The sequence below is a fragment of the Ferrovibrio sp. genome, assembly GCF_046297595.1.
Lineage (GTDB): Bacteria > Pseudomonadota > Alphaproteobacteria > Ferrovibrionales > Ferrovibrionaceae > Ferrovibrio.
Window position 1 is genome coordinate 163,434 of the sequence record NZ_JBKBHT010000001.1, and the last position, 53,814, is coordinate 217,247.

Annotated in this window: 55 protein-coding genes and 1 tRNA gene (2 of these 56 running past the window's edge); 21 read left to right on the top strand and 35 right to left on the bottom strand. The window is 63.0% G+C overall.

Features of this window, described 5'->3' with window-relative positions:
• Positions 1 to 559: the 3' portion of a phosphoribosylglycinamide formyltransferase gene (purN, locus tag ACK4FJ_RS00860; RefSeq protein ID WP_409762585.1), read on the top strand. It extends 53 nt beyond the left edge of the window; only the last 559 of its 612 coding nucleotides appear in the window; its start codon lies off the left edge, out of view; its stop codon occupies positions 557 to 559.
• A gap of 55 nt (positions 560 to 614) precedes the next feature.
• Positions 615 to 1,874: a hypothetical protein gene (locus ACK4FJ_RS00865; RefSeq protein WP_409762588.1), complete on the top strand. Its 1,260-nt coding sequence runs from the start codon at positions 615 to 617 to the stop codon at positions 1,872 to 1,874.
• A gap of 76 nt (positions 1,875 to 1,950) precedes the next feature.
• Here the strand turns inward: ACK4FJ_RS00865 and ACK4FJ_RS00870 are convergent, their stop codons facing one another.
• The 3 genes from ACK4FJ_RS00870 to ndk form a co-directional block, all read right to left on the bottom strand.
• Complete coding sequence (locus tag ACK4FJ_RS00870) at positions 1,951 to 2,289, bottom strand: transcriptional regulator (protein WP_409762591.1); 339 nt, start codon at positions 2,287 to 2,289, stop codon at positions 1,951 to 1,953.
• Positions 2,286 to 2,579 carry a DUF6516 family protein gene (locus ACK4FJ_RS00875; protein WP_409762594.1) on the bottom strand — a complete coding sequence of 98 codons (294 nt, stop codon included), beginning with the start codon at positions 2,577 to 2,579 and terminating at the stop codon, positions 2,286 to 2,288. The genes ACK4FJ_RS00870 and ACK4FJ_RS00875 overlap by 4 nt, the downstream gene beginning before the upstream one ends.
• Positions 2,580 to 3,133: 554 nt before the next feature.
• A complete protein-coding gene (gene ndk / locus ACK4FJ_RS00880; RefSeq protein ID WP_374304464.1) occupies positions 3,134 to 3,556 on the bottom strand; it encodes a nucleoside-diphosphate kinase in 423 nt (140 codons plus the stop codon).
• A 154-nt stretch (positions 3,557 to 3,710) separates the two neighbouring features.
• Between ndk and ACK4FJ_RS00885 the strand changes: the two genes are divergently transcribed.
• On the top strand, positions 3,711 to 5,633 hold the full coding sequence (locus ACK4FJ_RS00885; protein ID WP_409762597.1) for an ABC-F family ATP-binding cassette domain-containing protein: 1,923 nt from the start codon (positions 3,711 to 3,713) through the stop codon (positions 5,631 to 5,633).
• Positions 5,634 to 5,636: 3 nt separating this feature from the next.
• On the top strand, positions 5,637 to 6,089 hold the full coding sequence (locus tag ACK4FJ_RS00890) for a hypothetical protein (protein ID WP_409762600.1): 453 nt from the start codon (positions 5,637 to 5,639) through the stop codon (positions 6,087 to 6,089).
• On the opposite strand, the gene ACK4FJ_RS00895 is transcribed toward ACK4FJ_RS00890, so the two are convergent.
• Both ACK4FJ_RS00895 and ACK4FJ_RS00900 read right to left on the bottom strand, forming a co-directional pair.
• Entirely contained in the window at positions 6,086 to 6,541 is a 456-nt protein-coding gene (locus ACK4FJ_RS00895; RefSeq protein WP_409762603.1) for a DNA polymerase III subunit chi, read from the bottom strand. The two genes, ACK4FJ_RS00890 and ACK4FJ_RS00895, sit on opposite strands and share 4 nt — an antisense overlap.
• 16 nt (positions 6,542 to 6,557) lie before the next feature.
• Positions 6,558 to 8,060 carry a leucyl aminopeptidase gene (locus ACK4FJ_RS00900; RefSeq protein WP_409762606.1) on the bottom strand — a complete coding sequence of 501 codons (1,503 nt, stop codon included), beginning with the start codon at positions 8,058 to 8,060 and terminating at the stop codon, positions 6,558 to 6,560.
• Between the two features lie 175 nt (positions 8,061 to 8,235).
• Here ACK4FJ_RS00900 and lptF point away from each other — a divergent pair, with 175 nt between their 5' ends.
• Genes lptF through rsmA form a run of 6 tightly spaced genes read left to right on the top strand, consistent with a single transcriptional unit; the run spans position 8,236 to position 15,652 of the window.
• Entirely contained in the window at positions 8,236 to 9,342 is a 1,107-nt protein-coding gene (gene lptF, locus ACK4FJ_RS00905; protein ID WP_409762609.1) for an LPS export ABC transporter permease LptF, read from the top strand.
• The gene (lptG, locus tag ACK4FJ_RS00910; RefSeq protein WP_409762612.1) at positions 9,342 to 10,436 is read left to right on the top strand and encodes an LPS export ABC transporter permease LptG; all 1,095 of its coding nucleotides are present in this window, start codon (positions 9,342 to 9,344) and stop codon (positions 10,434 to 10,436) included. Before lptF ends, lptG begins: the two co-directional genes overlap by 1 nt.
• Positions 10,433 to 12,568: an LPS-assembly protein LptD gene (locus ACK4FJ_RS00915; RefSeq protein WP_409762615.1), complete on the top strand. Its 2,136-nt coding sequence runs from the start codon at positions 10,433 to 10,435 to the stop codon at positions 12,566 to 12,568. The genes lptG and ACK4FJ_RS00915 overlap by 4 nt, the downstream gene beginning before the upstream one ends.
• A gap of 7 nt (positions 12,569 to 12,575) precedes the next feature.
• Positions 12,576 to 13,823, top strand: a complete 1,248-nt coding sequence (locus ACK4FJ_RS00920) for a peptidylprolyl isomerase (RefSeq protein ID WP_409762618.1) — start codon at positions 12,576 to 12,578, stop codon at positions 13,821 to 13,823.
• On the top strand, positions 13,801 to 14,832 hold the full coding sequence (gene pdxA / locus ACK4FJ_RS00925; protein WP_409762621.1) for a 4-hydroxythreonine-4-phosphate dehydrogenase PdxA: 1,032 nt from the start codon (positions 13,801 to 13,803) through the stop codon (positions 14,830 to 14,832). The genes ACK4FJ_RS00920 and pdxA overlap by 23 nt, the downstream gene beginning before the upstream one ends.
• The gene (gene rsmA / locus ACK4FJ_RS00930) at positions 14,825 to 15,652 is read left to right on the top strand and encodes a 16S rRNA (adenine(1518)-N(6)/adenine(1519)-N(6))-dimethyltransferase RsmA (protein ID WP_409762624.1); all 828 of its coding nucleotides are present in this window, start codon (positions 14,825 to 14,827) and stop codon (positions 15,650 to 15,652) included. The genes pdxA and rsmA overlap by 8 nt, the downstream gene beginning before the upstream one ends.
• Before the next feature lie 8 nt (positions 15,653 to 15,660).
• Here the strand turns inward: rsmA and gmk are convergent, their stop codons facing one another.
• Positions 15,661 to 16,311 carry a guanylate kinase gene (gene gmk / locus ACK4FJ_RS00935; RefSeq protein ID WP_409762627.1) on the bottom strand — a complete coding sequence of 217 codons (651 nt, stop codon included), beginning with the start codon at positions 16,309 to 16,311 and terminating at the stop codon, positions 15,661 to 15,663.
• Between the two features lie 6 nt (positions 16,312 to 16,317).
• Positions 16,318 to 17,214: a YicC/YloC family endoribonuclease gene (locus ACK4FJ_RS00940; RefSeq protein ID WP_409762630.1), complete on the bottom strand. Its 897-nt coding sequence runs from the start codon at positions 17,212 to 17,214 to the stop codon at positions 16,318 to 16,320.
• Positions 17,215 to 17,282: 68 nt separating this feature from the next.
• On the opposite strand from ACK4FJ_RS00940, the gene ACK4FJ_RS00945 reads away from it, so the two are divergent.
• Entirely contained in the window at positions 17,283 to 18,050 is a 768-nt protein-coding gene (locus tag ACK4FJ_RS00945) for an SDR family NAD(P)-dependent oxidoreductase (protein WP_409762633.1), read from the top strand.
• On the opposite strand, the gene arsB is transcribed toward ACK4FJ_RS00945, so the two are convergent.
• The 10 genes from arsB to ACK4FJ_RS00995 form a co-directional block, all read right to left on the bottom strand.
• Complete coding sequence (arsB, locus tag ACK4FJ_RS00950; RefSeq protein WP_409762636.1) at positions 18,047 to 19,072, bottom strand: ACR3 family arsenite efflux transporter; 1,026 nt, start codon at positions 19,070 to 19,072, stop codon at positions 18,047 to 18,049. The genes ACK4FJ_RS00945 and arsB overlap by 4 nt on opposite strands.
• A gap of 51 nt (positions 19,073 to 19,123) precedes the next feature.
• A complete protein-coding gene (locus tag ACK4FJ_RS00955; RefSeq protein ID WP_409762639.1) occupies positions 19,124 to 19,633 on the bottom strand; it encodes an arsenate reductase ArsC in 510 nt (169 codons plus the stop codon).
• A gap of 11 nt (positions 19,634 to 19,644) precedes the next feature.
• Entirely contained in the window at positions 19,645 to 20,109 is a 465-nt protein-coding gene (locus ACK4FJ_RS00960) for an ArsI/CadI family heavy metal resistance metalloenzyme (protein WP_409762642.1), read from the bottom strand.
• Positions 20,078 to 20,449 (bottom strand): ArsR/SmtB family transcription factor, encoded by a 372-nt coding sequence (locus ACK4FJ_RS00965; protein WP_409762645.1) that lies wholly within the window; start codon positions 20,447 to 20,449, stop codon positions 20,078 to 20,080. Before ACK4FJ_RS00965 ends, ACK4FJ_RS00960 begins: the two co-directional genes overlap by 32 nt.
• A 96-nt stretch (positions 20,450 to 20,545) precedes the next feature.
• On the bottom strand, positions 20,546 to 21,523 hold the full coding sequence (mltG, locus tag ACK4FJ_RS00970; protein ID WP_409762648.1) for an endolytic transglycosylase MltG: 978 nt from the start codon (positions 21,521 to 21,523) through the stop codon (positions 20,546 to 20,548).
• A gap of 9 nt (positions 21,524 to 21,532) precedes the next feature.
• On the bottom strand, positions 21,533 to 22,810 hold the full coding sequence (fabF, locus tag ACK4FJ_RS00975; RefSeq protein ID WP_409762651.1) for a beta-ketoacyl-ACP synthase II: 1,278 nt from the start codon (positions 22,808 to 22,810) through the stop codon (positions 21,533 to 21,535).
• A 61-nt stretch (positions 22,811 to 22,871) separates the two neighbouring features.
• Positions 22,872 to 23,111 (bottom strand): acyl carrier protein, encoded by a 240-nt coding sequence (locus ACK4FJ_RS00980; RefSeq protein ID WP_374304445.1) that lies wholly within the window; start codon positions 23,109 to 23,111, stop codon positions 22,872 to 22,874.
• Between the two features lie 144 nt (positions 23,112 to 23,255).
• On the bottom strand, positions 23,256 to 23,996 hold the full coding sequence (fabG, locus tag ACK4FJ_RS00985) for a 3-oxoacyl-[acyl-carrier-protein] reductase (RefSeq protein ID WP_409762654.1): 741 nt from the start codon (positions 23,994 to 23,996) through the stop codon (positions 23,256 to 23,258).
• Between the two features lie 31 nt (positions 23,997 to 24,027).
• Positions 24,028 to 24,969, bottom strand: coding sequence for an ACP S-malonyltransferase (gene fabD, locus ACK4FJ_RS00990; RefSeq protein WP_409762658.1), 942 nt, complete (start codon positions 24,967 to 24,969; stop codon positions 24,028 to 24,030).
• An 88-nt stretch (positions 24,970 to 25,057) separates the two neighbouring features.
• Entirely contained in the window at positions 25,058 to 26,650 is a 1,593-nt protein-coding gene (locus ACK4FJ_RS00995) for an FAD-dependent oxidoreductase (RefSeq protein ID WP_409762661.1), read from the bottom strand.
• A 155-nt stretch (positions 26,651 to 26,805) separates the two neighbouring features.
• Here ACK4FJ_RS00995 and ACK4FJ_RS01000 point away from each other — a divergent pair, with 155 nt between their 5' ends.
• Positions 26,806 to 26,988, top strand: a complete 183-nt coding sequence (locus ACK4FJ_RS01000) for a hypothetical protein (protein WP_409762663.1) — start codon at positions 26,806 to 26,808, stop codon at positions 26,986 to 26,988.
• Positions 26,989 to 27,069: 81 nt separating this feature from the next.
• Here ACK4FJ_RS01000 and ACK4FJ_RS01005 read toward each other — a convergent pair whose 3' ends face one another.
• The 7 genes from ACK4FJ_RS01005 to ACK4FJ_RS01035 all read right to left on the bottom strand — a co-directional run bounded on the left by ACK4FJ_RS01005 (position 27,070) and on the right by ACK4FJ_RS01035 (position 34,775).
• On the bottom strand, positions 27,070 to 27,288 hold the full coding sequence (locus ACK4FJ_RS01005) for a hypothetical protein (RefSeq protein WP_409762666.1): 219 nt from the start codon (positions 27,286 to 27,288) through the stop codon (positions 27,070 to 27,072).
• A 142-nt stretch (positions 27,289 to 27,430) separates the two neighbouring features.
• Entirely contained in the window at positions 27,431 to 29,656 is a 2,226-nt protein-coding gene (locus tag ACK4FJ_RS01010) for a tetratricopeptide repeat protein (RefSeq protein WP_409762669.1), read from the bottom strand.
• 38 nt (positions 29,657 to 29,694) lie between these two features.
• Positions 29,695 to 30,057 (bottom strand): flagellar biosynthesis regulator FlaF, encoded by a 363-nt coding sequence (gene flaF, locus ACK4FJ_RS01015; protein ID WP_409762672.1) that lies wholly within the window; start codon positions 30,055 to 30,057, stop codon positions 29,695 to 29,697.
• Positions 30,014 to 30,478, bottom strand: coding sequence for a flagellar biosynthesis repressor FlbT (locus ACK4FJ_RS01020; protein ID WP_409762675.1), 465 nt, complete (start codon positions 30,476 to 30,478; stop codon positions 30,014 to 30,016). The genes flaF and ACK4FJ_RS01020 overlap by 44 nt, the downstream gene beginning before the upstream one ends.
• 114 nt (positions 30,479 to 30,592) lie before the next feature.
• Positions 30,593 to 31,426: a flagellin gene (locus ACK4FJ_RS01025; protein ID WP_409762678.1), complete on the bottom strand. Its 834-nt coding sequence runs from the start codon at positions 31,424 to 31,426 to the stop codon at positions 30,593 to 30,595.
• Between the two features lie 171 nt (positions 31,427 to 31,597).
• Positions 31,598 to 33,088 (bottom strand): tetratricopeptide repeat protein, encoded by a 1,491-nt coding sequence (locus ACK4FJ_RS01030; protein ID WP_409762681.1) that lies wholly within the window; start codon positions 33,086 to 33,088, stop codon positions 31,598 to 31,600.
• Positions 33,075 to 34,775, bottom strand: coding sequence for a tetratricopeptide repeat protein (locus ACK4FJ_RS01035; protein WP_409762684.1), 1,701 nt, complete (start codon positions 34,773 to 34,775; stop codon positions 33,075 to 33,077). The genes ACK4FJ_RS01030 and ACK4FJ_RS01035 overlap by 14 nt, the downstream gene beginning before the upstream one ends.
• A gap of 99 nt (positions 34,776 to 34,874) precedes the next feature.
• Here ACK4FJ_RS01035 and ACK4FJ_RS01040 point away from each other — a divergent pair, with 99 nt between their 5' ends.
• The 3 genes from ACK4FJ_RS01040 to moaA all read left to right on the top strand — a co-directional run bounded on the left by ACK4FJ_RS01040 (position 34,875) and on the right by moaA (position 40,186).
• Complete coding sequence (locus ACK4FJ_RS01040) at positions 34,875 to 36,371, top strand: lipopolysaccharide biosynthesis protein (protein ID WP_409762687.1); 1,497 nt, start codon at positions 34,875 to 34,877, stop codon at positions 36,369 to 36,371.
• A 9-nt stretch (positions 36,372 to 36,380) separates the two neighbouring features.
• The gene (locus ACK4FJ_RS01045; protein ID WP_409762690.1) at positions 36,381 to 39,056 is read left to right on the top strand and encodes a GNAT family N-acetyltransferase; all 2,676 of its coding nucleotides are present in this window, start codon (positions 36,381 to 36,383) and stop codon (positions 39,054 to 39,056) included.
• Positions 39,057 to 39,193: 137 nt separating this feature from the next.
• Positions 39,194 to 40,186: a GTP 3',8-cyclase MoaA gene (moaA, locus tag ACK4FJ_RS01050; RefSeq protein ID WP_409762693.1), complete on the top strand. Its 993-nt coding sequence runs from the start codon at positions 39,194 to 39,196 to the stop codon at positions 40,184 to 40,186.
• Positions 40,187 to 40,201: 15 nt separating this feature from the next.
• Here moaA and ACK4FJ_RS01055 read toward each other — a convergent pair whose 3' ends face one another.
• Positions 40,202 to 41,770 carry an ABC transporter substrate-binding protein gene (locus tag ACK4FJ_RS01055; RefSeq protein ID WP_409762696.1) on the bottom strand — a complete coding sequence of 523 codons (1,569 nt, stop codon included), beginning with the start codon at positions 41,768 to 41,770 and terminating at the stop codon, positions 40,202 to 40,204.
• A 122-nt stretch (positions 41,771 to 41,892) separates the two neighbouring features.
• On the opposite strand from ACK4FJ_RS01055, the gene ACK4FJ_RS01060 reads away from it, so the two are divergent.
• Entirely contained in the window at positions 41,893 to 42,663 is a 771-nt protein-coding gene (locus tag ACK4FJ_RS01060; protein ID WP_409762699.1) for an NAD kinase, read from the top strand.
• Positions 42,664 to 42,721: 58 nt separating this feature from the next.
• Here the strand turns inward: ACK4FJ_RS01060 and ACK4FJ_RS01065 are convergent, their stop codons facing one another.
• The 4 genes from ACK4FJ_RS01065 to msrA all read right to left on the bottom strand — a co-directional run bounded on the left by ACK4FJ_RS01065 (position 42,722) and on the right by msrA (position 46,167).
• Complete coding sequence (locus ACK4FJ_RS01065; protein ID WP_409762702.1) at positions 42,722 to 44,311, bottom strand: ABC transporter substrate-binding protein; 1,590 nt, start codon at positions 44,309 to 44,311, stop codon at positions 42,722 to 42,724.
• 83 nt (positions 44,312 to 44,394) lie between these two features.
• A complete protein-coding gene (locus ACK4FJ_RS01070; protein ID WP_409762705.1) occupies positions 44,395 to 45,006 on the bottom strand; it encodes a LysE family translocator in 612 nt (203 codons plus the stop codon).
• Complete coding sequence (locus tag ACK4FJ_RS01075) at positions 45,003 to 45,464, bottom strand: Lrp/AsnC family transcriptional regulator (protein ID WP_409762708.1); 462 nt, start codon at positions 45,462 to 45,464, stop codon at positions 45,003 to 45,005. Before ACK4FJ_RS01075 ends, ACK4FJ_RS01070 begins: the two co-directional genes overlap by 4 nt.
• Positions 45,465 to 45,504: 40 nt before the next feature.
• Positions 45,505 to 46,167 carry a peptide-methionine (S)-S-oxide reductase MsrA gene (gene msrA, locus ACK4FJ_RS01080; protein ID WP_409762711.1) on the bottom strand — a complete coding sequence of 221 codons (663 nt, stop codon included), beginning with the start codon at positions 46,165 to 46,167 and terminating at the stop codon, positions 45,505 to 45,507.
• A 139-nt stretch (positions 46,168 to 46,306) separates the two neighbouring features.
• On the opposite strand from msrA, the gene ACK4FJ_RS01085 reads away from it, so the two are divergent.
• Entirely contained in the window at positions 46,307 to 47,251 is a 945-nt protein-coding gene (locus tag ACK4FJ_RS01085) for a DMT family transporter (RefSeq protein ID WP_409762714.1), read from the top strand.
• Here the strand turns inward: ACK4FJ_RS01085 and ACK4FJ_RS01090 are convergent.
• Positions 47,248 to 47,928 (bottom strand): GntR family transcriptional regulator, encoded by a 681-nt coding sequence (locus ACK4FJ_RS01090; RefSeq protein WP_409762717.1) that lies wholly within the window; start codon positions 47,926 to 47,928, stop codon positions 47,248 to 47,250. The genes ACK4FJ_RS01085 and ACK4FJ_RS01090 overlap by 4 nt on opposite strands.
• Before the next feature lie 81 nt (positions 47,929 to 48,009).
• Here ACK4FJ_RS01090 and ACK4FJ_RS01095 point away from each other — a divergent pair, with 81 nt between their 5' ends.
• Entirely contained in the window at positions 48,010 to 48,348 is a 339-nt protein-coding gene (locus ACK4FJ_RS01095; protein ID WP_409762720.1) for a DUF1491 family protein, read from the top strand.
• Positions 48,349 to 48,373: 25 nt separating this feature from the next.
• Here ACK4FJ_RS01095 and ACK4FJ_RS01100 read toward each other — a convergent pair.
• Together ACK4FJ_RS01100 and mnmA are read right to left on the bottom strand one after the other, a co-directional pair.
• Positions 48,374 to 48,449: transfer RNA gene (locus tag ACK4FJ_RS01100), tRNA-Met, on the bottom strand.
• Between the two features lie 71 nt (positions 48,450 to 48,520).
• A complete protein-coding gene (mnmA, locus tag ACK4FJ_RS01105; RefSeq protein WP_409764859.1) occupies positions 48,521 to 49,663 on the bottom strand; it encodes a tRNA 2-thiouridine(34) synthase MnmA in 1,143 nt (380 codons plus the stop codon).
• 280 nt (positions 49,664 to 49,943) lie between these two features.
• Here mnmA and ACK4FJ_RS01110 point away from each other — a divergent pair, with 280 nt between their 5' ends.
• Complete coding sequence (locus ACK4FJ_RS01110) at positions 49,944 to 50,375, top strand: SRPBCC family protein (protein ID WP_409762723.1); 432 nt, start codon at positions 49,944 to 49,946, stop codon at positions 50,373 to 50,375.
• Positions 50,376 to 50,411: 36 nt separating this feature from the next.
• Here ACK4FJ_RS01110 and ACK4FJ_RS01115 read toward each other — a convergent pair whose 3' ends face one another.
• Entirely contained in the window at positions 50,412 to 50,825 is a 414-nt protein-coding gene (locus ACK4FJ_RS01115; RefSeq protein ID WP_409762726.1) for a DUF6941 family protein, read from the bottom strand.
• Positions 50,822 to 51,241 carry a hypothetical protein gene (locus ACK4FJ_RS01120; protein WP_409762729.1) on the bottom strand — a complete coding sequence of 140 codons (420 nt, stop codon included), beginning with the start codon at positions 51,239 to 51,241 and terminating at the stop codon, positions 50,822 to 50,824. The genes ACK4FJ_RS01115 and ACK4FJ_RS01120 overlap by 4 nt, the downstream gene beginning before the upstream one ends.
• 761 nt (positions 51,242 to 52,002) lie before the next feature.
• Between ACK4FJ_RS01120 and ACK4FJ_RS01125 the strand changes: the two genes are divergently transcribed.
• Positions 52,003 to 52,452, top strand: coding sequence for a MarR family winged helix-turn-helix transcriptional regulator (locus ACK4FJ_RS01125; protein ID WP_409762732.1), 450 nt, complete (start codon positions 52,003 to 52,005; stop codon positions 52,450 to 52,452).
• A gap of 41 nt (positions 52,453 to 52,493) precedes the next feature.
• Positions 52,494 to 53,366 (top strand): SDR family NAD(P)-dependent oxidoreductase, encoded by an 873-nt coding sequence (locus ACK4FJ_RS01130; RefSeq protein WP_409762735.1) that lies wholly within the window; start codon positions 52,494 to 52,496, stop codon positions 53,364 to 53,366.
• Positions 53,367 to 53,373: 7 nt separating this feature from the next.
• Here the strand turns inward: ACK4FJ_RS01130 and ACK4FJ_RS01135 are convergent, their stop codons facing one another.
• Positions 53,374 to 53,814, bottom strand: partial view of a DUF421 domain-containing protein gene (locus ACK4FJ_RS01135; RefSeq protein ID WP_409762738.1) — the 3' portion only. It continues 48 nt past the right edge of the window; 441 of the gene's 489 nt are visible here — the last part of the coding sequence; its start codon lies beyond the right edge, outside the window; its stop codon occupies positions 53,374 to 53,376.

Consider the following 53,814-nt stretch of genomic DNA (forward strand, 5'->3'; position numbering starts at 1 on the left):
GCGCGCCCTGATCGAGGCCAGCGAAACCGGCGCCGACTACCCCGCCCGCATCGCCCTGGTGCTTTCGAATAAAGCCGATGCCGAAGGCCTGCGGATCGCGCGCGAACACGGCATCGAAACGGCGGTGATCGAAAGCAGGGGCAAGGAGCGCGCGGCGTTTGACGCCGAGATGCATGCCCTGCTGCAATCCAAAGGCATCGAGCTGATCTGCCTGGCCGGCTTCATGCGGCTGCTGACGCCTGAATTCGTGCAGGCCTGGTATGGCCGCATGATCAACATCCATCCCTCCCTCTTGCCGGCCTTCAAGGGCACGCAGGTGCATGAACGCGTGGTGGCCAGCGGCGTGCGCGTCACCGGCTGCACCGTGCATTTCGTCAGCCCGGAAATGGACGAAGGCCCGATCATTTTACAGGCCACCGTGCCCGTGCCGCCGGATGCCACGCCGCAGAGCGTGGCGGCTGCCGTGCTGGAACAGGAACACGCGCTTTATCCGCAGGCGCTTAGGCTGCTGGCGGAGGGAAAGCTGACGATTGAGGGGCAAAGGGTGCGGGTTCTATAGAGCGAAAGGGCAAAAACCATCGCTTGGGCGATCAAAATTTTAGTATTATGTCCCTATGGGACCGATAACTCTTATTGATAAATCATTTCTTCAATCATTGAGCTTCGATGAAGCCGCAATATTCGATTGCCTCTACGCAACGAACATTTGCCCCATTTTCTTCGTCGAGACTTTGGCCGACCTAAAGAAGAATTTCCCCAATTCTAAACCTGAAGATGAGGTTGGCCGCATTGCAGGACGAACCCCCGCGATGCATTCGTATCCCAACGTCCACCATCGTGAATTATGTCTCGGCAATTTGCTGGGGCAGCCTATCGAAATGAGCCGAGTCCCCACAGTCGGGGGTGGCGTTCCCGTACGAAGTAAAGATGGAAAGGTCGGGATATACTTCGAGAGTCCGCCAGAGCAAAAAGCTATGTCTCGATGGCATCAGGGGAGGTTCCACGAAATTGAGCAAGACTTTGCAGCAACGTGGCGCAAGCAACTCCAACTCAGCGATCTCAAATCGGAAACTGATAAGTTTCTGTCGCGCCTTGGGTATTCAGGAAATCCTAAAAACTTAGTTGAAGCCAAGAATTTGGCCGAAGAGTTAGTACGTGGCAACGGAAGGCGCTTTGCAACTTTGAAGGCCATTTGGAGCAGCCTGGGACTTCGCCCGCAATACTGGCCTCAAGTTTTGAGAAAATGGAAAGATGCCGGCGGCCCGTCACTCAATATTTTCGCCCCCTATGCGGCATTTTGTTTGACGATAGATGTGTTCTTTTACATCTGCATCAAAAAAGGACTCATTTCAGCCGAGCGGGCCAGCAACAAAGTCGATGTTGGTTATCTTTATTATCTACCTTTTTGCATGCTTTTTGTTTCCAATGATCGATTACATGCCCAGATCGCACCACTATTCTTGACTGACGCTCAAATCTTCGTGCCCGGCGCCGAGCTGAAAGCGGAACTGAACAAGCTAAATTTGTATTATAGCGCAATGGAAGAGGTCATCGCTAAAGAAGGGCTCATTCGCGTCGCCAGCAGACCGCCACCAGGTGATTTTTTAACGCGTAGACTTTGGGAGTCCGCATTTCAAACTAAAGTTCCGGACAGCCTGCCGCTTCCAATGAAAGCTGCAAAAGCGCCACAGACACTTCTCGATGAAGTAAAGGAAATGCAGAATGTTGCGAAGAAATCTGCTGGCACCAGTTTCTCCAGACAGCAACTCGCAGACCCAGATCGTGTTACATTGGAACGCCATGTCCGAATAAATATGGGCAAATGGAGGCTGTTCCCGGAGGGGATAAACCCAATGAGCGACGTCGACGAATAAAACCTCGCCGGTTCAATCGTCTCAAACAGATTGGGGATTACACGCTCTCCCAAAACCCACGTAGACCATCGTCCATTCACGCCGCCTTCAGCGTGAAATCGACGTGGATCGCGTCATAGGGAAACACGTATTTCGTCTCGTCGCGGTCGATGACGCCGGCTTTGGCCAGAGCCTGCAGGTCGGTATGCACGCCCTTAACATCCCGCTCGACCAGACGGGCGATTTCCCGCACGCCCAGAGCACCCGCGCCGGTCATGGCCTTCAGGATGGCCCAGCGTTTCGGCGTCAGAATTTTCCACATCAGTTCGTGGCTGGGGAAAGTGATGCGCGCGCCCTGCTTCCTGCCCGTGAAGGCCGCGGCAACGCGCTGCTTTACTGCATCGAGAGATTCGACGGCGATTGTCACGGTACTCATCGGCGCCTCCAGAGATCCACATCGGTCCAGAAATCGACCTGCAACTGACCAGGGTCGGTAAAGGCATAGGCGGTTTCCCTGCCGCGGATATGCCGGTGATCGCCCTTGCCGGCCTCGTTGTCGTACCGGATGACACAGACGTCATTCTCGATATAGGCGAGGCGGTATTTGTAGCGGTGCCCGGAGCCCGGCAACGCCCGCGGCAGATGCCAGACGACCAGATCGGCAAAACTGGCCTCGTCGAGCGGGACATGCTCGCGGAGCAGCAGATCTGCTTTGTTGGAATTCATTCCAACATAACCGCAGAGGTGTTGTCAACGATTACAACAACCGGCTGGCTGTTCTGCATTCCCCTCCTCCACGGCCCAAACTTGACTTTGCGGCTTTGATTATGTACACTGTTTGTTCTCTATACTCAAGCCGCATCCCGAGATGCGGCGCGACGGACATCGTGAATACTGAGATATGCACCCGGCTTCCGGCCGGCGATAGCGTGCGATAGGCGATTTTAAGCGGCGATGGATGCCGATAGGCCGCTATATGCAGGGATAAGCGCCGATATGCGCCGATGGCCCAAACGAACACGAACGAACCGGAATGAACCAAAACGGACCTGAATGGACCCGCATGGATCAAAATGGACCTGAATGGACCGGAATGAACCCGGATGGACCTGAATGGGACTTTTAAGACGTGGATCCTCGGGTCAAGCCCGAGGATGACGATTATGGGGGTAATTAATAATGAGACGTGATGCGCGAAGGCCGGCGTGAAACCCGCGCAAAACAAAAGGCCCGGCATTGCTGCCGGGCCCTGGTCTAGTCCGGAGACTGAGGTGTTTATGTCAGCCGACGATTTCGGTGCCCGAGAAGAAATAGGCGATTTCCACGGCGGCCGTTTCCGGCGCGTCCGAGCCGTGCACCGAGTTGGCTTCGATGCTCTCGGCGAATTCCTTGCGGATGGTGCCCGGGGCGGCATTGGCCGGGTTGGTGGCGCCCATCACGTCGCGGTACTTGGCGATGGCGTTCTCGCCTTCCAGCACCTGCACGACAACGGGGCCCGAGATCATGAAGCTGACCAGGTCCTTGAAGAACGGGCGCGCGGCATGCACGCCGTAGAAGGTCTCGGCCTGCTTCTGGCTCATCCAGATGCGCTTCTGCGCCACGATGCGCAGGCCGGCGGCCTCGATCTTGGCATTGATCGCGCCGGTCAGGTTGCGGCGGGTCGCGTCCGGCTTGATGATCGAAAAGGTGCGTTCGAGCGCCATGGAGGTCCGTCCTTTGGGTCTTGTGGGTCTTGGCTAAAATTCGGTGGCGGGTATATAGAGGCTCCGCCCAAAAGTCGCAACCCGGGGCCGCAACCGTCGCGGCCCGTGCAAAACCCGGCCGCCCCTCCCCGGCCCCTTATTTAAGTCCTTAAAAATGCTCTCTTTTCGCGACCTGACCTACCGGATTGCCGGCCGTGTGCTGCTCGACCATGTGTCGGCCACCATCCCGGCCGGGCACAAGGTGGGTCTGGTCGGCCGCAACGGCACCGGCAAATCGACGCTGTTCAAGATCATCTGCGGCGAGCTGCAGACCGAAACCGGCGGCGTCGAACTGCCCAACGACTGCAAGATCGCCAAGCTGCCGCAGGAACCGCCCGACGGCGAGCAGACGCCGATCCAGTATGTGCTGGCCGCCGACACCGAGCGCGAGGCCCTGCTGATCGAGGCCGAGGCGCTGGAAGACTCCTCCAGCATGGAGGATGCCGAGCGCATCGCCGCCGTGCACATGCGCCTGGCCGAGATCGACGCCCATAGCGCGCCGGCCCGCGCCGCCGTGATCCTGGCGGGCTTAGGATTTGACGAGGCGATGCAGAACCGGCCGCTGAGTTCCTTCTCGGGCGGCTGGCGCATGCGCGTGGCCCTGGCCGGCTGCCTGTTCGCCGAGCCCGATCTGCTGCTGCTCGACGAGCCGACCAACCATCTCGACCTCGAAGCCTCGCTGTGGCTGGAAGGGTATTTGAAGACCTATCCGCGCACGTTCCTGCTGATCAGCCACGACCGGCATTTCCTGAATTCCGCCATCGAGCACATCCTTCATATCGACAATATGAAACTTGTGCTCTATCGCGGCAATTACGACACCTTCGAGACCGAACGCCGCCTGCGCATGGAACAGCAGACGGCCTTCGCCCAGCGCCAGGCCGAGCAGCGCAAGCATATGGAGGAATTCGTCGCGCGTTTCCGCGCCTCGGCCTCCAAGGCGCGCCAGGCCCAGAGCCGGCTCAAGATGCTGGCCAAGATGCAGCCCATCGCGGCCGCCGTGGAAGATCCCAGCGTGATCTTCCGCCTGCCCGACCCGGAAGAACTGCCGCCGCCGCTGATCGTGCTCGATCACCTCTCGGCCGGCTACACGCCCGACAAACCGGTTTTGCGCAACATCGACCTGCGCATCGACATGGAAGACCGCATCGCCATGCTGGGCGCCAACGGCAACGGCAAGTCCACGCTGGCGAAAATCCTGGCTGGCACGCTCAAGCCCCAGGGCGGCAAGCTGCAGCGCTCGGGCAAGCTGCGCATCGGCTATTTCGCCCAGGACCAGGACGACGTGCTGGACGAAAACCGCACGCCGGTCGAGCATCTGCAGGATCTGATGAAGACCGCCACGGTGGAACAGCTGCGCACCCGGCTCGGCAGCTTCGGCCTGACGCGCGAAAAGGCGCAGACGGTGGCGGGCAAACTGTCGGGCGGCGAACGCGCGCGCCTGCTGTTTGCCATGGTGACGCATCACGCGCCGCACCTGCTCATCCTCGACGAGCCGACCAACCATCTCGACATGGATACGCGCGACGCGCTCGTGCAGGCGGTGAACGAATACAAGGGTGCGGTCATTCTCGTCAGCCATGATCGCCACATGGCCGAGGCCTGCGCCGACCGCTTCTGGCTGGTGGCCGATGGCGGCGTGAAGGATTTCGACGGCGATCTCGACGATTACGCCAAATACCTGGCCGACAAGCGCCGCGCGGCCGCCACGGTGAAGCTGAAGGGCGGCGGCAAAGCTGAAGACAGCGCAAGTGATCGCAAGGCCGACCGCAAGGCCGCGGCGGCCGCGCGCCAGGCGCTCGCACCGCTACGCATCGCCGTGCAGACCGCGGAAAAGGCGATGGCCAGGCTCAATGCCGAAAAGATGCGGCTGGATGCCACGCTGGCCGACCCGGACACCTATACAAAGATGAGTGCCACCAAGCAGGCCGAGCTGCAGAAGCAGCATGGCGAGGTGGTGAAGAAACTCGAAGCGGCGGAGGAAGCCTGGCTCGACGCCCAGTCAAAGCTCGAAGAAGCGCAGGGCGAAGCAGCGTAACCTATGACGACGCGGCACTTCATCCTTCTCCTCGCCATGATAGCTGCCGCCTGCGGGCCAGCAGAGAACCCGGATTCCGTGATCCTGCCGCCATCAATGGCCACTGAATTGCTCGCGCAATGTTCACGCGAGGCACCATCGGCAAGCGAAGGGACCTGGTTGCCAAGCAGAGCTGATATCGAAGCCCTGGAGGCCGCGCTCTCCGTCACCCTGACTTCAATTCAATATGAGGATTCTTCTCGGTTCCCGACCGGCTGGAGACGTCAGTATGTCGGGATACTGGAGGACGGCGAGCGTGTCATCTATGGAAACTTCTTCCCGATCAGCACGCCAGTACCATCGCAGGATCTTAGCAAACCAGTGGTGGTTTGCGATGGGGGAACCAAATATTTCGGCGTTGAGTATGACGTGAAGGCCAGACACATCATGCATATAGCATTCAACGGTTCGGCTTAGCTCTCGGCCTTCTTGACCCAGCCGCCGGTCTCGCTCTGCTGCCAGTAGGTCAGGGTGTGCCCGGCATCCTTGGCGCGTTTCCATCTTGCGCGCGCGGCCTGTACGGCATCCTCGTCGTTGCCGTCGAACAGGTCGCAGACGCGGGCATAGGCCGAAACGTTTTCGGCATCGGCGCCGTCGACCAGGAACAGCACGTCGGCGTTGTTGGGGCGCTCGTCCTCGGTGGTCAGATACACCGGCTGTCTGTCGGCAAAGCCGTCGGCCTTCACGCCATGGGGCAGGAAGCTGGCCCGGCCATAAGTCCACAGATCGCCGTTGAGCTGCTGGATGCGCTCCTCCGAGCCGCCCTTCACGACAGCCTTCCAGCCGCGCTGCAGCGTTTTTTCCAGCAGCTCCGGCAGCACCTGTTCCAGGCGCCGCCGGGTCAGATGGTAGAACAACAGCTCGGCCATGGGCGGCGGGCCTGGATTACTTGTCTTCGTAATAATCCGCCACCAGGCGGTTCAGCACGCGCACGCCAAAGCCGGTCGCGCCCTTGGGCACGGTCGGCTTGTCCTTCTTGCTCCAGGCGGTGCCAGCGATGTCGAGATGCGCCCAGGGGGTCTTGTCGACCACGAAGCGCTGCAGGAACTGCGCCGCGGTGATCGAACCGGCGCCAAAGCCGGGGCCGGCGATGTTCTGCATGTCGGCGATCGGCGAGTTCAGCCCGGAATCATAGGCCTCCGACAGCGGCATGCGCCACAGCAGCTCGTCCTCGGCCTTGCCGGCATTGGTCAGCTGCTCGGAAAGTTTGTCGTTGTTGGAGAACAGGCCAGCATGCTCATGGCCCAGCGAGATGATGATCGCGCCGGTCAGCGTGGCGAGATCGACCATCAGCTGCGGCTTGAAGCGCTGCTGGGTATACCACATGGCGTCGCACAGGATCAGGCGGCCCTCGGCGTCGGTGTTCAGCACCTCGATGGTCTGTCCCGACATGGAGGTGACGATATCGCCCGGCCGCTGCGCCGTGCCGGAGGGCATGTTCTCCACCAGCGCGACAACACCCACCACATTGGCTTTCGCCTTGCGGCCGGCGATGGCAGCCATGGCGCCGATCACCGCGCCGGCGCCGCCCATGTCCCACTTCATCTCTTCCATGCCCAAGGCAGGCTTGATCGAGATGCCGCCGGTGTCGAAGCACACGCCCTTGCCCACGAAGGAAACCGGCTTGGCGCCCTTCTTGCCGCCATTCCACTGCATCACGACCAGCTGCGATTCGCGATCCGAGCCCTGGCCCACGCCCAGCAGCGCGCCCATGCCCAGCTTCTTCATCTCGCGCTCGCCCAGCACCTCGACCTTGACGCCCAGGCGGGCCAGCTTGCGGCATTCGGCGGCCAGGCTGGCCGGATAGATCACGTTGGCCGGCTCGGTGACCAGATTGCGGGTCAGCGTCACGCCGTCGGCCAGCTTGTCGAGCGGCTGGTAAAGCTTCCTGGCGGCCGGAACGGCGCTGCTCAGCACCGATACAACCTTGAGGGAGGGCTTCTCCCGGTCCTTCATCTTGGTGCGGTATTTGTCGAAGCGGTAGCCGCCCAGCCGGGCGCCCAGGGCGGCCCGCGCGGCGGCCTCGGCGGCCGGCAGCACGGTGGCTTTCAGGACTTCGGCCGCAATGGCCAGCTCGGCCTCGCCCGTGGTGGCCAGCCGGCGCACGGCCTCGCCGCCGATGGCCTCGTAGGCGGCGGCCTTCACGTCCGGGGCCTTGCCCAGGCCGGCCAGCAGCACCCGCGACAATCCGGCGCCGGGACTCACGACCTCCAGCCACTGGCCCTTGCCGCCGGTAAACCGCGGCGCCGCCTTCATCGCCCGGGTCAGGGCACCGCCGAGCTGCTTGTCGAGGCCCAGGCCGAAGGTGCCCAGATGCCCGCCCTCGCCCACCACGATGACCAGGCTGCCGCGCTTGGGGGATTTGGCTTCGACAATCTCGATTTTCATGATGCTCCGATCCGGCTGAAAGACTGAGAATTCCGACCCGGCACTATAGCGGCCGGGCTGCCGGCCGATCAATCGGCACTAGCCTGACGAATCGCCGATTCTTCGTTATGGACCAAGTCCTTCTTTTCGTTTTGCGGTGGTGGCGATGGGGGGCGGAATGGGTATACTGCCCGCCATGCGCGGGGTTACCCTTTACATCATGCGCCAGATCGCCTGGCCGCTGGTTTTCGCCACCCTCACCCTGACTGGGGTGATCTGGCTGACCCAGGCCCTGCGCTTCATCGACCGGATCGTCAACAACAACCTAGCTTTCCTCGATTTCCTTTATCTGACTATGCTGGTGCTGCCCAGCATCACGGCCATCATCCTGCCCATCGCCGCCTTCTGCGCCACCCTCTATGCCTTCCATCGTATGGCTGGCGATTCCGAGGTGGTGGTGCTGTCATCCACCGGTTTCAGCCGACTCGCCCTGGCCCGACCGGCGCTCTACATCTCGATCGCGATTATCGCGATCATGTACGCCATCACGCTTTACCTGATGCCGCTGGGATCGCGCACCCTGCGCGCCACGCAGTATGAATTCCGCAACGATCTGGCCGGCATGGCCCTGCTGGAAGGCGTTTTCAACACGCCGACCGACAAGTTGACCGTCTACATCCGCGAACGCGACGTCAACGGCGACATGCTGGGTGTTCTAGTGCACGATGTCCGCGACGGCACACAGCCGATCACCATGATGGCCGAGAAAGCCACCCTGCTCCGCACCCCGCAGGGGCCGCGCCTCTATATGGTGAACGGCAACCGCCAGCAGATCGACCCGGAGCGGAAGTCGCTGTCACTGCTGTATTTCGACAATTACAGCCTGGACCTGAATTCCTATTCTAAACAAGAGGGACAGGGCTGGCGCGAACCATCGGAGCGTTATCTGCACGAATTGTTCCGGCCGAACATGCAGGATGCCGATGACGTCAACAACTACAACAAGCTGATCGTAGAGGGGCATCGCCGTCTGGTATCCCCGCTCTATGCCCCGGCGCTGATCCTGATCGCCATCGCCGGCGTGATCGGCGGAGAGTTCAACCGTCGGGGTCAGGGGCAGCGGTTGATCGCCGCTGGCGCGGTGGCCATCGCGCTGCAGATCCTCAGTCTTGGCGTTTCCCATCTGGCGACCAAGTCCATCATTCTGATTCCTCTGCTGTACATAACGCCGGTCGCCTTCATGGCTGCGGCTGTATTCATGCTGCGGGAACCGGGCATGCGCCCCAGGCTGCGTGAGGCCTGATGCGATCATCCTTCACGCTATCGCTTTATTTCGGCCGTCAGTTCCTGTTTGGAATATTGACTGTGCTGATCGTGCTTGCAGTGCTGGCCTACAGCTTCGACACCGTCGAACTGCTGCGCCGCGCCAGCGGCAGGGCCGATGCCTCCTTCGATCTGGTGCTGCAGCTCTCGCTGCTCAAGCTTCCGACCCTGATGACCAAGCTGTTCCCCTTCGCGGTCCTGTTCGGAAGCATGCTGGCGCTCAGCCGCCTGACCCGCTCTCAGGAACTCACTGTCAGCCGCGCGGCTGGCGTATCTGTCTGGCAGTTCCTGTTCCCCGGCATTGCCCTCGCGTTGCTGCTCGGCGTCTTCCTTGTCACGGTTTACAACCCGCTGAGCGCCGCGATGCTCGCGCGTTATGAATCGATCGAAGCCAAGGTGTTGCGCGGCCGGAGCAGTATGCTGGCCGTATCGTCCGGCGGACTTTGGCTCCGCGAGGCTGACGCAACGGGACAGATTGTCGTGCATGCCCTGCGCGTCGCGCAGCAAGGCATCGAACTGCGCGATGCGATCCTGTTTTATTATGAAGGCAAGGATGTCTTCGTGAAGCGGATCGACGCATCCTCGGCATTGCTTCAGGACGGCAACTGGCTGCTTGAAAACGCCATCATCAGTTATCCGGACAAGCCGGCAGACCGTCATGCGCAACTCCGCGTCCCAACCACCCTGACTTTCGACCGGATCCAGGAGAGCTTCGCCTCTCCCAACACGGTTTCATTCTGGGAATTGCCCAGCTTCATCGCCACCCTTGAGGATGCCGGATTTTCGGCTGTGAAGCATCGTCTGTATTACTACGGCCTCCTTGCCTCTCCCGTCCTGCTTTGCGCGATGCTGCTGATTGCAGCCAGCTTCAGTCTGCGTCTGACGCGCCGCGGCGGCATCGGCATGATGCTGGCTGGCGGCGTGGGCGCGGGTTTCCTGCTTTATCTCAGCGTGGAACTGATGCAGCCCTTCGGCCTCAACGGTACGCTGCCGGTTCTGCTTGCTGCCTGGGCGCCGACCGCGGTGTTTATCATGCTTGGCGTTTCAATGCTTTTCCATTTGGAGGATGGATGACCGCGAAGCCCGGCCGCCTATCCCATGTAGTACTGATTGGGTTGCTACTCATAGCTGCGGCCCCGGCCCGCGCGCAGAGCGATCCGCCCGTGCTGATCACGGCCGACACCCTGAATTACGATCAGTCCCTGGGTCTAGTCACCGCCGAGGGCAAGGTCGAACTCGTGCAGGGCGGCCGGACCTTGCTCGCGGATACCGTCAGCTACAGCGAAAAAGACGACAAGGTCATCGCCAGCGGAAATGTGTCGTTGCTGGAAAACGACGGCACGGTTCTATTCGCCGACTACATGGAATTGTTCGCTGGCATGAAGAACGGTTTCATCCGAGACGCCGCCATGCTGCTGTCGGATAACTCACGCGGCGCGGCGGCCTCGGCAGAACGCCGGGATGGCAATCGCACAATACTGCGCAAAGCCGTGTACACGACTTGCAGTCTTTGCGAACAGGATCGCAGCCGCGCTCCCTTGTGGCAATTGAAAGGCGAACGGGTCGAGCATAACCAAGCGGCACAGGAAATCGTATATCGGAACGCCGTCTTCGAAATGTTCGGCATTCCGATCCTCTATACGCCCTATCTCAGCCATCCCGACCCGACCGTGAACCGCCGCAGCGGTATCCTGCCGCCGAGTTACATCAAGGATACCTTTTTCGGCCACCGAGTACGGATGCCCTATTACTACGTTATCGACGGTCAAAGTGACTTGACGCTGACCCCCCAATACTCGACCGATCAGGGTGCGCATTTAACTGCGGAATATCGCAACCGCACAGCCACCGGCGAGATGGAATTCGACGGCAGCATCACCGAGGAAGACTCCTCCGGCAATGTGCGTGGGCATTTCCGCACCAACATGGCATTCCGTGCCAAAGACGACGTCACCTTTGGCGCCAACATACTACGCGCCTCGGATGACACCTATCTGAACCGGTACAGCGTCCAGAACCGCCCCTACACCAACACCCTGACCAGTCGCGTCTACGCAGAAGGGATCAACAACCGCCATTTCGCTGCAGTGAACGCCTTCTCATTCCAGAATCTGCGTTCTGACGTCCGCAATGGCAACGTTCCCATCGCGGTACCGATCATGGACTACTCGGCCGTGTTCGAACCTGGCGACTATGGTGGGCGCTGGGCCTTCGACGCGAATATGGCGTCCCTGTATCGCAGCAGCGGCACTGATACGCGGCGTCTTTCGTCCACGATTTCGTGGGCACAGCCCTATTATGCCCCCAGCGGCGAGGTCTTCACGGCAACAGCAATGCTGCGTGCCGATGGCTACTGGGCGGACAGCGTCGATCAATCCCTCGCCAGCACCACCAACAGCGATGGGACGGAAGTAACCGGCCGTGTCATACCGGCTGTGGCGCTTGACTGGCGGTACCCGCTGGTGCGCGACAGCCGGTATATGCGGCAACTGATTGAACCGATCGTGATGGCTGTCGTCACGCCATATGGCGGAAACCCAGGTACCATCCCGAACGAAGATTCGCTCAGTTTCGAATTCGATGAAACCAACCTTTTCAGCATTAACCGTTTCCCCGGCTATGATCGCTGGGACGGCGGCCCGAAACTGAACTATGGCGTCCGCAGCGCCGTCTACGGCAATAACGGCGGTTATGCCGAGTTGCTGGCCGGCCAGTCCGTTCGCGCCAAATCCGACGACACTTTCACGGCCGGTTCAGATCTGTCCGATAGCATGTCGGATTATGTGGCCCGGCTCACCTTCTCGCCCGGACGCTACATTAGTTTTGTGGATCGCGTGCGCCTCGCCCAGAACAGCCAGTTGAGCGTCCAGCGCCACGAAATCGGCACCACCCTGGGGACCAGCACCAATTTTCTGTCCCTGTCTTATGCAAAACTGGCCGATGCCGATTTCGTGGATGATACCGGTGAACGCGAAGCGATTTCCGGCACTTTGCGCGCCCAACTCACCAAATTCTGGTCCACCGAACTTCGCCATACACGCGATTTGGGCGATAATGGCGGTGCTTTGCTCAACTTCGGCGGCTTGCGCTATACTGATGAGTGTTTCGACATCGTTCTGTTCGCCGAACGGACCTTTACCGTGAATCGGGACATCCAACCGACAACCACCATCGGCGTCCGCTTCCGGATCGCGACTTTCAATTGAGCTGCCCATGATTCGCCTGATCGCACTTCTAATCATCATGACCGGACTCGGCGGCGCAATCGCTCAGGCCCAGGACCTGCAGCGCATCGTGGCGCTTGTGAACGACGAAGTGATTTCGTTGCGCGACATCAACGAGCGCGCCCGCATCATCATGGCCACCACCCGACTGCCCGACACGGCGGATATCCGGCGTGCCGTGCGCGATCAGGCTCTGCGCTCCCTGGTTGACGAGCGCCTGCAGATGCAGGAAGCCAAGCGTCGGGGTATCTCCGTCAGCCAGCAGGAGGTCGATGCCGCGATCGCGACGGTGGAACGCCAGATGAATATCCCGGCCGGACGCTTCGAAGAATTCGCGCAGCGTTCCGGCATCGACCCGGCTGCCATCATCAACCAGATCAGAACCGAACTGATCTGGTCCCGCATGGTTCGCGGTCGACTGACGGCGACCTCCACCGTTACCGACCAGGAGATCGACGAAGCCATCGCCAAACTGAAAAACAATGCCGGCCAGACCGAAGACCTGATCGCGGAAATCCTGATCCCGGTCGACAACCCCGACCAGGAAGAACCGCAACGCCAGACCGCCCAGCGGATCATCGAGCAGATCCGCAACGGCGCGCCCTTCCCCGCCCTGGCCCGGCAGTTCAGCCGCGGCACCACGGCTGCCAATGGCGGCGAGGTCGGCTGGGTGCCGCGCGGCACCCTGCCCGAGGAAGTGGAAAGCGTGGTGGCGAAGATGAACAAGGGCGATGTCTCGGTTCCGATCCGCACTGTTGGCGGCTACCAGATCATCCTGCTGCGCGACCGCCGCCTGATCAGCCTGCCCGGCGCGGGAGATGCCAAAGTCACGCTGAAACAGGTCCTCGTCTCCCTGCCACAAAACCCCAGCAATGCCGATGTCCAGGCCGCCATGGCCAAGGCGCAGCAGGCCCGTAGCGCCATTCGCAGCTGCGACGACGTCGAAGCCGCCGCCGAGCAAATCCAGGTGCAAGGATCGGGCAGCCTGGGAACCCTGCGCCTGGCCGACATGCCGGAAGCCTTCCGCCGTGCCGTCGAGCCGCTGAAGGTGAATGAGAGTTCGCAGCCGGTGACCTCTTCGCGGGCTATCCATGTCTTCACGCTCTGCGCCAGGGAAGAGGCCAGCGGCATCGACCGCAATCAGGTGCGCCAGAGCATTCTGGTGCGGCGTGCCGAGCTGATGGCCCAGCGCTATATCCGCGAATTGCGGCGCGATGCCACGATCGAATTCCGCTGAGCCGGGCAACCGCCTTCTCCCTCTTGCCCTGACCATGGGAGAACCCGCCGGCATCGGCGGGGAAATCGCCCTGCAGGCCTGGCAGCAACGCCATGACCAGTCTCTGCCGCCCTTCCTGGTGATCGACGACCCCCAGCGGCTGCAGGCCATCAGCACCCGCCTTGGCTGGGAGATTCCCCTGCGGGTCATCGACGATCCGGCCATGGCATCGGAGGTTTTCCGCGAAGCCCTGCCGGTGCTGCCAGCCCCCCTGCCCGCACCAGTCCAGCCCGGCATTCCTGATCGCCGCAATGCACCGGCCGTCCTGCATGCCATCGAACTGGCCACGGCGCTCTGCCGCAAAGGCGAAGTCGGCGCCGTGGTGACCAACCCGATCCACAAGGCCGCGCTCTACGATGCCGGTTTCACCCATCCCGGACATACCGAATTCCTGGCCGCCCTGTGCGAGGCACCGCGGCCGGTGATGATGCTGGCTTCCGAGCGGCTGCGCGTCGTGCCGGTCACCATCCATGTCTCGCTACGACAGGCGATTGACCAGCTCACGCCCGACCTGATCGTCGAGACCGCGCGCATCACCGCCGCGGACCTGCGCGACAAATTCGGCATCGCCCGGCCCCGTCTGGCCATTGCGGGCCTCAACCCCCATGCGGGGGAAGCCGGCAGCATGGGTAATGAGGATGCCTTGATCGTCGCTCCCGCCGTGGAACGGTTGCGCGCGGAGGGCATCGATGCGCGCGGCCCGCTGCCGCCCGATACGATGTTCCATGCCGAGGCCCGCGCCGGCTACGATGCGGCGATCTGCATGTATCATGACCAGGCGCTGATCCCGATCAAGACGTTGGATTTCGATCGCGGCGTGAATGTCACCTTGGGCCTGCCGATCATTCGCACCTCGCCCGATCATGGCACCGCCTTCGACATCGCGGGCAAGGGCATCGCCAAACCCGACAGCCTGATCGCCGCCCTGCGGCTGGCGGGAAATATGGCCGCGCATCGCCGCCATGTCTGATCCCATCGAGGCGTTGCCGCCGCTGCGCGAGGTGATTGCGCAGCACGACCTGACCGCGCGCAAGGCGCTGGGACAGAACTTCCTGCTCGACCTCAACCTCACCCGCAAGATCGCCCGCGCCGCCATGCCCTGGACGGCTGGCACGGTGATCGAGATCGGCCCCGGCCCCGGCGGCCTGACGCGCGCGCTGCTGCTGGAAGGCGCGCCGCGTGTGATCGCGGTCGAACGCGACGAACGCTGCATCGCCGCGCTGCAGCCACTGGCAGAGGCCGCCGGCGGACGCCTGGCCGTGCATCCGGGCGATGCGCTGGAAACCGGTTTCGTAGATCTTGCGCCGCCGCCCTGGCAGGTGGTCGCCAACCTGCCCTACAACATCGCCACGCCACTGATCCTGAACTGGGTGGCGCGCGCCGAGCAATTCGCCCGCATCACCGTGCTGGTGCAGAAGGAAGTGGCGGAACGGCTGGCGGCGAAACCGGGCAGCAAGACCTATGGCCGGCTCAGCGTGGCGGCGCAATGGCGCTGCGGGGTGCGGATGCTGTTCGATATCGGCCCCAAGGCCTTCGTGCCGCCGCCCAAGGTGACGTCGACACTGGTGGAACTGCAACCGCGTGAGCGGCCTCTGGCCGAGGCCGATCCGCGAAAACTGGAACGGGTGACGGCGGCGGCCTTCAACCAGCGCCGCAAGATGCTGCGGGCGGCGCTGAAACCGCTATGGGCCGATGCGGATGCCAAGCTGCAGGAAGCCGGCATCGACCCGACCCGACGGGCAGAAACCCTATCGATCGAGGAATTCTGCGCGCTCGCCAGATTGTTGTAATCGGCCGGTCAGCGCCCCTCGCGGAGCTGCTTGACGAAATCCACCAGGCCGACGCCGCGATGACGCTTCAGCCGCTCGGCGCGCAGGATCGCGTGGACTTGGGCGAGGCAGCGTTCAACGTCGTCGTTGATCACGACATAGTCGTATTCGGCCCAGTGGCTGATCTCATCGGCCGCCTTGGACATGCGCTTGGCGACCACCTCGGCCGAATCCTGAGCCCGGGTATGCAGCCGCTTCTCAAGGTCCTTGGTGGACGGCGGCAGGATGAAGACACTGACCAAATCGTCGCGCGCGCGCTGGCGCAGCTGCTGCGTGCCCTGCCAGTCGATATCGAACAGGATGTCCTGTCCCGAGGACAACCGCTTCTCGACCTGCTCCTTCGGCGTGCCGTAGTAATAGTCGAACACCTTGGCATGCTCGAGCAGCTCCTGGCGGTTGACCATCAGGCCGAAGCTCTCGGTGTCGATGAAATGGTAATGCACGCCATCCACCTCGCCCGGCCGCCGCGTGCGGGTGGTGACGGATACCGAGAGATGCAGTTCGGCATCGGCTTCCAGCAGCCGGCGCGAGATCGTGGTCTTGCCTGCGCCAGAGGGGGACGACAGCACCAGCATCAGACCGCGCCGGGCAATGGTGGTGGAGGGAGATGCGTCGTTCATCTCAGGTCACTCGACATTCTGGGCCTGCTCACGCAGCCGGTCGATCACCAGCTTGAGGTCGAGGCCGATGGCGGTCAAACCGGCATCGAAGGCCTTGGAGCAGAGCGTATTGGCTTCACGGTTGAATTCCTGCGCCAGGAAATCGAGCTTGCGCCCGACCCCGCACCCATCGCCTGATTTGATCAGGCCACGCGTCGTATCGATATGGGCCTTCAGCCGATCCAGCTCCTCGCGGATATCCAGCCGGGTGATCTGCAGCGCCAGCTCCTGGGCCAGCCGATCCTCGCTCACCGGCGGCTGCTGGGCCAGCAGGTCGTCCAGTTGCTGGCGCAGGCGACGGCGCAGGGCCTCGGGCCGCACGGCCTCGACTTCGGCGGCACGGCCGGTCAGGCCGGCGATCTCATCAAGCAGCCCGCCCAGCACGGTGGCCAGTTTGCCGCCTTCGACCGTCCGGCTCTGCACCAGGCGATCCAGCGCGGCGGAGAAGCTCTCGCGGATCGCCTTCTCCAGCTCGGCGCGGCCTTCTTCGGTTTCGGCACTGCCCACCGGCTCGACCACGCCGCGCACGGCCAGCAGGCCATCCAGTCGCGGCGCGCCGATGCCGCGCGATTCCAGCTTTGTGCCCAGCGCCAGCAGCTGCTCCAGCAGCGACTCGTTCAGGCGATAGGCCGGCGGCGGCGCATCGGCGGTCTCGGTGAATTGCAGATTGAGCGTGACATTGCCACGCACCAGTTTCGCCTGGGCCAGGCCGCGCAGTTCCGCCTCCAGCCCGTCGAAACCCGGCGGCAGGCGGAAGCGCAGCTCCAGGCCGCGGCCATTCACCGATTTCAGTTCCCATATCCAGCTTTTGCCTGCGGCGCGTCCATCGACGCGCGCGAAGCCGGTCATGCTGATGAGCGACACGATTCCCCCGGAGGTGTTACGCTGCGCGGCACTATAGTGGGAAACCGCCAGAGTGTCGAGGCTAAGCCATGGATCAAACACCGCTTTCCGGCATCGTCATCACCGGTGCCTCCAGCGGAATCGGTGCCGCCCTGGCCGAGCTGTACGCCGGCCCGGGCGTCCTGCTGGCCCTGACCGGCCGCGATGCCAGCCGGCTGGAAGAGATGGCCGAACGCTGCCGGGCGCGCGGGGCGACGGTGATCGCCGAAACCGTACCGGTGACCGATGTAGACGGTATGCACAGGTTTATCACCGGCGTTGCCGCCGCCGCGCGGCTGGATCTGGTGATCGCCAACGCCGGCGTTTCCGGCGGGTTCAAGAGCTGGGACGATTTCGACGCCTACGTGCGCGGCATCACCAGCGTGAATATCGACGGCGTGCTGAACACGGTGAACCCCGCTGTGCCGATCATGGTACGCCAGCGCTCGGGCCAGATCGCCGTGGTCGCCTCAATGGCAGGTTTTCTCGCCATGCCTGGGGCGGTGCCCTATTCCTCGTCCAAACATTTCGCCCGCGCCTATGCCGAGGAACTGCGCGGCAGGCTGGCGCCCGAGGGCATCCGCGTTTCCGCCATCTGCCCCGGTTTCGTGGTGTCGCGCATGACCGCGCGCAACAAATTCCCGATGCCCTTCCTGATGGACACGGCAAAGGCCGCCCGCATCATCCGCGACGGGCTGGCGCGTAATCGTGGCCGCATCGCCTTCCCCTGGCCGATGGTGGCGATCATGGGTGCTCTCGGCCTGCTGCCTTATCCGCTGCTCGACTGGCTGCTGCGCCGCGCACCCGGGAAGGACTAAGCGCGGCGTTCGTACCAGTCCTTGCTGGCATTCACGATATGCACGACCGACAGCATGACGGGCACCTCGATCAGCACACCAACCACGGTGGCCAGCGCTGCGCCCGACTGGAAGCCAAACAGGCTGATCGCGGCAGCCACGGCCAGTTCGAAGAAATTGCTGGCACCGATCAGGGCCGAGGGTCCGGCCACGCAATGGGCCACGCCAAAATGGCGGTTCAGCAGATAGGCCAGGCCGGAATTGAAATAGACCTGGATCAGGATCGGCACGGCAAGTAGCGCGATCACCAGCGGCTGTGCCAGTATCTGCCCCCCCTGGAAGGCGAACAGCAATACCAGCGTGGTCAGCAACGCGATCAGCGACAGAGGCCCCAGGCGGCGCAGCACGGCCTGCAATGCCGCCTCGCCGCCACCGGCCATGATCCTGCCGCGCCAGATCTGCGCCAGCACTACCGGCACGACGATATAAAGCACCACCGACAGCAGCAGGGTCTGCCACGGCACCACGATGGACGACAGGCCGAGCAGCAAACCAACAATGGGGGCAAAGGCCACCACCATGATGGCATCGTTCAGCGCCACCTGGCTTAAGGTGAAATGCGGCTCGCCGCGCGTGAGGTTGCTCCAGACGAACACCATCGCCGTGCAGGGCGCCGCCGCCAGCAGGATCAGGCCGGCGATGTAAGCCTCAACTTGGTCGACCGGCAGCCAGGGCCGGAACAGCCAGCCGATGAACAGCCAGCCCAGCAGGGCCATGGAAAACGGCTTCACCGCCCAGTTGATGAACAGCGTGACGCCGATGCCGCGCCAGTGCTGCTTTACTTCGCCAAGCGCTGCGAAATCGATCTTCAGCAGCATCGGAATGATCATCAGCCAGATTAGCACGGCCACCGGCAGATTGACCTGTGCAACCTCCATGGCGCCGATGGCCTGCACCGGCCCGGGCAACCAATGGCCGATGGCGATGCCGACGACGATACACAGGACCACCCAGAGCGTCAGGTAACGCTCAAACGTGGTCATTGCGGGTTTCGCGGCAGGCTGCGCCGCGTCCGATACTGCCGACATGACGGCTTACGATGCTTCGGCCAGCGAACGGCCGATATCGTCGATCCGCTTTTGCAGCGCCATTTCATCCAATGCCTTGATCGGCAGGTTGACGAAGATGCCGATGCGATTGCGCAGCATGCGATACGTATCGGCGAAAGCCAGGCGCTGCTCGGCCTCGCTGCCTTCAACGGCGGCCGGATCCGGCAGGCCCCAATGGGCCGTCATCGGCTGGCCTGGCCAGATCGGACAGACCTCGTTCGCGGCGTTGTCGCAGACGGTGAAGACGAAATCCATCTTGGGCGCATCCGGTGCGGCGAATTCGTCCCAGGATTTCGAACGCAGGCCATCAATCGGGTGACCGGATTTCTGCAGCAGGTCGATAGCCATGGGGTGTGGCTGGCCCTTCGGCATGCTGCCGGCGCTGAAGCCGCGGAAACGACCGGCGCCCATCTCGTTCATGATCGCTTCGGCCAGGATGCTGCGCGCCGAGTTGCCGGTGCACAGGAACAGAACGTTATAAATGCGGTCAGACATGTCTCGCTCCCTCAGGCGCAGCAGGATTGCACAGTTTTGACAACAGGTTTGGCTGGCCGTGCGGCACAACATGTGCCCTCGGCCTTCTCGGCAGCGGTAGCCGCGCCATAAACAGTACTCTCGCCATGGGTCAGAAATGTTTCCCAGGCGATGCCCTGGGGATCGCTGATCCAGCTTTTTTCAGATTCGGCGTAACAGCAGGTGACGCGCCCCTGCTCCAGCACCGGTGCATCGGCCTGTTTCAGGCGGGCATAGACTTCGTGCAATTCGGCTTCGTCCTCCACCTGGATTCCCAGATGATCGATGCCGTGCTTGGTGCCGCGCGCCGCGATAGCGAAATTCACCCGCGGATCTTCCAGCATCCATTTGGCGTAATCGGGTTTGCGCACCGTCGGTTCGGCGGCGAACAGGGCCGAATAGAACCGGATCGACTCATCGAGACTCTCAACCGCGACGTTGACGTGCAGGCGCTTCATCGGAAGGCTCCTTGGCAGGGGAAACGGACGGCTGGCAGACTGGCGCGCAAACCGTGGTGCCGCCGCAGCAGTTTTCAGTGAGGAAGGCGACCAGATCGTTCACCGCCATGAAATCGGCGGCATAGAACAACTGCCGCCCCACGCGGCGCTGGGTGATCAGGCCGGCATGCAGCAATTGCTGCAGGTGGAAGGTGAGCGACGACGGCACGATGCCAAGCTGTTCGGCCAACATGCCGGCCGGCAGGCCGTCCGGCCCCTGCCGCACCAGCAGGCGATAGGCCGCCAGCCGGTTTTCATGGGCCAGCGCGCCAAGGGCGGCAATGGCAGGTTTGGTTTCCATGCTCACGCTCCGATATTACGAATAATATCGAAATATAGAGCCTGCTCGTCGGAGTCAACGATATTTTGAAGAAAATCGTACTATCTGAAAGGCAGTTCAGCGCCGCTGGCTTGCGCGATAGGCGGCCACGTTGCGCAGGTGTTGGTCGTAGGTCTGGGCAAACAGGTGCCCGCCCTTCCCGTCTGCCACGAAGAACAGGAAATCGTGGCTTTCGGGCTGAAGCGTGGCCGCCAGACTGGCCCGGCCCGGATGGTTGATCGGCGTGGGCGGCAGGCCGTCGCTGGTATAGGTGTTCCAGGGACTGGGCCGGGCGAGATCGTCGCGGCTGAGCGGCCGTTCCAGTTCCTTCTCGCCCCGGGTGATGCCATAGGCCACCGTGGGGTCGGCCTGCAGCCGCATGCCGCGTTTCAGGCGGTTCAGGTAGACACCAGCCACCCGGGGCCGCTCAGCCGCCAGGGGCGTTTCCGCCTCCACGATCGAGGCCAGGATCATCGCCTGGCCCGGATCAGCCAGCGGCAGACCGGCGGCCCGCCTGCCCCATAATCCGGCCAGCAATTCATCGCGCGCCTTGCGCATGCGTGCCACCAGTTCGGGGCGGCTGTCGCCGTATACATAGTGATAAGTCTCGGGCAGCAGGCTGCCTTCCGGGATCGCTTCGACCGGCCAGGCGCCGGTCATGGCCTCGGCCGCTTCGACCAGCCGCCGGATTTCGGCGCTGGTCTGCCCTTCGGGGATGGTCAGGCGGCGCACCAGCACGCGTCCAGCGGCGATCCGCTCCAGCACGGCGCGTGGGCTTTCGGCCGGGGGAAACTGATATTCGCCAGCCTTCAGCGCGGCAGACAGGCCGCCCTGCCAGACGGCCAGTTCCAGCAGGCGGGCATGATCCACCACACCGGCCTCGGTCAGACGCTGGGCAATACCCGAGACGCCGGTGCCGCGAGGCACAAGAACAACGGCTTCGCGCTGTCCCGGTCCCGGCGCGTCTAGCCAGGATAGGAACCAGACATAGCCGCCGGCGCAGGCCAGCGCCGCCGCCAGCAGAACCGCCAGCAGCGCGCGCGTGAGCGGCTTCATCGTTTGGATTTAACCTTCGTAGCACTTCAGCACGAGCGAAGCATTGGTGCCGCCGAACCCAAAAGAGTTCGACAGCGCCGCGCGCACGTCGCGCTGCTTGGCCTTGTGCGGCACCAGATCGAGGCCAACCGCCACGTCGCTGGGATCGTCCAGGTTCAGGGTCGGCGGCACGATGCCGGTCTTGATCGCGAGCGTCGAGAAGATCGCTTCCACCGCGCCGGCAGCACCGAGCAGATGGCCGATCGACGACTTGGTGGACGACATCGACAGGCTGCCCATGGCATTGCCGAACAGTCGCTTCACCGCACCCAGTTCGATCTCGTCGCCCAGCGGCGTCGAGGTACCGTGCGCGTTGACGTAATCGATATCGGACGGCTGCATGCCGGCACGCTTCAACGCCATCTGCATGCAGCGGAAGGCGCCGTCGCCGCTCTCGTGCGGGGCGGTGATGTGATAGGCATCGCCCGACAGGCCATAGCCAACCACTTCAGCGTAAATCGTGGCACCGCGGCGCTTGGCATGCTCGAGTTCCTCAAGCACCACGACGCCGGCACCCTCGCCCATCACGAAACCGTCGCGGCCCTTGTCCCAGGGACGCGAGCCCTTGGTCGGCTCGTCGTTGAAACCGGTGGACAGCGCGCGGGCCGCGCAGAAGCCGGCCACGCCGAGCGGGCCAATGGTGGCTTCGGCACCGCCGGCCACCATGACGTCGGCGTCGTCCCACATGATCAGACGAGCGGCATCGCCGATGGCATGGGCACCGGTCGAGCAGGCCGTCACTACAGCGTGGTTCGGGCCCTTGAAGCCGTATTCGATGGAAACGTGACCGGACACCAGATTGATCAGGCGCCCGGGCACGAAGAACGGGCTGATGCGGCGATGGCCCTTTTCCTTGAGCGTGATCGCCGCCTCTTCGATGCCGTTGAGGCCGCCGATGCCGGAACCGATCAGCACGCCGGTACGGCAGCGCTGCTCCTCATCGGCCGGCACCCAGCCGGAATCCTTCACGGCCTGTTTCGCCGCCGCCAAGCCGAAGACGATGAAATCGTCAACGCGCTTGCGCTCCTTGGCTTCCATCCATTCGTCGGGATCGAAGGCATCGGCACGATCAGGAAAATCCGCTTTCAACGGCACCTGACCGGCAATACGCGCCGGCATTTCGGAGGCGTCGAAACGGGTGATCTTACCAAGGCCGGACTCGCCGTTGATCAACCGGGTCCAAGTCGCTTCCACGCCGCAAGCGAGCGGCGTAACCAGGCCGAGGCCGGTGACGACGACACGACGCATGGCTGAACCTTTCGAGACGAATAAAAGGAAATAAAGAGCGCGGCGGCGGCGTCAGCCGGGCTTACGACGCCGAACGCTCCTTGATGAAGTCGATCGCGTCCTTGACGGTCAGGATCTTCTCGGCGGCATCGTCGGGGATCTCAACGCCGAACTCTTCTTCGAACGCCATCACCAGCTCGACCGTGTCCAAGCTGTCGGCGCCCAGGTCGTCGATGAAGCTCGCGTTCTCGGTGACCTTTTCTTCCTCGACGCCCAGATGCTCGACGACGATCTTCTTCACGCGCTCAGCAATGTCGCTCATTTCCTAAATCCTTGTGGTTGTGGCTGCCCGCACCGCGCCTGAAGCGGCGGCAGCCGGCAGATGGGGGCCTCCCTTAGCATAGAAACCCCGCGCTTCCAAGCTGTTCCCAAACGGCGGGAAAGGCTGATTCGGTGCCGGATTTCCTTAGGAAATCATGGCCATGCCGCCGTTAACATGCAAGGTCTGTCCGGTCACGTAGGCGGCTTCTTCCGAGGCCAGATAAACCACCGCAGCGGCGATTTCCGGGCTCTGGCCGAGTCGACCCGCCGGAATCTTCTGGGAAATCATTTCCTTCTGCTGGTCGGACAGCACATCGGTCATCGCGGTCTGGATGAAACCGGGGGCGACGCAGTTCGCCGTGATGTTGCGGGAAGCCACTTCCTGGGCCAGCGACTTGGTCATCCCGGTCAGGCCGGCCTTGGCGGCGGCGTAATTGAGCTGCCCCGGATTGCCGGTCGCGCCGACCACCGAGGTGATGCTGATGATGCGGCCCCAGCGGCGCTTCATCATGCCCTTCAGGCTGGCCCGGGCCAGACGGAAAGCCGCCGTCAGGTTGACGTCCAGCACGGTCTGCCAGTCCTCGTCCTTCATGCGCATGGCCAGGCCATCGCGGGTGATGCCGGCATTGTTGACCAGGATATCCACCTGGCCCATGGCGGCCTCGGCCTGGCCGATCAGGCTATTCACCGCATCAGCATCGCCCAGATTGCAGGGCAACACATGCACACGGCTGCCCAGCTTGGCCGCAACCTCCTGCAGAACGGCTTCGCGGGTGCCCGACAGGCCCACGGTGGCGCCCTGGGCATGCAGGGCGGCGGCGATGGCCCCGCCGATACCGCCGGTGGCGCCGGTGACGAGGGCAAATTTGCCGGTCAGGTCGAACATCGCTTCAGTCTCCTAATGAGGACGGTCTGTTTCAGAGGGCCTTGGCCCAGGCTTCCAGCTCGGCCGGCGAGCCAACGCTGAGCGGCTCGATTTCCTTGTCGATGCGCTTCACCAGGCCGGCCAGCACCTTGCCCGAGCCCAGCTCTACCACCTGCGCCACACCTTGGGATTTCAGCCACAACACGCCTTCGCGCCAGCGCACCAGACCCGTCACCTGCTGCACCAGCAGCTTCTTGATGTCTTCAGGGTTGGATTCGCCCCTGGCCGTCACGTTGGACACGATCGGCAGTTTGGGCGCCTTCAGCGCCACCTTGCCCAGCGCCTCGGCCATGGCATCGGCAGCCGGCTGCATCATCGCGCAATGGAACGGCGCACTGACAGGCAGCAGCATGGCCCGCTTCACGCCCTTGGCCTTGGCCACCTCGATGGCGCGCTCGACGGCGCTTTTCTTGCCCGAGATCACCACCTGGCCGCCGCCATTGTCGTTGGCGCAGCCGACGACTTCGCCCTGCTGCGCTTCCGCCACGACCTGTTCGGCCAGATCAAGCTCGGCACCCAGCAGAGCGGCCATGGCACCCTCGCCCACCGGCACCGCCTTCTGCATCGACTGGCCGCGCAGCTTCAGCAGGCGGGCCGTATCGGCCACCGACAACGCGCCCATGGCACAGAGCGCGGAATACTCGCCCAGCGAATGGCCGGCGGCAAAGGCGCCCTTGGCGGCCAGGTCGACGCCAAAATCCTTCTCCGCAACACGCACCACCGCCAGACTGACGGCCATCAGGGCCGGCTGGGCATTCTCGGTCAGCGTCAGGTCGGCCTCCGGCCCCTCGAACATCAGGGTGGACAGCTTCTGCGACAGTGCGTCGTCGACTTCCTGGAACAGGTGGCGGGCGGTGGCGAAGGCTTCGGCCAGCTCCTTGCCCATGCCAACGGCCTGGCTGCCCTGGCCCGGAAAGAGGAACGCACGGCTCATTCTATGACTCCCGATAGCGATATGCCGGCAAGCGGCGAAAATGCCGCGCCAGTCATAAGCCCCGCCCCCGCCCTGTCAAGCGTCCAGGTCAGGCCGTCAACATCAGAGCCTTACGATAAGCCTTTGAAATATCGCCACTTGTCGGCTGGCGCCAACGGGCCGCCACATGCTGGTCCGGCCGCAGCAGATAGACCGTACCCGGTTTAGCCGCATAACGCTGGGCCGCCACGCCCTCGGCCGGCAGGCTTACCATATTCACCCGGCCTTCCAGGTCCTGCGGCAGCGTCATGGCATCCGCCCCGAAGCTCAACAGGGTGAAACGGCCATCGGCGCAGCGCCGCAGCAGCCAGTGATGCCCTGCGTCATCCAGCGGTGCATCCACCATCGGCGCACCGGGTATGGGTCCGGCGGCGAAGGCATCGCGGTCAGGCGTGGAGAGCGGCGTGTCGCGGTAGGTGGTGGGCAGCGACAGGCGGCCGGAATTCACCAGCCGGCGTGCGAAGGCATGATCGGCAGCGAGATCCAGAACGGCATCGCGCAGCGCTTTTGCCGTGGCGGATTTCGGCACGATGAAATCGGTGCTGCGGGTGGAGTTGAGGATATTCTCGTCGGCTGCCGCGACGCGTTCGCTGTCATAGGTATCGAGCAAGGCGTCCGGCGCCTCGCCGTTCAGCACATGCGTCAGCTTCCACACCAGGTTGTCGGCATCCTGCACGCCGGAATTGGCGCCGCGCGCGCCGAAGGGCGAGACCTGATGCGCGGCATCGCCGATGAAGATCACGCGGCCATGGCGGAAACGATCCAGCCGGCGACACTGGAAGGTATAGACGCTGACCCAGTCGAGATCGAACTGCACGTCATCGCCCAGCATGGCCTTTAGGCGCGGAATCACGCGTTCCGGCTGTCGTTCGGCTTCCGGATCAGCCTGCCAACCGAGCTGCAAGTCGATGCGCCACACATCATCGGGCTGCTTGTGCAGCAGCGCCGAACCGCCGGCATGAAACGGCGGATCGAACCAGAACCAGCGCTCGGACGGGAAGTCCGCCTTCATATGCACGTCGGCGATCAGGAAGCGGTCCTCGAAGACCTGGCCGCGGAAATCGAGGCCCAGCTTGCGCCGCATCGTGGATCGCGCGCCATCGGCGGCCAGCACGTAATCGGCCACCAGCGTGTAGTCGCCATCGGGCGTCTCGACGCTTAAGCGCACGCCGTCATTGCCGGGAACGGCATCGGAGACGCGATGCTTCCAGCGCATCTCGATCAGCGGCTGCTCGCGCGCCGCCTCCACCAGGTAAAGTTCGGCGTAATATTGCTGCAGGTTGATGAAGGCGGGAAACTTGTGGCCGCTCTCGGGCAGCAGGTCGAAGCTGTAGCGCTGGTGCGGTCCGTGGAAGACCTTGCCGATCTGCCAGGTCACGCCCTTGTCGAGCATGCGCTGTCCCGCACCGAGGCGGTCCCAGATTTCCAGCGTGCGCTTGGCGTAACAGATCGCGCGGCTGCCGACCGAGACGCTGTCTTCCTCGTCCAACAGGACGCAGCCAATGCCATGCGCTGCCAGATCGAGGGCCGCGCTCAGGCCGACAGGTCCGCCGCCGACGATGGCCACCCGGCAGCGTTCAGTCCCCCCGGGCGGCACCTTGGGCGGCTGGTAACCGAATTGCGGATAGGCAAATGACGCCATCCATTCCTCCCGGGCGGTGTTTTTTGGTTACATTTGCAACCAAATTAGCCGGTCAGGCGACATCCGCCAAGTATTTGCGTGCCGGGACAGATGGATAAGGCTTTGCCCGCGGCGCTCTTCAGGGTAAACTTCGGTTAACTTTCGCCGAGGCAGACATGGCAGAATTGTCGGGTATCAAGCAGGAACTGTATTTCGTCGGGCTGAAGATCGCCCGCGACCAGCAGCTTGCCGTGCTGAGCGCTGTTTCGGACAGCCTGGAGAATATCAAGCAGATCACGGCCCCCGCCTCGTCGCCGACGGCCTCAGGCACCGGTAAACAGGTCGATATCAGCGCCTGACCCAGCCCTGACGCTGGCGCGTAAAGCACAAAAAAAGCCGACCCATTCGGGTCGGCTTTTTTGTGTTCGGTGAACCGGCGCTTACTTGTCGAAGGCGCCCGAACGGATGGTTTCCGGCAGCTTTTCCAGGCCATGGGCGGTGACCGCCTTGCCGAACAGGGAGGTGAGTTCCGCCAGGGCCATGCTCATGGCGATCGCCGCCACCAGCTCACGGTTGACGCCGCCATTGACCAAGGCCTCCCAGGTGGCCACGAACGACTCGCGTGTGACCTTGCTCTGCTCTTCTTCCGTCATCGCCATGGGTAGCCCCCTTCGTTTTGCGAATCGGTTTCTGTATCCGTCCCTTACTTCGCATGGTTTGGTTTAGCGAAAGTAAACAGCACGGCCGAATAGAAAAATTCGTCCGAGATACTATCACGGAATCCCGCCGGCGCGATGTGCTTTAGGTGCGCACAAACTGCGCGCGCATCTCCCTGAACATCTTCAGGGCACGGCTCATCATCGAGGCGACACCCTCGCCCGGACTTGCACGACAGATCCGGACCGAGGGATACCACGGTGTCGTTTCCCCCTCCGTCCCCCAATACCAGAGCTGCCCACGGGTGCCGGGCAGCAGGAGAAGGGTCGGCACGCCAAGTGCCGCCGCCAGATGCGCCGCCGCGGTGCTGACCGTCATCACCATGTCGAGAGCCGCGATCTGCGCCGCCTGGGCATCGATATCCGCGAGGGGATCCACCTCGGCGTCATGGCGCAAAGGCACATGATTTTGCCGCGCGAAGGGCTCCGCCTCTGCCGCCGCTTTTCCGTATTGCAGGGATATGAAGGCAACTCCCGGTTCGCGCAGCAGCGGCAGCATGTCGTCCAGCGATACCGACTTGCTGCTCCCGGTGCGCAGGTTGCGGCTGTTCCATGAAATGCCGACCAGCAGATCGCGACCCGAGACATACCGCTGATGGAATATCTGCCGGCGCTCGGGATCGGCTTTCAGGTAATTCCGTGGATGATGCGCAAGGCTTTCTGCATCCGGGCGCAGGATGCCACCCAGATCGCCGAAAGGCCGCTGGCAAACCAGCTTGAGGGCGGCGACATCCACGGGCTCGTTATTGGGGCGGAACTTGATGCCCGGAAACGAACGCGCGAATAACGGCACCAGCCGCCGATCCGTTGCCACGACAGCATCCGCACCACGATCACGAAGCTCCGGCAGCAAGCTGGAGAACACGATTTCGTCGCCAATGCCCTGTTCCTGCCAGATCAGCAGCCGGCCAGGAGGCGGGAAAACGCCATCCCAGGACGGAAGGCCGCGGCTGGTATCCGGCGAGGTCCAACCGCTGCTCTTGGACCGCCAGGCGAAATGCGGCCAGGCCTCCGCATAGCGCCCCAGCTTGAGCAGCATCAAGCCCAGATTATTATGCGCTTCGGCATCCTCTGGATTCCGAGCAAGCAGGTCGAGATTTAGTTGCTCGGCTTCCTGGTAGCGTCCTTGCACTTCATGGATATTGGCGAGGTTACCAGCCGCAAGACGGCTATCTGGATTCAGTTCAAGGGCCCGCTGGCAAGCCGCCTCGGCGTTTTCTATGCGATCACGACGCAACTCGACGCCGGCAAGATTACCATAAATTTGCGCGGTAATTATATCATCTCGAGAAAGCGCCAGGGCGCGTTCATAAACGGCGCAGGACTCGTCCAGACGGTTCAGCTTGCCCAGCACATGGCCATAAGAAACCAGCAGGGCCACCTTGTTTGGTTGGCCGACCAACTCTCTTTCAAGCAGTTCAGCGGCATGTTGCTCTTTGTGGCACCCGCAATAGGCGGTAGCCAACAATGCAATAGTCTGGGTGTCATCCGGCTTAAGCTCGTAGGCCCGCTCCAGTAGCGGCGCGGCGACAGTTTCTTCGGAAGCATCAATCAGAATGCGCCCAAGGGCCCGCAGGGCATCGGGAAAATCCGGTTTGATTGCAATCGCAATATGATATTTATGCCGGGCCGTGTCCAAATCCCCCTGCAGTTCGGCCACTCCACCCTGAAGATACTGCCATTCAAAAACAGCCAACCCTTTGCCCTCAAGAAACGCCGTGAGTTTCTGCAGGGCATCAGAATGCCGCTGTTCCAGTTCGGAACGCGCCAGAATGAACAGTTTTCGCAAAAGGTCAGGATTGCGCTGCATCAGGTGCGCGAAGGACGCAACTGCTCTCTCCCTGTCGCCGGCATGCCAGTCGGTAACCGCCAGATTGAATGCAGCTTCGATAAAACCTGGATTTGCTTTTAGGGCTGCATTGAAATGCCGGCTTGCGGTGGCCCAATCCTTGCGACCTTGAGCAAGCAGTCCGAGATTGTTATGCGCATCGGCATTATCGGCATCAAGCTGCAAGGCACGCTGATAGGCGGCAACGGCTTTGTCGATGTCTTCCAGGGCTTTGTATATGTTGCCCAAACTATTGCAATAGGCGGCAATGCCGGGCTCCGCTGCGATCGCCTGCTCAACAAAAGGCAGCCCCTCCTGCGGGCGCCCCAGTTGCTCGAGCGCCATTCCTAGAAGATGCAGGGCATCATCGTTTTCGGGTTGCTGCTGCAGGACGACGCGATATAGCTGGCAGGCTTCTTCCAGCTTTCCGGCTTGATGCAAACGAACGGCGAGTCCCAGCGCCTTATGCCAATGCATCTCCATGGCACGCGCCTTTCAGGGCCACTCGCCGCACGGCTCGTTTATTTCAGACCATCCATTATGTTGCGATTGATCTCGATCAGGGCTTCGATGTCCTTCGATTCTCCCTGCGTGATCTTGTCGGTCTGTTTATTGACGAAAATGCAGATATTGATCAACGAGACCTTGACCTCCTTGCTCAAGGTGTTGGCCTCGTCCAGCACTTCCGGCATCAGGTGATTCCAGACATCCCGGTTCCAGCCGATGGCAGAGGCGATCTTGGCCACGTCGGCTGGATGCCCGCTGTTCATGAGCGGCCGGATATCCATCAGCGCGCGGGTTACCGCCGAGAAAAGGCGATATTCAAGCTGTCGCGGGGTTTCAAGGGCGTTTTGCGCCGTCAGGTATGGGTTCTTTCCCGCCATCGAGCAGTCTCCTCTCAACTTCCATAAGCCGGCGCGCCAGTTTCAGCAGGCGGAAGTAATCGCGCTGTACCAAGGCAGCACCAATACTGGCTATCAGAGCATTGGTACTCGGAGCAGCCTTAACGAACTCCAAACAGAGCTCCCTAATCTTGGGGTAATATTCGTCGAATTTGTCGTCCCACAGATACGCCAACTGACAGAAATAATAGATTTCCTTGGCAATCGTATCGATATCTTCGGGCTTCATGATGTGTTTCTCGCGGAGAAACGAAGCCTTGTTCTCAATGATAATGCTGGCCGATTTCGACAGGCTGAGCACGGCGCGATTGAGAATGAACTTCTCACCGGCCTTGAGTGTGATGATGAGCGGCACGCGCACGGAAGGGGGCTGCCCTTCCTCCCTGATTGCTTCGGACTGCAACAGGGCTATCCCTGTTGCGCCGCCACGTCAAGGAATCCTAAGGTTTTGCCTGGTGCTGAAAAAGAAAAGGGGGCCTCGCGGCCCCCTTTCCGGGATAGTCGTTCAGACTGCCGATTAACGGAACAGGCTGAGCAGGGTATTCGGCTGCTGGTTGGCAATCGACAGCGCCTGGATGTTCAGCTGCTGACGGACCTGCAGGGACTGCAGGGTCGCGCTTTCCGAAGCAACGTCGGCGTCGACCAGGGCGCCAAGGCCCTTCTTGGTCGCGTCGACCAGGTCGTCCACGAAGCCCTTCTGCAGGCTGATCGAACGCGACTGGGCAGCGATTTCCGCCGACATCGAGTTGAGGATGCCCTCGAATACCGAAATGTGCGCGATAGCCGAACCATACAGACCCGCGCTGGTGTAAGCGGTGATCGCCGAAGTCAGGATAGCCGTCGTCGAGGACGAGAGGCTGGTGCCGGTCGACAGGGTGAGCGTGGTGCCAGACACGTCGGCCACGAAGGTCACCGAGGTGCCGCCGGTACCGCCGTTCAGCAGGTTCTTGCCGTTATAGGTAGCCTGGGTGATGTAGTTGGTGATCTGGCTGACCAGCTGCTTGGCGTCGTTCGAGTACACCGTACGCTGCTCAGAAGTCAGCGAGCCGTCGGCCAGGTTGGCGAACTTCGCCTTCAGGTCGCCGAACAGGTTCGAGACGCCGGTCAGAGCGGCGGCGGTCACCTGGCCAAGGCCTTCACCGGCAGCCAGCGAGGACTGCACCGAGGCATAGGCCTTGATGTTGCCGCGGATGCCCTGGGCCACCGCGAACACGGCGGCGTCATCGGAAGCATCGGCAACGCGGAAGCCGGTCTGGACGCGCTTGGAGGTCTTGTCGAGTTCGCTGTTGATGCCGCGCAGGGACGACAGGGCGACAAGGGCGCCAACGTTGGTATTTACGGAATTAGCCATTTTAAGCTCCTGTTCTAGGATAAAGGGCGGGATGCCCGATTAGCCCTCTTTTGAGAACTATGGTGGGATGAATACACGATCTCCCAGCCCGCCGTCAACAGGGAATCTGTCGTCTTTTTATGTAACCATCTGATAAGTTTAACAGATCGTTAATATTGCATGAAAAGCTGGCTATGCCATTGCCGCAACAAGGCTTTCCAATACCGAATTCCAGTCTCCGGGTCGTTTCTGCCGGATAATCCGCAGACTGTGATACCATGGCGTCACCTCGCCTTCCGCCGGCCAGTACCATAGCCGCCCCCGGCCGGATGCCAGCAGAAGCCAAGCCTGTACGCCCAGCGTGCCGGCCACATGCACTGTTGTGGTGCTGACCGTGATCACACCATCGAGTGCGGCTACCTGGGCGGCGAACCCATCCATGTCGCGCAGGCCGTCAATCGTGGGGTCGTGATGGATCGCAATGCCGGCCTGCTGTAATTGCGCAATCTCGGCGTCAACATCGCCATATTGCAGGTTGATCCAGAAGATGTCCGGCCTGCGCAGGATCGGCAACAGCGTATCGAGCGGTATGCTTTTGTGCTCACCGATGGCGATATTCGCGCTGCGCCAGGCGATACCGAGCAACCGCCGGCCACCGGCCAGCGCGCGATAACGTTCGCGCAGGGACTGCCGCAATTCAGGGGCGGCATGCAGATACTGTCCGGTGCCCGAGAAATCCTCCTGGGCCAGCCGCAAGATACCGCCCATGCTGCCGAACGGGCATTGCGCGACGGCGTCTACCGCCTCGCCGCGCGCAACCACCGTCATGCCGTATCCAGCCAGCGAGCGGCGATACAGGTCGATCAGCCGACGCTCCACTGCCACGACGATGTGAGCGCGGCTACGCCGCTGCGCATCCAGCAGCATAGTACCGTAGAGAAGCTGGTCGCCGACGCCCTGCTCGCCCCATAGCAGCAAGCCCTTGCCGTCGAGCGGTTCGCCGCGCCAGCGCGGCAACCCCATCGACCAGTCGCGTTCCTTGAATTCCGGATTGCGCCAGCGCCATTCGTACTCCGTCCAGCCCTCGGCATAAGCGCCATGCGCCAGCCGGAACAGGCCGTGGTTCATATGTCCGGCGGCCCAGTCCGGCGCCATGGCCAGCAGCAACCTGAAATGCCGTTCGGCTGCCGCGTGATCGCCCAGATCCTCCCACAACAGCATGGCCAGATTGTTGCGGCACTGGATGTGGCCGGGCTGCAGCGTCAGGACCTTTTCGAAACGCTCGCGCGCTGCCGCTACATTACCTGCTGCGCGCAGCAGGTTACCGAGATTGTAATGACCCTCGATGTAACTCGGATCGAGACTGATTGCGTGGCGATAGGCATCCTCGGCCGCTTCGGTACGTCCCAGCGCCAGCAAAGCCGTGCCGAGATTGCCGTGAAACTCCGCCGCCTGCGGCGACTGCGCAATGGCACGCCGGATCAGGTCGACGGCGATCTCATGCTCGCCGCGTTGGTCGCAGATCACGCCAAGCAGATGCAGGGCGTCCGGCTGCTCGGAATGCTGTGTCAGCACCGCACGGTACGATCGTTCCGCCGTGGCCAGATCGCCGGCCTGGTGCGCCCGCACACCATCGCGCAGCGTCCGGATCACATCCGCATTCAGTCGATCAGAAGGCTGCATCCAGCACCTCGCCCAGACGATCCAGCACCCCCGACCAGTCTCCCGGCCTCGACTGCCGCAACAACCTGATGCTGTCGTACCACGGCGTCCGTTCGCCTTCGCGCGGCCAGTACCACATCCGGCCTCGGCCGGCCGGCAACAGAACCCAGCATGGTTTGCCCAGCGCGCCGGCGAAATGAACCGTCGAATTACTGATGCTCGCCACACCGTCCAGGGCCGCGATCTGCGCAGCCAGTCCGTCGAGATCATTGGTCGGATCGATTTCGGAATCCTGATGCACCTCGATGCCATGGCGTTGTGTGAAAGCGGCGATCTCGTCTTCCACCCGGCCGTACTGCAGCGATACCCAAGCGATGTCGGGTTTCCGCAGCACGGGCAGCAGCGTTTCCAGATCGAGACTTTTGTAATCGCCAACATGCCAGTTAGTACTGCGCCAGGACAGGCCGATGCGCCGTTTCACCGTCGGCCAGCGCTCGGCGTAGCGTCGGCGGATGGCCTCCACGCGATTGCCGTCGGCTCTGAGATAACGGCCGGATCCGCATTCCCGCGGCGAGTGCCGCAGCCAGGTGCCAAGACTGCCGAGCGGGCATTGCACATCCGCCTGGACCTGCTCGCCGCGGGTGACCACCCCAATGCCGTCATCCGCCAGCGATCGCGCGAACAGCGACACCAGTCGCGCTTCCACAGCTAGCGTGACACGGCCGGCGGCGCGGCGCGCCACATCCGGCAGCATGGTGCCATACAGAACATGATCACCAACCCCCTGCTCTCCCCACAGCAGCAGATGCCGCCCGGCCAGTGGCGAACCGTCCCAGCGCGGCAGCCCGCCGCCCCAGTTGGGTTCGGTGAAGCCGGGGAAAGACCAGCGATGTTCATATTCCCGCCAGCCAGCGACATAGTCGCCGAGTGACAGCAGGAAGAGACCATAATCCATGTGGCCTTCATGAAAATCCGGCGCCAGTTCAAACAGGCGGGCGAAAGCGGCCTTGGCACCATCGACATCGTTGTCGAGGTTGAGCGTATAGGCGAGATTCTTATGCGCCTTGAGGAAGGCTGGTCGCACGGCGACCGCACGCCGGTAATACGCCGCCGCTTCGGGGAAGCGCTCTTTCTCCAGACAGTCGTTGCCCAACCCGTTCAGGGCGTTTGCATCCTGCGGATTGAGTGAAACTGCCTTGTTGAACGCATCCCGCGCTGAAGCCCGGTCGCCAGTGCGACGCAGGGCAATACCCAGCAGGGTATGGGCATCGGGATTTTCCGGTGCCAGCGCGACAGCTCGCTGCAGCAGCGGAATCGCACCAGGCACATCCTGACGGTCAATCCGGCATTGCGCCTTCTCCAGCAGCAGAGCCGCATCTTCAGCCAGCCCCGGCATCACGGCATCGAGCAGGGCCTCACTCCGCTCAGGCTGCCCTGCTTCACGCCAGATCGCAGACAGTAACCGGATCGCGGCTGCATCTTTCGGATGTCTGGCAATCAGATCCGATAACAGCTGAATGGCCTTGTCCGCCTGCCCCTGCTGACGGGCGATCAGCGCCAGCCGCTGCAGCGCGCCAGGGTGCCAGGGTTCGAGTTGCAGAATCAGCATGCAGGCACGACGCGAGTCGTCCAGCCGGCCGGCGCGATAGAACGTCTTGGCCGCTTTCAGGGCATTGGCGATTTTTTCGGCGTATGAGTCCGGCTGCATGTTATCCTTAGATGATTATGCCATGAGCGTTAACGGAGTCGAAAGGCCCGGCGGGAATAAGCGGTCGTCCCCCGGCGCCACCCGGAAAGCAGCAGATCCGTGTCGCATCTATCCGCTCCCTCGCCCGCATCGGCCGTTCCGGCTTCCGGGCGTCAGACATCGACTGGCGCGCCCGAACATCTGGTCGGCGTCAGGGATTTTACTGTCGCACTGCGATACGATTTCACCAGCTACCTGTTTTCGCTTGGCCTGCTGCAGTTGGGCAACCTCCTGGTCCTGCCGCTGGTCACCGCACACCTCACCGGTGCGGATGTAGGCCTGTACAGCCTGGTCGAGGCCGCCCTCCTACAGGGCATGACCCTCAGCCTGCTGGGCCTGAAATTCGCCTACCTTTATTACTATGCCCAGATGGAGCCTGCGCAGCGACAGCGGCTGCTCGGCACCTGCCTGTCGATGACCGTCATCGCCAGCCTGGCCGTAGGCCTGCTGCTGACCATGCCTTTCTCGTCCGCGCCAATCATGGGCCTGTTCGACAGCGCGACCCTGCCCCATGCCTGGCTGCTGATGCCGCTGCTGTTGACCGGAGCGGTCCAGACCGTGCTGCTGACCGAACTGCGCGCCGCGCGCCGCGTCTGGCTCTCGGGCCTGATCGCGGCTACGCAGATGGCGATCCATCTTCTGCTCGCCTGGCTGCTGATTGCCGGATACCGGGCCGGCCTGACCGGCCTGCTCTCGGCACAGGCGCTCGCCCAGGCGATCTCCTGTCTCGCATCCTTCATCCTGCTGCGGCGTCGCATCGCCGCGGCGCTGGATGTCAAACAGGCCGGCAGACTGTTGCGCTACGGCCTGCCGATGATGACCGGCCTCACGCTGCGCTACAGCCTCGATACCTTATGCCGCTTCCTGCTGGCCGCCCTTGTTTCCATTGAGGCGGCCGGCCTGTTCCTGATCATCAGCGCCATAAGTGCACTGTTCGAAGCGGTCATCGCCAATCCGTTCTATACGGCCTGGGGCGGGCTTGTTCATCATGCGCTGCGCCGGCCGGAAGCCGGCAGCATTCTCGGCCGCGTTACCAGCATCGCCCTCGCCGCAGGTTCGGCCGCTTTCCTGCTGATCCTGGCCTGCCAGCCTCTGCTGTTCACGCTGCTGGCGCATGATCCGATGCCCGAAGCGGCCGGCGCCTTCGCCCTGCTGCTGCTGTCGCGCCTCGTCATGCTGGTGCGTTCGCCGCTGACCGGCGGCCTGCTGCGCACCGGCCGCACGGGATGGGCGGTCAGCAATACCCTGCTGGCGCTTGCCATTTTCGGCATCCTGATCTATCCCGCCGCGACCTATGCGGGACTGGCCGGAATGGCCGGCACGCTGCTGCTCGCCAATGTCGTCGCCTCGGCAGCCCTGACCCTTGCCGCCTGGCGCCATTGTCCGCAGCGACTCGAACCGGCCGCCCTGCTGCTTGGCCTGCTGGCCGCGGCTGCGACGATTTTGACCCTGCTTCAGGGTGGCATGCCGCCATGGCCCTGGGGCATCCTGTTGCCGGCCGCCCTGTTCCTGCTGTTTCGCCTGGGCCGTCATATTCACGTCAACGATCGGCTATAGTGCTGCGTCATGACCATCCGCAATCTCGATAAACTCTTCGCGCCCCGCTCGGTTGCCGTCATCGGTGCCTCGGACCGGCCTTCCCGCGTCGGCACCGTCGTGCTGGACAACCTGATCAAGGGCGGCTTTGCCGGCGCGATCTGGCCGGTCAATCCGAAATACCGCCATCTGCACGGCCTGCATTGTTATGCCAGCGTCCGTTCGCTGCCGGCCGTGCCGGATTTGGCCGTCATCGCCGTGCCGCCGCAGGCCGTGCCCGAGCAAATCGAAAAACTGGGCCTGATCGGCTGCCGCGCCGCCGTCGTGCTCACGGCAGGATTATCCAGCGAGAAGATGCCTGATGGCCGCACCCTGCAGCAGGCCATGCTCGATGCCGCCAAACCGCATCTGTTGCGCATCCTCGGGCCGAACTGCGTCGGCCTTCTGATCCCTGGCCTGCGGCTGAATGCCAGTTTCGCCCATACCGACGCGCAACCGGGGCAACTGGCCTTCGTCAGCCAGTCTGGCGCGCTGTGCACCATCGTGCTGGACTGGGCCAAGCAGCATGGCATCGGCTTCAGTCACTTCCTCTCAGTCGGTGACTCTGCCGACGTCGATTTCGGCGACATCATCGATTATCTCGCCAGCGACCCGCAGACCCGTGCCATCCTGCTGTATATCGAGTCAGTGAAGAACGCGCGCAAATTCATGTCGGCCGCCCGCGCCGCCGCGCGCAACAAGCCCATCGTGGCGGTCAAGTCCGGCCGCAATGCTCGTGCTGCCCAGGCGGCGGCTTCGCATACGGGCGCGCTGGCCGGCGGTGACGATGTCTATACTGCCGCCCTGCGGCGCGCCGGTATCCTGCGCGTGGACGGCGTCGAAGAGTTGTTCGACACCGTCGAAACGCTGGGCCGCAGCCGCAAGATGCCGGGCGAGCGGCTCGCCATCGTGACCAATGGCGGCGGACCGGGCGTGATGGCCGTCGACACCCTGATCGAGCATGGCGGCACGCTGGCCGACCTGAGCCCGGAAACGATGACAGCCCTCGATGCCGCCCTGCCGGTCACCTGGTCGCGTGGCAACCCTGTCGACATCATCGGCGACGCGCCCAGCAGCCGGTATGCCGATGCGGTGAAGATCGTGCTGGCCGATCCCGGCGTCGATGCCGTGCTGGTGATGCATGCGCCGACCGCCATCGTGCCGTCGCTGGAACCCGCCAAGGCCGTGATCGAGGCGTCGCGCGGCACGGTCAAGAACGTGATCACCTGCTGGTCGGGCGGCGAAGCCGTGCAGGCCGCACGCAAGGCTTTTGCCGAGGCTGGCCTTGCCTCCTATGAAACGCCCGATGCAGCGGTGCGCGCCTTCGCGCATATGGTCGATTACCGCCGCAACATGAAGAACCTGATGGAAATACCGGCCGAACTGCCGGAAGATTTCCAGCCCGACCTCGCGGCCGTGCGCAAGGTGATCGACACCGCCCTGGCGGAAAACCGCACCATGCTGAACGAGATCGAGGGCAAGCGCATCCTCGCCGCCTATGGCATTCCTGCCGTTCCGACTGAAGCCGCGACATCACCCGACGAGGCGGCGGCAGCGGCCGAGCGGATGGGCCTGCCGGTGGCGCTGAAGATTCTGTCGCCCGACATCACGCACAAGTCGGATGTGGGCGGCGTAGCCCTGAACCTGAGCAGCACGGCGGAAGTCCGCACCGCTGCCGAGGCCATGCTGGCCCGCGTGCGCCAGCATCGTCCGCAGGCCCGCATCGACGGTTTCACCGTGCAGCCGATGATTCGCCGCGCCCGCGCACACGAACTGATCGTCGGGGCGCTGACCGATCCGATCTTCGGACCGGCCATCATGTTCGGCCAGGGCGGCGTCGGCGTCGAGGTGATCGGCGACCGCGCCATCGCCCTGCCGCCGCTGAACATGCATCTGGCCGACGACCTGATCGACCGCACCAAGGTCAGCCGCCTGCTGTCGGGCTATCGCGATTTTCCGCCGGTCGACCGTGCCGCGCTGGCCGCGCTGCTGATCCGCGTCTCGCAGCTAATCTCCGACCATGCCGAGATCGCCGAACTCGACATCAACCCGCTCTATGCCGACGACCAGGGAATGATCGCGCTGGACGCGCGTGTCGTGGTGCGGCCCAGCGCGGTGGTGGGCCATGACCGGCTGGCGATCCGTCCCTATCCCAGCGGCCTGGAGCAGATCGTCGAACTGCGCAGCGGCGAAAAAGTGCTGCTGCGTCCGATCCGTCCGGAAGACGAACCCGCCCATGTGGATTTCGTCAACAACGTGTCGGCCGAGGATTATCGACTGCGTTTCTTCTCGCCCATGCGCAGCCTGCCGCATACTGAAATGGCTCGTTTCACCCAGATCGACTACGAACGCGAAATGGCCTTCATCGCCGTGCGTCTGGTCGAAAGCGGCCACCACGAAACGCTGGGTGTGGTGCGTGCCATCACCGACCCCGACAACCAGCGCGCCGAGTTCGCCGTGCTGGTGCGCAGCGACATGAAGGGCCAGGGCCTGGGCGAGCATCTGATGCGCAAGATCATCGATTACTGCCGCCAGCGCGGCACCCGCGAGATCGTGGGCGACATCCTGCGCGAGAACCAGGCCATGCGCACCCTGGCCACGGAACTGGGCTTCAAGCCCAGCGGGCGGACGGCATCCGACGTCGTCGAGGTCATCCTGCCCCTGTAGCCATAAACCGGGCAGACCTGACACGGATCAATCTGCCGCAGCGATTTACTGCCTCCGGAGGGGGCCGGGCTTGTCCCGGCTGCCCCCCCTCTCTATCTTAAGCGCCGGAGGGGGGCCTTTTGCCCCCGGTCATGTTCATGCTCGACCCATTCGGCCGTACGGTTTCCTATCTGCGCGTTTCGGTCACCGACCGCTGCGACTTCCGCTGTGTCTACTGCATGGCGGAAGACATGACCTTTCTGCCCAAGGCCGACCTGCTCAGCCTGGAGGAACTCGACCGGCTCTGCTCGGCCTTTGTCGGCATGGGTGTGCGCAAGCTGCGTCTGACCGGCGGCGAACCTTTGGTGCGTCGTGGCATCATGACCCTGATCGACAGCCTGGGCCGGCACCTGAAGACCGGCGCGCTGGACGAACTGACGCTCACCACCAACGGCAGCCAGCTCGAGAAATATGCTGCAGATCTGTATCGGGCCGGCGTGCGACGAATCAACGTGTCGCTCGACACGCTCGACTCCGCCAAGTTCACCGAACTGACCCGCTGGGGCCGGCTGGACCAGGTTATGGCCGGTCTGCAGGCCGCCAAGGCCGCCGGCCTGGCCGTGAAGATCAATGCCGTGGCCCTGCGCGGCGTGAACGATACGGAATTCGACGACCTGATCGCCTGGTGCGGCCGCGAGGGGTTCGACCTCGTGCTGATCGAGGTGATGCCGATGGGCGAGATCGGCGAGGCCGCCCGGCTCGACCAGTATCTGCCGCTTTCGATGGCCCGCGCCAGCATCCAGCGCAACTGGACTCTGGACGAGACCGATTATCGCACTGGCGGCCCTGCCCGTTATTACACCGTGCGCGAAACCGGCCGGCGGCTCGGTTTCATCACGCCGTTGACCCATAATTTCTGCGAAAGCTGCAACCGCGTGCGGCTCACCTGCACCGGTACCCTCTATATGTGCCTGGGCCAGAACGACGCCGCCGACCTGCGCGCACCGCTGCGCGCTTCCGAAAGCAATGCCCTGCTGGAAGACGCCATCCGCGAGGCGATCTCGCGCAAGCCCAAGGGCCACGACTTCGTCATCGACCGGCGCAAGGCACCCGCCGCCGTGCCGCGCCATATGAGCGTGACCGGCGGCTGAGCCCCGGCATTCACATCATTCGGCGACGACGCCGATTGCCAGCGTGTACTGATCGGCCCGCGCCTTGTAGCTGAATCCCTTGCGCAGGGCCCAGGACGTGATCTCGAAATGCAGCGGTACGATGGCCTGGTCTTCCAGTGCCATCTGCGAAGCACGCTGCAATAGTGTCTGCCGCGCATCGTTGTTCACCGTGCGCAGGGCCTCCTCGATCATGGCATCCAGCGCCGGGTTCGAGTAGCGGCTTTTGTTGGCCGTACCGAAACCCTTTTCACGGTTCACCGTGGTCACCAGCGACCGCAGCGGATTCGACATCTCGCCGGTGCCGGCCGCCCAGCCTACCAGCGCGGCAGAATAACTGAACGCGTCGCGGTTCTTGAAGAACACCGTGCTGGGCACCGCCTCCACCTTCGACTTCACGCCAACGCGGGTCCATTGCGAGGCCACCGCCTGCGCCACATCGGAATCGTTGATGTAGCGGTTGTTGGGCGAACCGATGGTAATACTGAAACCATTCGGGTATCCCGCCTCGGCCAGCAGTTTCTTCGCCGCATCCGGGTTATAGGGATCGGGCTGCGCTTCGCGGCGGGTGCCGAACATCGGATACGGCAGCAGATCGCCGGCCGGCTTGGCCAGGCCTTCGACGATCCGGCTGGTGATCGCATCGCGGTTGATCGCCAGCGACAGCGCCTTGCGCACGCGCCGGTCCTTCAGCGGGTTTTTGCCATCCGCATCGGGGATGCCGGCCGTCGGTTCGCCCACATCCAGCGCGAGGTAGATCAGGCGGTTCGACAGGACTTCGCTGATCTTCACATTGGGATTGGCGCGCAGCTTCTTGATATCGGCCGGCGGCGGATTCTCGATCATGTCGACATCGCCCGCCAGCAGCGCAGCCACACGCGCGGCGTCGTTCGACATCGGGCGATAGATCACCTTCTCCCATTTCGGCTTGCCGCCCCAGTAATCCGGATTGGCCGCCAGCACCAGGCGATTGCCACGGGTCCATTCGACGAATTTATACGGACCAGTGCCGATCAGCCCCTCGCCGCGATTCAGTGCTTCGGTGGCGATACCCTCGGCGAGATCCGCCTTGGCCGCCTTCGACGACATGATCGCCACGCGGCTGAGGTCGTTGGGCAGCAGCGGCGTGGGCGTCTTGGTGAGGAAATGCACGGTATAATCGTCGATCACCTTCACCTCGCTGACCGAGCGGGTGAACAGCGTGAAGGGCGACGGGCTGTTCGGCACCTTGGCCGGGCGTGCCATCGAGAACACCACATCGGCGGCGGTGAAGGGTGAGCCGTCATGGAACTTCACGCCCCTGCGCAGCCTGAATTCCCATGTGGTGTCGTTCAGCGTCTTCCAGCTTTCCGCCAGGCTGGGGGTCAGCTTCTGCGTCTCGTCCTGCTGGATCAGGGTATTGAAGATGGAATAGGCGATCTGGTTGTTCGGTGTGATGTTGTGATAGTTCGGATCCATCGAGCTCGGCTCGGTCGACAGGCCGATCCTCAATTCCTGCGCACCCGCCGTCAGGGGCAGCAGCCCCAGGGAAATCGCCACTACCGCAGCCCGCAACGCCAACGCCATGATCATCGCCTTTCATGCTGAACAGGTCGGGCAGAGTGACGCCTCGGACGGCGGCTGACAAGTGCGCACGTCCCTTGCCGGCCGGGGCTGGCGCGCGCCATGGCCGCCGCTATACTGCGCGTATGAACGCCTTCACAAAGATCGCCTTCGTTGCGGCCCGCGGCGATGCCGCCGAAGCGGCCCGCGACCGCCTGGTTGCCCGTTATGGCGATGCCGCGCCGGAACAGGCCGATGTGGTGGTGGCGCTGGGCGGCGATGGCTTCATGCTGCAGACCCTGCACCAGCATATGTCGACCCGGGTGCCGATCTACGGCATGAACCAGGGCACGGTCGGCTTCCTGATGAACGAATACAACGAGGACGACCTGCCGGCCAGGCTGGCCAGCGCGATCACCACCGTTGTGCATCCTCTGCGCATGCGGGCGACCGCAGCCGACGGCTCGACCCATGAAGCGCTGGCGATCAACGAAGTCGCCCTGCTGCGCCAGACGCGCCAGACCGCCAAGTTGCGCATCGCCATCGACGGCAAGGTGCGGGTCGAGGAACTGGTCTGCGACGGCGCGCTGGTGGCCACGCCGGCCGGCAGCACGGCCTACAATCTTTCCGCCCATGGACCGGTCCTGCCGCTGGATGCCGGCGTGCTGGCCCTGACGCCGATCAGCGCCTTCCGGCCGCGGCGCTGGCGCGGCGCCCTGCTCAGCCGCAAGGCCGTGGTGAAGATCGAGGTGCTGGAAAGCGCCAAGCGGCCCGTCTCGGCCACGGCGGATTTCAACGAAGTGCGCGACGTGATCGCGGTCGAGGTGCGCGAGGCGCCCGATGTCAGCCTCAGGTTGCTCTTCGATCCAGGCCATGGCCTGGAAGAGCGCATCCTCAACGAACAATTCCTGAGCTGAAAAAAGAAAAACGCCGCGGGATTACTCCCGCGGCGTTTCGCTTTGGCCTTGCGGCCGGTCAGTCGCGGCTGACGCCGTTGGCGAAGGTATACTGGTCGGCGCGCGCCTTGTAGCTGAGGCCCTTGCGGGTCGCCCAGGGCGTCACTTCGATATGCAGCGGGATCAGGGCCTGATCGTCGAGCGCCATCTTCGAGGCCTGCTGCAGCAGGGCCTCACGCTTCGGTGCATCGACGGTGCCCAGCGCCTGCTCCAGCACCGCATCCATCTGCGGGTTGGAATACCGGCCCTTGTTGGTGCCGCCGAAACCCTTCTCCTTGATCGGGGTCGCGATCAGCGAGCGCAGCGGATCCGACATCTCGCCGGTGCCCGCGCCCCAGCCAGCCAGATAGGCCGAATAGGCGAAGGCATCGCGGTTCTTGAAGAACACGGTGCGGGTCACGGCCTCCACCTTGGTCTTCACGCCGATGCGGGTCCACTGCGAAGCCACCGCCTGCGCCACTTCAGCATCGTTGATGTAGCGGTCGTTCGGCGTGCCGAGCGTGATGGAGAAGCCGTTCGGATAACCAGCCTCGGCCAGCAGCTTCTTGGCGGCATCCGGATTATAGGCATCCGGCTTGGCATCCTTGCGGGTGCCGAACATCGGATACGGCAGCAGGTCGCCGGTCGGCTGGCCCAGGCCTTCCATGATGCGGCTGGTGATCGCATCGCGGTTGATCGCCATCGACAGCGCCTTGCGCACACGCACGTCCTTCAGCGGGTTCTTGTCGCCGGCATCGGTGATGCCCACGGTGGTCGGCGTGCTGAAGCTGTCGAGATGGATGTAGATCAGACGGTTCGACACCGCCTGGCTGATCTTCACGTTCGGATTCTCGCGCAGCTTCTTCATGTCGGCCGGCGGCGGGTTTTCGATCATGTCCACGTCACCGGCCAGCAGGGCGGCCACGCGGGCAGCATCGTTCGACATCGGGCGATAGACCACCTTCTCCCACTTCGGCTTGTCGCCCCAGTAGTTGGTGTTGGCAGCCAGCACCAGGCGGTTACCGCGCACCCACTCAACAAACTTGTAGGGGCCGGTGCCGACCAGGCCCTCGCCCTTGCTCAGGGCTTCGGTGGTCATGCCTTCGGCGACGTCGGCCTTGGCGGCCTTCGACGACATGATCGCCACGCGGCTGACATCGGTGGGCAGCAACGGCGCCGGCGCCTTGGTGATGAACTGGATGGTGAAGTCGTCGATCACCTTGATCTCGGTGAATGAACGGGTGAACAGCGTGAACGGCGACGGGCTGTTCGGCACCTTGGCCGGACGCGCCATCGAGAAGACGACGTCGGCCGCGGTGAAAGGCGAGCCGTCATGGAACTTCACGCCCTTGCGCAGCTTGAATTCCCAGGTGGTGTCGTTGAGCGGCTTCCAGCTTTCGGCCAGGCCGGGCACCAGCTTCTGCGTCTCGTCCTGCAGGATCAGAGTGTCGAAGATGGTGAAGGCGACCTGGTTGTTGGGACCAAGATTGTGGTAGTGCGGGTCGAGCGCGCTCGGTTCGGCCGAAAGGCCGATCTTGAGTTCCTGGGCCTGCGCCGCCATCGGCGCGGTCACCATGGCGCCAACCGACAGCATCGCGGCCGCCGCCAGCATTTTCCATTGCATCGTCATTACTGATCTCCCCTCAGGTGGCGCAGGACAGCGCCGCATGGGGAGGCAGATTGCCGATTCACGACGGGCCTGACAAGACTTGCCTAGACCGCCAGTGCGATTGCGAAGACGATCAGCACCGCGCCGGCGACGCGGTTGATCCAGCGCCGCGATTCGTCGCCCAGCCGGTGCCGCATCGCAGCAACGGCGCCGCTCAGGATTGCCCACCAAAGCAGCGAACCGGCGAAAACACCGGCAACGGCCGCAGCCGCTGAGTCCAGCCCCGGCTCGGCCGCCAGGCCTAGCCCGGCGAACAGGGCCGCAAACGACAGCACGGTGGCGGGATTGGCGATGGTGAGCGCGAAGGTGACGGCGAACAGCCGCAGCGGCCGACCGCTGAGCGGGGCATCGGCGGCGGCCGTGGCCGGCGACGCCGCGATGGTGCGCCAGCCGAGCCAGGCGATGAAGGCAGCTCCACCCAGCCGCAGGGCCGTTTCCGCCGCACCGAGTTGGCCGGCCAGGGCCGCGAAACCGGCAGCCGCCAGCGCGGCATAGATCGCATCGGCCACCGCCGTGCCGACGCCACCGCTGAAGCCGGCCCAGAAGCCGCCCTGCAACGAGCGCTGGATGCACAGCACGCCGATGGGACCGACTGGCGCGGCGACGGCAAGGCCGAGCAGCACGCCGCGCAGCAGCAGTTCGAGATGCCCGCTCATGGCGTATCAGTGCCAATGGGCAGCGCGGCGGTTTCCTTGGCGGAGGAGAGCGCGATCACCGTCTGGCTGCGCGGGATGCCGGGCAGCGCCTTGATGCGGCGGGCGATCACATCCTCCAGCGCGGCCAGGCTGGCCGCCCGTACCTTCAGCAGATACGACCAGTCGCCGGTGACGTGATGGCATTCCAGGATCGCCGGCTCGTCGCGCACCAGCGCCAGGAAGGCGGCCTCGTGCTCCGGTCGCTCGATCAGCACATGGACGAAGGCGAGCACCGGGCAGCCGGCCGCCTGCGGATCGACCCGCCCGGCCCAGCCCGCGATCACACCCTGCTTTTCCAGCTTTTTCAGCCGCTCGTTGACGGCCGAGACCGAGAGGCCGGCGGCGGCCCCGATCTCGGCATAGGAATCGCGCCCCTGCCGCTGGATATGATCGAGTATTTTCCTGTCTATAGAGTCCATTGCCGCAATATATGCGGCCATAAGTCAGAAATACAGGAAATTATGTGGCGACCTCCAGCCCAACCGGACAGGACACCCCGGTGCCGCCCAAGCCACAGTATCCATTGGGATTTTTCGCCAGATACTGCTGGTGATAGTCCTCGGCGTAATAGAAGTCGGGCGCAGCGAGGATTTCGGTGGTGATCTTACCCCGGCCGGCCTTTTTCAGCGCCGCCTGATAGGCATCGCGCGAGGCTTCGGCGGTTTTGCGCTGGGCTTCGGAATAGACATAGATGCCCGAGCGGTATTGCGTGCCGACGTCGTTGCCCTGGCGCATGCCCTGGGTGGGATCGTGGCTTTCCCAGAAAATCTTCAGCAGCGCGGCGTAGCCGATCACCTTCGGGTCGAACACCACCAGCACGACTTCGTTATGGCCGGTCAGGCCGCTGCAGACCTCTTCATAGGTCGGATTGGGCGTGTAGCCGGCGGCATAGCCCACGGCGGTGGTGTATATGCCGGGCCCGGCCTGCCAGAATTTACGTTCTGCGCCCCAGAAGCAGCCCAGACCGAACACCGCCTGCTCCATGCCAGCGGGAAATGGCGGTTTCAGCGGATTGCCGTTGACGAAATGCTTCGCCGGCACCGGCATCACTGCTGCGCGGCCGGGCAGAGCCTTTTCGCGCGGCGGCATTTCGACTTTGTGACGCGGCACGCTGAACCACATGGCACCAATCCTCCCGGGAGATCGCACAAGGAGATGGGGCCGTCCTGCGCTGGCGTCAAGCCTGCCCTGCGCGCGACCGGGTTTGCGCAGCCCCCCAATCCGGCTAGTGTGCCGGATCAAGCAACCATAACACGCGCTGATGTCTCCCCCCGCCTCGCTCGCCGCCCTGCCCGCCCCGCTTTACGCCCGCCTGTTCGGTTATGGCACGCGCCGCGGCGTGGCCTCGATGATCCTGGGCATGGCCGCCTTTATCATCAACGACACGCTGATCAAGCTGGCCAGCGCCTCGGTGCCGACCGGCCAGCTGATCGCCATGCGCAACATCATGGCAGCCGGACTGATCGTGCTGCTGATCGTGATGACCGGCCAGGCCGCGCATATCCGCCGCGCCGCCGATCGCGTGGTGATCGCGCGCAGCCTGATCGATGTGATCGCCACGCTGTGCTACCTGCTGGCACTGTTCCACATGCCGATCGGCAACGTCACCGCCATCAACATGGCCACGCCGCTGGCGATGACGGCGGCGGCGGCCGTATTCATGAGCGTGCCGGTTGGCTGGCGGCGCTGGAGCGCCATCGCCGCCGGTTTCATCGGCGTGCTGCTGATCGTGCAGCCCGAGGCCGAGGGTTTCAACGCCTATTCCCTGCTGGCGATTGCCGCCGTGGTGTTCATCGTGGCGCGCGACCTGACCACGCGACGCATCGACCACACCATTCCCTCGCTGGTGATCACGCTGACCAACGCGATATTCGTGCTGCTGGGCGCGCTGGCGCTGAGCGCCTGGGAAGGCTGGGTGGCGGTAACCTGGCTGCAGGTGTTGCTGCTGGCGGGCGCCGGCGTGTTCCTGATCGGCGGCTATCTGCTGATCGTGGATGCCTTCCGCCATGGCGACCTCGCCACGGTGGGGCCGTTCCGTTACACCGGCCTGATCTGGGCTTTGCTGTCGGGTTTCCTGGTCTGGGGCGACATCCCCAACCTGCTGGCCTTTGCCGGCATCGTGATCGTGGTGGCGAGCGGCCTGTATGTGCTGCACCGCGAACGCGTGAAGGCGCGCGAGGAAGCGGCCGCGAAGCCGAACAGCTAAGACTGGCGGGTGAACTCTTCCGCCGTCACGTCGGCGGCGCCGATATGGCGGATCATTGCCTGTTCGGCGGCCGGCGCATCGCCCTGCAGGATCGCCTTCACCACCGCATCGTGTTCGGCGAACGAGCTGGCGAGCCGGCCGACCAGGCGGAACTGCGCGCGGCGGAACGGCGACAGGCGGCGGCGCACGGCGGCGGTGTTTTCCACCAGCGCCTGGTTATGGGTACCCTCGTAGATCACGGTGTGGAAGTCGACATTGAGCGCGGCATAGGCCTCGGCCTCGCCGTCGCGCACCATCAGGCGCGAGCGCTCGTGCAGGTCTTCGAGCGTCTTGCGTTCGGCCGCCGTCATGCGCTGGGCGGCATAGCGGGCGCAGATCGATTCCAGTTCGCGCATCACCTCGAACAGGTCGTGCATGTGCTGGCGCGAGGGGATCGCCACCAGGGCGCCGCGATGAGGCCGGATATCCACCAGCCCGGTTTCCACCAGTGCCTTCAGGGCCTCGCGCACCGGCGTGCGGGAGACGCCGAAACGGTCGGCCAGATCCTGTTCCTCCAGCCGCGTGCCGGGCGGCAGCGCGCCCGACAGGATCAGGTCGGCGATGCTCTGGCGCAGGGTGATGGCGAGGGTGGGGCGCCCCGCGGCTTCCGTCTCGATCTCGGGCTTGAGCTGATTCATCGCGGGCCAGTCTAGCAAAGCGAACCCCTACCCTGCTACCGCAGCCTTGCAGGCGACAGCGAACAGGGGCAGGTTGCCGGCATGAGCGAGCCGCGCCTGAAAACCAAGCTGCTGGTGCAGGCCATCCTGCGCCGCTACGACCTGGAGACCATCCCGGCCTATATCCGCCGCAAGGGCGACCCCGATGCCGGCACGGTGCTGCTGAAGATCAGCACCGGCATCAACGAGGCGATCCTGCTGGGCCAGGCGCGCGACGCCGAGGGCCGGGCCGGCTGGCTGAAGATGGGCGGGGCCGAAAGACTTGAGGATGCCGCCGCCGAAGCCCTGATCGAAAAAGCCGTGAAGCGCGACCCCGACCTCTATGTGATCGAGGTGGAGGATGCGAAGGGCCGCCTGCTGGTGGACGGCCTGCTGCTTTAGATTTTCGGAAAGATCGGGCGGAAGATGGTGGCTGGAGGCAGATTTGAACTGCCGACCCAGGGCTTATGAGTCCCTTGCTCTACCAACTGAGCTATCCAGCCTTACCGTCTTCGGCGGCGCATGGAATACGAGGCATCGCCCGGGATGTCAAGCGCGCCGCAACACCTTGTTTCTACGCCGCGATTTCGGCTTTCGCGGGCACGGATTTGCCCGCAGTCCGCGCGATCCAGCCGCCGCCCAGCATGCGTTCGCCCTGATACACCACGCCGGCCTGGCCGGGCGCGATGCCGTATTCGGGTTCGAACAGCTCCAGCCGCGCGGCATTGTTGTCATCGGCGAAGATCGTCGCCGCCACGGCAGGCTGGGCCGAGCGCAGCTTCACGCTCACGGCCAGGCCATCGGCGGGGATCGGATCGCCCAGCCAGTTGAGCTCGCGCAGGTAAACCACACTGCGCGCCAGCGATGCCTTGGGCCCCACCACCACATGGCGTTTCGCCGCATCCAGCCGCAGCACATAAAGCGGTTCAGGCCCGGCGATGCCCAGCCCCTTGCGCTGGCCCACGGTGAAATGGATCACGCCATCGTGCCGGCCCAGCACGCGACCGGCCTCGTCCACGATCTCGCCCGGCTCGGCGGCTTCGGGCCGCAGCTTGGTCACCACCGAGGCATAATCGCCATTGGGCACGAAGCAGATATCCTGGCTGTCCGGCTTGTCGGCCACCGCGAGGCCGAAGTCTTCGGCCAGTCTGCGCACCTCGGGCTTTTCCATATGACCCAGCGGGAAGCGCAGGTAATCCAGCTGCTCCGGCGTGGTGGCATAGAGGAAATAGCTCTGATCGCGGCGCGGATCGGCGCCGCGTAAAAGCTGCGCCTGACCGCCTTCACTCACCACGCGCTGCACGTAATGGCCGGTGGCGAGGCAGTCGGCGCCCAGGTCGCGGGCGGTCTGCAGCAGGTCGCGGAACTTGACCCGCTGGTTGCAGCGGATGCAGGGGATCGGCGTTTCGCCGCGCACGTAACTGTCGGCGAATTCGTCGATCACCGACTGGCGGAAGCGGCTTTCGTAATCCAGCACGTAATGCGGGATGCCCAGGCGCTCGGCTACATTGCGCGCATCATGGATATCCTGCCCGGCGCAGCAGGCACCCTTGCGCGAAATCGCCGCGCCGTGATCGTAAAGCTGCAGCGTGATGCCGATGACCTCATAGCCCTGCCGGACCAGCAGGCCGGCGACCACCGAGGAATCCACGCCGCCCGACATGGCCACCACCACGCGTGTGGACGCGGGGGCCTTCGGGAAACCGAGAGAGTTCAGGGCGGGTGCGGTCATGACGTCTATATATGTGCGGGCGCGGCGGACTATACCCGCGCTTTGCCGCCGGACAAGAAAAGATGGCGGCGGAACTGCACCCGGCCGCGGCGGTTTTGCTTCTGGTCAGGCGTGTTTTGCATCGTTTTGCGCATGTTTTGATGCCTTAACTTATTGAAATGACTTGAACGGACTGTTGCGACCGGTTTGCAGGCCTGCTGGCTGGACAGGCCGGCCGATCCATGAGAACATAACACGAACTTACCATTCCGGCAAGGAGACAGCCATGCTGCCCGCCCCCTCGCAGGCCCCGCCCCTGCCCGCCCGCCATATCGGCGCGACCATCGACCGGCCGTTCGAGCAGGTGAACGCCTTCCTCAGCAATCCGGACAACTGGCCGGCCTGGGCCAGGGGCCTGGGCCGGCTGGAACGCGCGCCGGATCTTCATGGGCTGGGCGGCGCCTGGCGCGCGATCCAGCCGGACGGCAGCGTGGCTACAGTCGTATTCACGCCGCCGAACGACCATGGCGTGTTCGACCATCGCGTGATCCTGGCCGGTGGCCGGATCATCGAAGTGCCGCTGCGCCTGCTGCGCAACAACCGCGGCTGCGAGATCGTGCTGACGCTTTATCGCCAGCCGGAGATGGACGACACGATGTTTGAGAAGGACGCGGCGATGGTGAAGGAGGATTTGGGGAGACTGGCAGCAACGGCATAGCCGCCTTTCCGCTAAGCCTTTTCGAACAATCGTTCCTTATTTTGGTGACTTTACAATACCTACCGGTATTTCGACAATTGTAGTCCAAGAATTGTCATCTTTGTGCCGCCACTGAAATGTCAAATTGCCTGGCTTCTTCACACTGATCGGCACACCTTGGATTACTATTGTTCCCGGATCTTTATTATCTTTCATTGGGAAACGCATATCCTCGCCTTTTGTAATCAAGGCACCATCTTGATCGATCACTTGAAGATCAGCGTTATACTCCCCTTCGCCTTCATATATAACGCGCATCCAAATATTAATTATTACATTCACTGGTAGAGACGGAAACATCATTCCGCCGCTATAGACACCAATAAGAATCTCTTTCCCATTATCTTCTCTTCTTGCGTCATCACAAATAAGCGCGAAGAGAACTTTTATTTTTTTCTTCTGCGTAGTCATTTGGCTTGATCGTTAGGAAACGAAATTACTGCGATATTTTTTGGGCTGCCCGAGATAACAGCCGATTTTAGTTCCATCCAGTGGGGTCCATTCAAATTTCGAGATGGTCGATTGAGAAGTGATGAAGACGCAGGGTCTACCTCTTCTGCACAGATACCCACTAATAGGTCGCTCAGCGTTTCGAATGTCCAATTGCCTGGCGCTCCGAGTAAACGATTCAATACATCCGGACGCTTGTTAATCCTACGCGCCAATTCCGCCTGCGAAAGCCCATTGGCTTGTGCGGTCAAAAATTTCTTCAATACATATTCATAAAAACGATTCTTTGTCCGTTGACGAAGGTACGCCAACTTATGTTCAGGAATTGGGTCACCAACCTGAATCTCAGACAAGAAAGATGTTTGAGACGTAGTCATGAGGAGTGTCCCCTGTGTGCGGATCATAAGTGGGAAACAGCTTTCGCCATTCAGCCTTACACTTGTTAACAATTTGAGGCCAAGCGGGATCGTCAGGTCCGCCTAAGTCTTCCCTGTGGAAATGCATGAGTGCGAGAAAAGTGTCGTATTCACAAAATCGTCCGAACACTCGAATGCCTGGTCGCGGATCACAACTCCTAATTTCCCACACTTCGTCCATGGGAGGGCTCAACCGACACAGATAGGCCGTTTTCTTCTTCTTAAAGGGGTGCTGCCCAACACTGAGAAGTTGCCCTTCCGTGAATTTGTCTAAATCAGCACGAAGGAATCCCATACGCTGCGCCAATGCGGGCGACGGCGAGGTCAGTTCGGTGAGAAGTTCTGTCGACACGAAGATATGCCTTACCGATGGTGACCCAGTAAGGGCATGAGGAAGGTGATGCAGCCGCCCCTGCCCGCATCTGTGATTAATCTCAGATCGTATTGACATATAAGTCAACGTCTTATTTTGTTAAGTGTGTCGTATTGCCGCACCCTTCCTCACGAATTTCCCGGAAATTGATTGCTTACGGCGTAGTTCGGGAAGTTGCGCTGCCTAAAAAGGTCCTCATAGGGATGCGTTTTACTAGATGAACAGAAAAAGAACATAGAGCTTATATCTATTTTTACTATCTCTCGCCGATTCCTTCATGGACAACCGTTCAATAGCGAATATGGGATATTACTTGCATTAGGAAGCATATCGGTATATATCCGGCGGCATGAGCAACGCCACCGCCCTCTCCGCCCTGCTGCGCCTGTTCCGCGCCCAGGCCTTCCTCGATGCCCGGCTGAACCCCGAACTCAATTCGGTGCATGGCCTGGGGCTGAATGAACTGCTGCTGCTGATGCAGTTGGCCCATGCGCCCCTGCATCGCCTGCGCCGCGTCGACCTGGCGCAGCGCCTGCACACCAGCCAGTCCACCATCACGCGCATGTGCCTGCCGCTGGAGAAATCCGGCTTCGTGAAGCGCGAGGCCGATCCGCGCGATGCCCGCGTGGGCTATGTGGTGCTGAGCAAGACCGGCCTCACCCGCGTGGAGGAAGCCGAGAAGACGCTGAAGCGCAAGGCGGCCGAAGTGTTCCGCGACCGCTGGGATTCCGACGAGATCGCCATGCTGGCCGAGCTGCTTGGCCGGTTCACCGCCGCCCTGCCCGGCGACATTCCATAACAAGACCTACAGACCAGCCTCTCAGGCAGAAAGACAAGACCATGAAAATCGGGACTGGACAGGTGGCCGTCATCACCGGCGGCGCCAGCGGGATCGGCTTTGCCCTTGCCAAGGCCCTGCTCGCGCGCGGTGTGACCATCGCGCTGGTGGATATCGAGGCGCCGGCGCTGAATGCCGCCGCAGAGGAGCTTGCCGCCATGCAGCCGGGCGGCAGCGTGGCCGCCTTCACCGCCGATGTGAGCGATGCCGCCACCATGACGGCTTTGGCCCATGAAGTGGCCTCGCGCTTCGGCGGCGTGGACCTGCTGGTAAACAATGCCGGCGTGGGCGGACTGCTCGGGCCCGTGTGGGACAGCCACCCCAACGACTGGCCCTGGGTGTTCGGCGTGAACGTGTTCGGCGTGGTGAACGGCCTGCGCGCCTTTTTGCCGGGCATGCTGGCGCGCGAGCGGGCCGGCCATGCTGCGGGCCATGTGCTGAACGTGGCATCGCTGGCGGGCCTCACCGCGCCGCCGTTTCTCACGGCCTATACGGCGTCCAAGCATGCCGTGGTGGGCCTGAGCGAAAGCCTGGCGCAGGAACTGGCCATCGTGCAGTCGCGCATCCGCGTCTCGGCTGTGTGCCCCGGCGTGGTGCGTTCGCGCATCAAGGAGTCGGTGCGCAACCGGCCGCAGGCGCTGGCGGGCCAGAGCCGCACGCCGCCCGAGATGCTGGCGCGCATCGAGGCGGCCTTTGCGGCGCAGCTGGAAAACCCGATGGAGGGCGAAGACTTCGCCGCGCGCGTGCTGGCCGGCATCGAAGCCGACGAGCCGCTGATCCTCACACACCCTGAGCAGAACCCGCATGCGCTGGCGCGGCTGGAGGGCGTGCGCGCGGCGGTGGCGCGGCAGGCGGGAGACCGGCAGGCGGCGTGAAGGCGATCTAGCGGCGCGGATCGAAACGCGCATCGGGCGGGCGTTTCAGCACGCTGACGCGGCCGTTCGATTCGATCACCACCATGCTGGCCTCGTCCAGGCTGGCCAGGCCATGGGCGCGCAGGCTGGCGATCAGGTCATCCTCGCTGATCCTCTGCGCGCGCACGGCTTTGCGGTCGATGCGGCCCTGCTCCACCACCACGCTGGCATTGCCCTCGATCCAGCGTTCCAGCCGGGGGAAACGCAATGTGAGCTGCTGGATCGACCAGCCGACCAGCAGCAGGGTGGCCATCGAGACGATGCCGCCGGCCAGCGTCTCGTCGCCGCCCAGCATGGCATTCTGCACGGCCTCGCTCACCAGCAGCAGAACCACGAGGTCGGATGGTGTGGTCTGTCCGATCTGGCGCTGGCCGATCAGGCGCAGCAGCCCGAACACCACGCCATAGAC

What these genes read in the sequence shown, in the direction of transcription:
- ACK4FJ_RS00865 (WP_409762588.1), top strand. Translation starts at nt 615, where the DNA reads ATGGGACCGATAACTCTTATTGATAAATCATTTCTTCAATCATTGAGC.
- ACK4FJ_RS00870 (WP_409762591.1), bottom strand. Translation starts at nt 2,289, where the DNA reads ATGAGTACCGTGACAATCGCCGTCGAATCTCTCGATGCAGTAAAGCAG.
- ACK4FJ_RS00875 (WP_409762594.1), bottom strand. Translation starts at nt 2,579, where the DNA reads ATGAATTCCAACAAAGCAGATCTGCTGCTCCGCGAGCATGTCCCGCTC.
- ndk (WP_374304464.1), bottom strand. Translation starts at nt 3,556, where the DNA reads ATGGCGCTCGAACGCACCTTTTCGATCATCAAGCCGGACGCGACCCGC.
- ACK4FJ_RS00885 (WP_409762597.1), top strand. Translation starts at nt 3,711, where the DNA reads ATGCTCTCTTTTCGCGACCTGACCTACCGGATTGCCGGCCGTGTGCTG.
- ACK4FJ_RS00890 (WP_409762600.1), top strand. Translation starts at nt 5,637, where the DNA reads ATGACGACGCGGCACTTCATCCTTCTCCTCGCCATGATAGCTGCCGCC.
- ACK4FJ_RS00895 (WP_409762603.1), bottom strand. Translation starts at nt 6,541, where the DNA reads ATGGCCGAGCTGTTGTTCTACCATCTGACCCGGCGGCGCCTGGAACAG.
- ACK4FJ_RS00900 (WP_409762606.1), bottom strand. Translation starts at nt 8,060, where the DNA reads ATGAAAATCGAGATTGTCGAAGCCAAATCCCCCAAGCGCGGCAGCCTG.
- lptF (WP_409762609.1), top strand. Translation starts at nt 8,236, where the DNA reads ATGCGCGGGGTTACCCTTTACATCATGCGCCAGATCGCCTGGCCGCTG.
- lptG (WP_409762612.1), top strand. Translation starts at nt 9,342, where the DNA reads ATGCGATCATCCTTCACGCTATCGCTTTATTTCGGCCGTCAGTTCCTG.
- ACK4FJ_RS00915 (WP_409762615.1), top strand. Translation starts at nt 10,433, where the DNA reads ATGACCGCGAAGCCCGGCCGCCTATCCCATGTAGTACTGATTGGGTTG.
- ACK4FJ_RS00920 (WP_409762618.1), top strand. Translation starts at nt 12,576, where the DNA reads ATGATTCGCCTGATCGCACTTCTAATCATCATGACCGGACTCGGCGGC.
- pdxA (WP_409762621.1), top strand. Translation starts at nt 13,801, where the DNA reads ATGCCACGATCGAATTCCGCTGAGCCGGGCAACCGCCTTCTCCCTCTT.
- rsmA (WP_409762624.1), top strand. Translation starts at nt 14,825, where the DNA reads ATGTCTGATCCCATCGAGGCGTTGCCGCCGCTGCGCGAGGTGATTGCG.
- gmk (WP_409762627.1), bottom strand. Translation starts at nt 16,311, where the DNA reads ATGAACGACGCATCTCCCTCCACCACCATTGCCCGGCGCGGTCTGATG.
- ACK4FJ_RS00945 (WP_409762633.1), top strand. Translation starts at nt 17,283, where the DNA reads ATGGATCAAACACCGCTTTCCGGCATCGTCATCACCGGTGCCTCCAGC.
- arsB (WP_409762636.1), bottom strand. Translation starts at nt 19,072, where the DNA reads ATGACCACGTTTGAGCGTTACCTGACGCTCTGGGTGGTCCTGTGTATC.
- ACK4FJ_RS00955 (WP_409762639.1), bottom strand. Translation starts at nt 19,633, where the DNA reads ATGTCTGACCGCATTTATAACGTTCTGTTCCTGTGCACCGGCAACTCG.
- ACK4FJ_RS00960 (WP_409762642.1), bottom strand. Translation starts at nt 20,109, where the DNA reads ATGAAGCGCCTGCACGTCAACGTCGCGGTTGAGAGTCTCGATGAGTCG.
- ACK4FJ_RS00965 (WP_409762645.1), bottom strand. Translation starts at nt 20,449, where the DNA reads ATGGAAACCAAACCTGCCATTGCCGCCCTTGGCGCGCTGGCCCATGAA.
- mltG (WP_409762648.1), bottom strand. Translation starts at nt 21,523, where the DNA reads ATGAAGCCGCTCACGCGCGCGCTGCTGGCGGTTCTGCTGGCGGCGGCG.
- fabF (WP_409762651.1), bottom strand. Translation starts at nt 22,810, where the DNA reads ATGCGTCGTGTCGTCGTCACCGGCCTCGGCCTGGTTACGCCGCTCGCT.
- ACK4FJ_RS00980 (WP_374304445.1), bottom strand. Translation starts at nt 23,111, where the DNA reads ATGAGCGACATTGCTGAGCGCGTGAAGAAGATCGTCGTCGAGCATCTG.
- fabG (WP_409762654.1), bottom strand. Translation starts at nt 23,996, where the DNA reads ATGTTCGACCTGACCGGCAAATTTGCCCTCGTCACCGGCGCCACCGGC.
- fabD (WP_409762658.1), bottom strand. Translation starts at nt 24,969, where the DNA reads ATGAGCCGTGCGTTCCTCTTTCCGGGCCAGGGCAGCCAGGCCGTTGGC.
- ACK4FJ_RS00995 (WP_409762661.1), bottom strand. Translation starts at nt 26,650, where the DNA reads ATGGCGTCATTTGCCTATCCGCAATTCGGTTACCAGCCGCCCAAGGTG.
- ACK4FJ_RS01000 (WP_409762663.1), top strand. Translation starts at nt 26,806, where the DNA reads ATGGCAGAATTGTCGGGTATCAAGCAGGAACTGTATTTCGTCGGGCTG.
- ACK4FJ_RS01005 (WP_409762666.1), bottom strand. Translation starts at nt 27,288, where the DNA reads ATGGCGATGACGGAAGAAGAGCAGAGCAAGGTCACACGCGAGTCGTTC.
- ACK4FJ_RS01010 (WP_409762669.1), bottom strand. Translation starts at nt 29,656, where the DNA reads ATGGAGATGCATTGGCATAAGGCGCTGGGACTCGCCGTTCGTTTGCAT.
- flaF (WP_409762672.1), bottom strand. Translation starts at nt 30,057, where the DNA reads ATGGCGGGAAAGAACCCATACCTGACGGCGCAAAACGCCCTTGAAACC.
- ACK4FJ_RS01025 (WP_409762678.1), bottom strand. Translation starts at nt 31,426, where the DNA reads ATGGCTAATTCCGTAAATACCAACGTTGGCGCCCTTGTCGCCCTGTCG.
- ACK4FJ_RS01030 (WP_409762681.1), bottom strand. Translation starts at nt 33,088, where the DNA reads ATGCAGCCTTCTGATCGACTGAATGCGGATGTGATCCGGACGCTGCGC.
- ACK4FJ_RS01035 (WP_409762684.1), bottom strand. Translation starts at nt 34,775, where the DNA reads ATGCAGCCGGACTCATACGCCGAAAAAATCGCCAATGCCCTGAAAGCG.
- ACK4FJ_RS01045 (WP_409762690.1), top strand. Translation starts at nt 36,381, where the DNA reads ATGACCATCCGCAATCTCGATAAACTCTTCGCGCCCCGCTCGGTTGCC.
- moaA (WP_409762693.1), top strand. Translation starts at nt 39,194, where the DNA reads ATGCTCGACCCATTCGGCCGTACGGTTTCCTATCTGCGCGTTTCGGTC.
- ACK4FJ_RS01055 (WP_409762696.1), bottom strand. Translation starts at nt 41,770, where the DNA reads ATGGCGTTGGCGTTGCGGGCTGCGGTAGTGGCGATTTCCCTGGGGCTG.
- ACK4FJ_RS01060 (WP_409762699.1), top strand. Translation starts at nt 41,893, where the DNA reads ATGAACGCCTTCACAAAGATCGCCTTCGTTGCGGCCCGCGGCGATGCC.
- ACK4FJ_RS01065 (WP_409762702.1), bottom strand. Translation starts at nt 44,311, where the DNA reads ATGACGATGCAATGGAAAATGCTGGCGGCGGCCGCGATGCTGTCGGTT.
- ACK4FJ_RS01070 (WP_409762705.1), bottom strand. Translation starts at nt 45,006, where the DNA reads ATGAGCGGGCATCTCGAACTGCTGCTGCGCGGCGTGCTGCTCGGCCTT.
- ACK4FJ_RS01075 (WP_409762708.1), bottom strand. Translation starts at nt 45,464, where the DNA reads ATGGACTCTATAGACAGGAAAATACTCGATCATATCCAGCGGCAGGGG.
- msrA (WP_409762711.1), bottom strand. Translation starts at nt 46,167, where the DNA reads ATGTGGTTCAGCGTGCCGCGTCACAAAGTCGAAATGCCGCCGCGCGAA.
- ACK4FJ_RS01085 (WP_409762714.1), top strand. Translation starts at nt 46,307, where the DNA reads ATGTCTCCCCCCGCCTCGCTCGCCGCCCTGCCCGCCCCGCTTTACGCC.
- ACK4FJ_RS01090 (WP_409762717.1), bottom strand. Translation starts at nt 47,928, where the DNA reads ATGAATCAGCTCAAGCCCGAGATCGAGACGGAAGCCGCGGGGCGCCCC.
- ACK4FJ_RS01095 (WP_409762720.1), top strand. Translation starts at nt 48,010, where the DNA reads ATGAGCGAGCCGCGCCTGAAAACCAAGCTGCTGGTGCAGGCCATCCTG.
- ACK4FJ_RS01110 (WP_409762723.1), top strand. Translation starts at nt 49,944, where the DNA reads ATGCTGCCCGCCCCCTCGCAGGCCCCGCCCCTGCCCGCCCGCCATATC.
- ACK4FJ_RS01115 (WP_409762726.1), bottom strand. Translation starts at nt 50,825, where the DNA reads ATGACTACGCAGAAGAAAAAAATAAAAGTTCTCTTCGCGCTTATTTGT.
- ACK4FJ_RS01120 (WP_409762729.1), bottom strand. Translation starts at nt 51,241, where the DNA reads ATGACTACGTCTCAAACATCTTTCTTGTCTGAGATTCAGGTTGGTGAC.
- ACK4FJ_RS01125 (WP_409762732.1), top strand. Translation starts at nt 52,003, where the DNA reads ATGAGCAACGCCACCGCCCTCTCCGCCCTGCTGCGCCTGTTCCGCGCC.
- ACK4FJ_RS01130 (WP_409762735.1), top strand. Translation starts at nt 52,494, where the DNA reads ATGAAAATCGGGACTGGACAGGTGGCCGTCATCACCGGCGGCGCCAGC.